Origin of the sequence: Sporanaerobium hydrogeniformans, from assembly GCF_002735925.1 — a bacterium.
GTDB lineage: Bacteria > Bacillota > Clostridia > Lachnospirales > Cellulosilyticaceae > Sporanaerobium > Sporanaerobium hydrogeniformans.
In genome coordinates this window covers 1-46,513 of the sequence record NZ_PEDL01000021.1, presented here as the reverse complement: position 1 = coordinate 46,513, position 46,513 = coordinate 1, and the positions used below count along the sequence as shown (strand labels likewise).

At 33.6% G+C, this 46,513-nt stretch carries 32 protein-coding genes and 1 rRNA gene; 32 read left to right on the top strand and 1 reads right to left on the bottom strand.

The window, feature by feature from the left end; translation table 11 throughout:
- Window positions 1-299: ribosomal RNA gene (locus CS063_RS14710) — 23S ribosomal RNA — on the top strand; the annotation flags it as partial.
- A gap of 187 nt (window positions 300-486) precedes the next feature.
- On the opposite strand, the gene CS063_RS14705 is transcribed toward CS063_RS14710, so the two are convergent.
- Complete coding sequence (locus CS063_RS14705) at window positions 487-1,737, bottom strand: PocR ligand-binding domain-containing protein (protein ID WP_099450459.1); 1,251 nt, start codon at window positions 1,735-1,737, stop codon at window positions 487-489.
- 167 nt (window positions 1,738-1,904) lie between these two features.
- Here CS063_RS14705 and CS063_RS14700 point away from each other — a divergent pair, with 167 nt between their 5' ends.
- The 31 genes from CS063_RS14700 to CS063_RS14550 all read left to right on the top strand — a co-directional run bounded on the left by CS063_RS14700 (window position 1,905) and on the right by CS063_RS14550 (window position 46,061).
- Window positions 1,905-2,549: a corrinoid protein gene (locus tag CS063_RS14700; protein ID WP_099450458.1), complete on the top strand. Its 645-nt coding sequence runs from the start codon at window positions 1,905-1,907 to the stop codon at window positions 2,547-2,549.
- Window positions 2,550-2,631: 82 nt separating this feature from the next.
- A complete protein-coding gene (locus CS063_RS14695; RefSeq protein WP_099450457.1) occupies window positions 2,632-4,836 on the top strand; it encodes an ASKHA domain-containing protein in 2,205 nt (734 codons plus the stop codon).
- Window positions 4,837-4,846: 10 nt separating this feature from the next.
- A complete protein-coding gene (locus CS063_RS14690; RefSeq protein WP_099450456.1) occupies window positions 4,847-6,439 on the top strand; it encodes a response regulator in 1,593 nt (530 codons plus the stop codon).
- 27 nt (window positions 6,440-6,466) lie between these two features.
- The gene (locus CS063_RS14685) at window positions 6,467-8,317 is read left to right on the top strand and encodes a cache domain-containing sensor histidine kinase (RefSeq protein ID WP_099450455.1); all 1,851 of its coding nucleotides are present in this window, start codon (window positions 6,467-6,469) and stop codon (window positions 8,315-8,317) included.
- 12 nt (window positions 8,318-8,329) lie between these two features.
- Window positions 8,330-9,316 carry a sugar ABC transporter substrate-binding protein gene (locus CS063_RS14680; RefSeq protein WP_099450454.1) on the top strand — a complete coding sequence of 329 codons (987 nt, stop codon included), beginning with the start codon at window positions 8,330-8,332 and terminating at the stop codon, window positions 9,314-9,316.
- Between the two features lie 123 nt (window positions 9,317-9,439).
- A complete protein-coding gene (locus tag CS063_RS14675) occupies window positions 9,440-10,453 on the top strand; it encodes a substrate-binding domain-containing protein (RefSeq protein WP_099450453.1) in 1,014 nt (337 codons plus the stop codon).
- A 90-nt stretch (window positions 10,454-10,543) separates the two neighbouring features.
- A complete protein-coding gene (locus tag CS063_RS14670; RefSeq protein WP_099450452.1) occupies window positions 10,544-12,046 on the top strand; it encodes a sugar ABC transporter ATP-binding protein in 1,503 nt (500 codons plus the stop codon).
- A gap of 17 nt (window positions 12,047-12,063) precedes the next feature.
- Window positions 12,064-13,017 (top strand): ABC transporter permease, encoded by a 954-nt coding sequence (locus tag CS063_RS14665; RefSeq protein WP_099450451.1) that lies wholly within the window; start codon window positions 12,064-12,066, stop codon window positions 13,015-13,017.
- A 23-nt stretch (window positions 13,018-13,040) separates the two neighbouring features.
- Entirely contained in the window at window positions 13,041-14,081 is a 1,041-nt protein-coding gene (locus tag CS063_RS14660; RefSeq protein ID WP_099450450.1) for a uroporphyrinogen decarboxylase family protein, read from the top strand.
- A gap of 35 nt (window positions 14,082-14,116) precedes the next feature.
- Entirely contained in the window at window positions 14,117-14,440 is a 324-nt protein-coding gene (locus CS063_RS14655) for an L-rhamnose mutarotase (RefSeq protein ID WP_099450449.1), read from the top strand.
- Between the two features lie 243 nt (window positions 14,441-14,683).
- Complete coding sequence (locus CS063_RS14650; protein ID WP_099450448.1) at window positions 14,684-15,142, top strand: PTS sugar transporter subunit IIA; 459 nt, start codon at window positions 14,684-14,686, stop codon at window positions 15,140-15,142.
- Complete coding sequence (locus tag CS063_RS14645; protein WP_099450447.1) at window positions 15,123-16,025, top strand: HAD family hydrolase; 903 nt, start codon at window positions 15,123-15,125, stop codon at window positions 16,023-16,025. Before CS063_RS14650 ends, CS063_RS14645 begins: the two co-directional genes overlap by 20 nt.
- A gap of 213 nt (window positions 16,026-16,238) precedes the next feature.
- The gene (locus CS063_RS14640) at window positions 16,239-17,591 is read left to right on the top strand and encodes a PTS transporter subunit IIC (RefSeq protein ID WP_099450446.1); all 1,353 of its coding nucleotides are present in this window, start codon (window positions 16,239-16,241) and stop codon (window positions 17,589-17,591) included.
- A 72-nt stretch (window positions 17,592-17,663) separates the two neighbouring features.
- Window positions 17,664-17,966, top strand: coding sequence for a PTS sugar transporter subunit IIB (locus CS063_RS14635; RefSeq protein ID WP_099450445.1), 303 nt, complete (start codon window positions 17,664-17,666; stop codon window positions 17,964-17,966).
- A gap of 2 nt (window positions 17,967-17,968) precedes the next feature.
- A complete protein-coding gene (locus CS063_RS14630; RefSeq protein WP_099450444.1) occupies window positions 17,969-18,997 on the top strand; it encodes a uroporphyrinogen decarboxylase family protein in 1,029 nt (342 codons plus the stop codon).
- Window positions 18,998-19,110: 113 nt separating this feature from the next.
- On the top strand, window positions 19,111-19,878 hold the full coding sequence (locus CS063_RS14625) for a DeoR/GlpR family DNA-binding transcription regulator (RefSeq protein WP_099450443.1): 768 nt from the start codon (window positions 19,111-19,113) through the stop codon (window positions 19,876-19,878).
- A 193-nt stretch (window positions 19,879-20,071) separates the two neighbouring features.
- A complete protein-coding gene (locus CS063_RS14620) occupies window positions 20,072-20,587 on the top strand; it encodes a hypothetical protein (protein WP_099450442.1) in 516 nt (171 codons plus the stop codon).
- Entirely contained in the window at window positions 20,581-20,850 is a 270-nt protein-coding gene (locus CS063_RS14615) for an HPr family phosphocarrier protein (RefSeq protein ID WP_099450441.1), read from the top strand. Before CS063_RS14620 ends, CS063_RS14615 begins: the two co-directional genes overlap by 7 nt.
- Before the next feature lie 3 nt (window positions 20,851-20,853).
- The gene (gene ptsP, locus CS063_RS14610) at window positions 20,854-22,536 is read left to right on the top strand and encodes a phosphoenolpyruvate--protein phosphotransferase (RefSeq protein ID WP_099450440.1); all 1,683 of its coding nucleotides are present in this window, start codon (window positions 20,854-20,856) and stop codon (window positions 22,534-22,536) included.
- A 30-nt stretch (window positions 22,537-22,566) separates the two neighbouring features.
- The gene (gene ulaG, locus CS063_RS14605; protein WP_099450439.1) at window positions 22,567-23,670 is read left to right on the top strand and encodes an L-ascorbate 6-phosphate lactonase; all 1,104 of its coding nucleotides are present in this window, start codon (window positions 22,567-22,569) and stop codon (window positions 23,668-23,670) included.
- Window positions 23,671-23,720: 50 nt separating this feature from the next.
- A complete protein-coding gene (locus CS063_RS14600; RefSeq protein ID WP_099450438.1) occupies window positions 23,721-24,764 on the top strand; it encodes a hypothetical protein in 1,044 nt (347 codons plus the stop codon).
- A gap of 13 nt (window positions 24,765-24,777) precedes the next feature.
- Window positions 24,778-25,638: an L-ribulose-5-phosphate 3-epimerase gene (locus CS063_RS14595; protein ID WP_099450437.1), complete on the top strand. Its 861-nt coding sequence runs from the start codon at window positions 24,778-24,780 to the stop codon at window positions 25,636-25,638.
- Window position 25,639: 1 nt separating this feature from the next.
- Entirely contained in the window at window positions 25,640-26,329 is a 690-nt protein-coding gene (locus CS063_RS14590; protein WP_099450436.1) for an L-ribulose-5-phosphate 4-epimerase, read from the top strand.
- 191 nt (window positions 26,330-26,520) lie between these two features.
- Complete coding sequence (locus CS063_RS14585) at window positions 26,521-27,843, top strand: MATE family efflux transporter (protein ID WP_099450435.1); 1,323 nt, start codon at window positions 26,521-26,523, stop codon at window positions 27,841-27,843.
- 126 nt (window positions 27,844-27,969) lie between these two features.
- Entirely contained in the window at window positions 27,970-29,028 is a 1,059-nt protein-coding gene (locus CS063_RS14580; RefSeq protein WP_099450434.1) for a uroporphyrinogen decarboxylase family protein, read from the top strand.
- 142 nt (window positions 29,029-29,170) lie between these two features.
- Window positions 29,171-31,609 (top strand): glycoside hydrolase family 31 protein, encoded by a 2,439-nt coding sequence (locus tag CS063_RS14575; protein WP_099450433.1) that lies wholly within the window; start codon window positions 29,171-29,173, stop codon window positions 31,607-31,609.
- A 371-nt stretch (window positions 31,610-31,980) separates the two neighbouring features.
- Window positions 31,981-34,044 (top strand): methyl-accepting chemotaxis protein, encoded by a 2,064-nt coding sequence (locus tag CS063_RS14570; protein ID WP_099450432.1) that lies wholly within the window; start codon window positions 31,981-31,983, stop codon window positions 34,042-34,044.
- A gap of 378 nt (window positions 34,045-34,422) precedes the next feature.
- Complete coding sequence (locus tag CS063_RS14565) at window positions 34,423-36,165, top strand: sensor histidine kinase (RefSeq protein ID WP_099450431.1); 1,743 nt, start codon at window positions 34,423-34,425, stop codon at window positions 36,163-36,165.
- Window positions 36,166-36,324: 159 nt separating this feature from the next.
- Window positions 36,325-37,890, top strand: coding sequence for a response regulator transcription factor (locus CS063_RS14560; RefSeq protein ID WP_180270814.1), 1,566 nt, complete (start codon window positions 36,325-36,327; stop codon window positions 37,888-37,890).
- A 26-nt stretch (window positions 37,891-37,916) separates the two neighbouring features.
- Window positions 37,917-39,407 (top strand): ABC transporter substrate-binding protein, encoded by a 1,491-nt coding sequence (locus CS063_RS14555; protein WP_099450429.1) that lies wholly within the window; start codon window positions 37,917-37,919, stop codon window positions 39,405-39,407.
- Window positions 39,408-39,785: 378 nt separating this feature from the next.
- A complete protein-coding gene (locus CS063_RS14550) occupies window positions 39,786-46,061 on the top strand; it encodes a glycoside hydrolase family 2 TIM barrel-domain containing protein (RefSeq protein WP_099450428.1) in 6,276 nt (2,091 codons plus the stop codon).
- The last annotated feature ends 452 nt before the right edge of the window (window positions 46,062-46,513 follow it).

Below are 46,513 nucleotides of genomic sequence, written 5' to 3'. Positions count from 1 at the left end.
CAGTTCGGTCCCTATCCGTCGTGGGCGCAGGAAGTTTGAGAGGAGTTGTCCTTAGTACGAGAGGACCGGGATGAACGGACCACTGGTGCATCTGTTGTCATACCAATGGCATAGCAGAGAAGCCAAGTCTGGAAGGGATAAACGCTGAAGGCATCTAAGCGTGAAGCCCCCCTCAAGATAAGACTTCCCATTCCGAAAGGAAGTAAGACCCCTTAGAGACTATGAGGTAGATAGGCTTAGGCTGTAAGTGCAGTAATGCATGTAGGTACTAAGTACTAACGGTTCGAGGGTTTGACCTAAAATAAGATGGTATGACCATCACAACGGTTAAAACAGAATATGTCGTAGTATTTGTTTTTGAGAGTATAAGAAAACATAACACCCTTGAGGGTGTTTTTTTGTTAGTATATTTTTCTTAAAGTAAAAAGAGCTGTGCTTAAGTCATAAAGTCTTGAGCACAGCTTTTTTGTATAAAAATGATCAGGTTTAACGATATTGTTTGGGAGTAAGACCAGTATATTTTTTGAAGACTTTAGAAAAATAACTTTGATCTTCAAAACCTACTGCTATAGCAATATCAATAATTGTATAGTCCGTATTGGAAAGGAGTCGTTTACTTTCCTCTATACGTACCATATTGAGGTATTCCCTAAAGGAAGAACCACTATACTGCTTAAAAATACTTGAAAAATAAGTAGGATTAAGATTTACATGTTCTGCTACTTCTTCTAAAGAAATAGCATGAGAAAAATTTTTAGAGATATAGGCAACGGCTTTTTTAACACGATCATTACTTTTAGTAGGAGTATAGTTAAAACTACTTTCAACAAAAACCTCTACTGCTTCTTGGAGTTTAGAACATAAGATTTCAAAATCTGTAATTTCTTGAAGGGATTTTAAAAATTGATTACTAATTTTTAAGATGGTATCAGTAGCCCCCCCACCTTCTATAGCAGCACGTGAAAGAAGAGAGCAGAGCTCCACAGCTCTTGTCTTTAAAATATCAAGACTATTACCTTCAGAGAACAGAACATAACCTAATAAATCATTGAGAATACTTTTGGCTTCTTGAATATTCCCTACCTTGACTTTACTAATAAGTTCTTTTTCTTTTTCGTAAGGATAAGAAGTTTTATTAGTAATATCAAAGGTTTTGTACATTTGAATGGATTCATTGATTTTAGATTGCTGATGGAATTTATCTTGATTATCCATAAATTGCTTTTGACTGTCTGAAATAAGATTATAAAATAAGAAATAAAGTAGTTTACTGATATGTGTAACTAAAGCTGGAGCAATGACACGAATGGAATAAGACGTATCATATAGTTCTAGAAGGTCATCGGTTCCTATTGCATATCTATGTGCAACATCGGCTATAAGAAGTGAGTCGGGTTTGTCCATAAGAAAAGGTCCAACTAAAATAGAGGCAAAAAATACTCCTTTATTAAGTAGAGGAAAAACAATATGATTAAGATTGGCATGGCAGGAAAAAATATAAGTTTCACCTAGTTCAATAGCCTTTTTACTAGCTGCGATATGTATTTTTTCACAGGAGTCATTTTTAGGTAAAAAGCCTTTTACAATACTACAAAAAGGAGTAGTATTACCACAGGCCTCTAAAATATCACCATGCTCATCAATAACCTGAATAGGTAAGTTTAAACAGGCTTCAAAAGCTTCTAGCATTTCTCTTAGTTTTTTCTTTTCTACAATTGTATAAAGATAGGGTTTCATTGCAAGCAGCTCCTTTGTGTAATAAAAAGTTATTTATAAAATTATACCATGGAAAATATAAAAAAAGTAACATATTTCTAAAAAAAATACAAAAAATCATTTTATTTATTCTGTATAATTAGTATAAAAGTAATAATTTATAAATGATTCTATAGGAGGTACATAATATGGAGATTTTAGGAGAAATATCTGAATTACTACAAAAAGGAAGAGCAAAGAATGTAAAGGTTTTAGTACAACAGGCTTTAGATGAAGGTATAGATCCTAAAAAGATTCTAAACGAGGGTCTATTATCTGGTATGATGATTATCGGTGAAAAGTTTAAAAATAATGATGTTTTCGTACCAGAGGTTTTAGTAGCAGCACGAGCAATGAATGCAGGTGTAGCTATCTTAGAGCCTAAGCTTATAGAAGTTGGTAATAAACCTATTGGAAAAGCGATCGTTGGTACAGTAAAAGGTGACCTTCATGATATCGGTAAAAACTTAGTTGTTATGATGTTAAAAGGTGCTGGTCTTGAGATCCATGATATCGGTGTTGATGTAGAAGCAGAAGACTTTATTAGCAAAGCAGAAGAAGTGGAAGCAGACATTATTTGTATGTCAGCACTACTTACAACAACAATGCCAAGTATGAAAACAGTTATTGAGGCATTAAATGAAAAAGGTTTAAGGGATAAATATATTGTCATGGTAGGTGGTGCACCAGTAAGTGAAAGTTTTGCTGAGCAAATTGGTGCAGATTATTATACACCTGATGCAACGACTTGTGCAGAAGTGGCTAAAAAAGCTGTAATAGAAAAAGTAGGATAAGAAATAGTGAAAGTAAATGGGTACTACAGATTCTGTAGTGCCCATTTGTGGCTTATTGATTTTAGCTTAGGAGGTAATAGATATGAGTGATATAACTATTGTAAAGCAGTTTGAGAATGTTATTAAACAAGAAGAAGTTTTTAAACTGATTGATTGTTATAAAGAAAGTGATATTTATGAAGAAGTTGTAGAAGAATACGAGGAAGTAAAACAAAACGTTTTATCACTCCTTGAGCCTTATGGGGTTTTTGGAGTAGAGAAAACATGTGAGGAAAGAGATATTGAAGCATTACAAGGGAAAAAAGAATGTATTTATGTAGCACTTACTATAGGAAATAAGGTTACACAGTACAGCAATGCTCTATTTAAAGAAGGGGATTATCTAAAAGGGATGTTAGTAGATGCCATAGCAGATGCTTATCTTTTTTCTATGGAAAAAGGGATGGAAGAATCTATCAGGCAAGTGTGTGCAAAACATAAGAGAGGCATAGAAAAACGTTTAGAAGCACCTCATGATATCCCTATGACATTTCAAAAGAAAATATGGGAAAGCTTGCAACTTAAAGAAAGATTAAACATTGACTTATCTGATGGTTATATGTTTAATCCTGTAAAGACCATTGGCTATGTATTGGTTTTAAGCGAGGATGAAAAATTATTTGAAATACAGCATGATTGTAGTAAATGTCCAAGCATAAATTGCAAGAACAGGAGGATTCCAACTGTTCAGATAGAAGTGCTGAATGAAGAGGGGTCTCATAAAATAAGCTGTAAAAAAGGTGAAAATTTATTAGAAGTATTACGTAGAAATAAGATATTTCCTAATGCCATTTGCTCAGGTAAAGGAGTGTGTGGGAAATGTAAAGTAAGGGTAGTTTCTGGTGAGCTTCCTTTAACAGAAGCAGATTCTAAAAAGTTAATGGAATCGGAAATAAATCAAGGCTATCGGTTAGCATGTATGGCACAAGTTCAACAGCCTTTAACAGTAGAAGTATTACGTGCAGATGCCCATTTTGAAGTGTTAACACACTATGAAGAAGAGAATAAGGTAGCTCTAGAACAAAGTGAAGTAGATAATAGAATAGAAAAAGACTATATAATTGCTATAGATATAGGAACCACTACCCTAGCAGTAGGAATAGTAGAGGAAGCTACTGGTAAAATGACGGACATTACAAGTGCAGTAAATAGGCAAAGAGCGTATGGTGCAGATGTTATTTCACGTATCCAAGCATCAAATGAGGGAAAAGGAAAAGTCCTTCAAGAGCTTATCAGGCAGGATCTATGGCAAGGCATAGAAGTAGTTATTAAAAAAGGAAATATTTCAAAAGAGCGCATTAAGCGAGTTGTGATAGGATGCAATACTACCATGGGACATTTACTCATGGGATATTCCTGTGAAACATTAGGTGTTTTTCCTTTTACACCTGTTAATATTGGTACTATTAGAGGATCTTTTAAGGAAATTTTAGGGAGAGAAGATCTAGAGTGTGAAGTAATCCTGCTACCAGGTATTTCTACCTATGTAGGAGGTGATATTGTAGCGGGACTTTTAGCATGTCATTTTGAAACACGTCAAGAGGTAGCATTATTTGTAGATCTTGGTACAAATGGTGAAATGGCACTTGGGAACAAGGATAAAATTATTTGTGCAGCGACAGCGGCAGGACCTGCTTTTGAAGGTGGTAATATTTTATGGGGCACAGGAAGTATAGAAGGGGCTATTTCCCGTGTTCATTTTAAAGAAGGTACTATGCAGTATGAAACAATCGGTCAGAAACCACCTGCTGGTTTATGTGGAACAGGTGTTATTGAACTAGTAGCAGAGTTAGTTAAACAGGAGCTTATTGATGAAACCGGTTTATTAGAAGAGGACTACTTTGAGGAAGGATACCCTATTGCTACTACCTTAGATGGAGAGTCGATTGTTTTAACACAAAAGGATATAAGAGAAATTCAACTGGCTAAATCAGCTATTCGTACAGGGATAGAAATCCTTTTAGAAAGCTATGGTGTGACCTATGACCAAGTTGAAACAGTCTACTTAGCAGGGGGATTTGGATTTAATTTAGACAAAGATAAAGCCATTACGATAGGTTTATTCCCAGAAGCTTTTAAAAATAAAATAAAGATTGTTGGTAATAGTTCCTTAGGTGGTGCGATTTATTATGGCACTCATAAAGAGGCTGAAGAGAATGTAGAGCATATTGGTAAAGTAGCGGAGGAAGTAAATCTTTCTACAAATAAGAACTTTAATGAGTTTTATATGGAACATATGATTTTTTAGGGGGAAAGGTATGTATACACTACTTATTGTAGATGATGAGGCACTTGTTAGACAGTCCATTGCCACTATTATTGATTGGGGGTCATTAGGTTTTACACGTATCTATCAAGCAGAAGATGGTATCGAAGCACTTGAAATTTGTAAAAATTGCAAGGTAGATTTAATACTGACAGATATTGTGATGCCTTTTATGGATGGATTAGAGCTTTCACGTATTGTAACAAGAGATTATCCTAAGACCCATATTGTTGTACTAACAGGGCATGAGGATTTTGAATATGCTAAGGAGTCAGTGGACTTAGGTGTTAAAAACTATATTCTAAAGCCAGTAGGAGCATCAACCCTGTATACTAAAATGAAGGAAATCTGTAAGAAACTTCGTATAGAAGAAACTCAGAAAAAATACATAGCTAAAATGCGTGAACAAGTCCTTCAAAGTATGCCTGCTTTAAGAGAGAAATTTTTATATTCTTTAGTGTGTACACCCTATGGAAAAGGCAAAAACATTGAAGAAGGTATACGGAACCTTGAGCTACCTTTAAAGGGAGATAACTATGTAGTAGGGATTATAGAAGCAGATTTAACTCAAGTTTCCTATGGGGACAGGGAGCTCTTTGAATTTACTATGAAAAATGTTACCCAAGATAGTGTGGGCAATCAGCACTGCATTTTTGGAGATTATAACCATCATATTATTGTAGTTTTTAATGTAGATGATATTCAAGATGATGCCCGGGATATTATATATAGGACACTTCAGGTGATTCAAAAAGCTGTTTATAGTATTCTTAAGGTAGATATAACATGTGCTATTGGTACAATTGTTTCGGATATAAAGGATATCTACCAGTCCTATAAAGAGGCAGATATAGCACTTGACTGTAAATACTCTTTAGGCAGTAATCGTGTTTATGATATTAGTGATTTAAATTACATTGAAAAATCTTTCTTTTATCCATTTGATGAAATAAAAACACTTATTTATAGTATTAAATTTTTACAAACTAAAGATATTGAAGAATCCCTACAGGGTATTTTTGATATACTTATTCATTCAAAGAATCTATCAAGTTCTAATATTAAGATGATTTTTATTGAAGTAATCACTTGTTTACTTAAGGAGCTATCCAGTATAAAGGAATTACCACTTGAAGTATGGAATGAGGGAATTAGGCTTTATAATAGCTTAGAGCATGTAAGCTCATTAGAAAAACTACAAGAAGGGATATTGGTTTTTTCGCTGAAGATTGCCAAGGAGCTACATCGTTTGCAATCTCATAGTGGCCAAATACTCATTGAAACGGTTAAGGATTTTATCGAAGAAAATTATACGGATACGCAGCTTTGTTTAGCAACGGTAGCAGGACATGTAGGCGTAAGTACAGGTTATTTAAGTGCTTTGTTCAAAAAAGAAACGAGCATTAATTTTACGGATTATTTAACAGATGTACGTATGAAAAAAGCTATGCAGCTTCTAAAAACAACAGATAAACGTACTTATGAAATCGCATATGAAATTGGTTTTTCTAACCCACATTATTTTAGTATTTCTTTCAAAAAGTATTCAGGGATGTCACCATCTGATTTTAGACTGATACGCTAAGGAAAAGAAGTAAAGAGAGGTGATTCCATGCAGACTAAAGTGTTGCTAGAAAAATGGAGGGAAAAACAGCAGCATATAGGTATCAAAAATAGGATTTTGTTAATGGTTTCAGGACTTATTGTTCTTTGTCTTTTAGTAGCGAGTGGGATTTTTATTGGGGTGTTTGGTAAAAATATTAGAAAAGAGCATATTATCTATACTCAAAAACTACTTAATCATACCAATAGCCAATTAAATAATTATTTTGATGAGCTAGGAGCCATCGCTAATGAGGCTAATTATAATTACTATTTACAAAATTATCTTATTGCTGAAAAACAGAATGAACAAGCTGGTGATTACCGTTATCAACTTTCAAAAGAGTATATGAAAAATTTCGAAATGAGTTTAAAACTATTTAGTTATCCCTTAAATAGTCGTTCAGATGTTTCAACAGTTATGATTTTTGGTAAAGAAAGATTATTATTAAAGAAGAGTATTTACTCTTCTTTAAACTTGATTAAGGACTATAGCCAGTATGAATGGTATCAAAAAGCTGTAGCTAACCCTCAACAACTCGTTATTTTAGGGCCTTCTGAGCATGATTTCTTAGTAGGAAATACAGAACCCAATATTTCACTAAGCAAAGTGATTAGCAGCTATGAGGATGGGACTTTTTTAGGTGTTATCTTGATAGATATTAATCTTAATCGTATTACAGAAATATGTAATGCTGTTTATAATAGCAATGGAGGAGACTTATGGATTTTAAATGAAAAGGGTGAAGTTGTTTATACACAAGGAGAGTTGTATAGAGGTATGAATGACCTAAGAGAACCTAAACTCATTACAGCCATCAACAGTGCTTTAGAAAAGACTAAAAGAGATGATTTTACCATTTGGAGAAATGGTGTCAAGTATCAAGCGGTTTATCGGCCTATACTAGGAACAGAGTGGAAGCTTGTGCACATGACATCTATTCCAGCCTTGACAAATTCCATGTATAAGACTACTTTCTTTATTGTATTATTGGTAATGCTACTACTTATTATTATTATACTAGTACTTAATAGCCTCCTTATAGAAATTGTAAAGCCTATTATCCATCTAAAGGAACATATGGATTTAGCAGATGAAGGAAATTTAGATGTAACAGTAGAAATTTTTAGAAATGATGAAACAGGCATGTTAGCAAAGAGTTTTAATGGCATGTTAAAGCGTATTAAAAATTTGATGGCAGAAGTAGTAAATGAGCAAGAAGATAAACGTAAATATGAATTGCAAGCATTACAAGCCCAAATCAATCCTCACTTTTTGTATAACACACTGGATTCAATTATATGGATGGCAGAGGCACAAAATAAAAACATTGTTCCTATGACAGAGGCATTAGCTAAGCTTTTTCGTATTTCGCTTAATCGAGGAAGTGAGTTTATTGGTATACAAGATGAGTTAGAGCATGTAAGAAATTATTTAATTATTCAAAGCATGCGCTATGTGGACAAATTTGAATATACCATTACATTAAGTGATGAAGTGAGATACTGCAAAACCATTAAATTGATTTTACAACCTATTGTAGAAAACTGTATTTATCATGGTATTAAGAAAAAAAGAGGGAAGGGACATGTGAGTATTATAGCTTATAAAAAGGCAGATTATCTTAAGGTTAAGATTACAGATGACGGTAATGGTATGAACGAAAACATGTGTAAAGACATTTTGGTGAAAGCTTCTAGATTTGATAATAGCAGTGGGTCAGGCATTGGAGTTAAAAATGTAAATGAGCGTATTAAGTTATACTTTGGTGAGGAATATGGTATTACATATACAAGTGAATTAGGTGTAGGTACAACCGCAATACTTACACTTCCTATTATAGAACAAAGTCTGGGATAGGAGATAAAGGTGATGAGACACAGGAGAATAGTAATCTATTTAATAATAGCCATATGCTTTACCTTAGGAGTGTGGAGTTATGAAACAAAAGACAAAGAAATAGCAATTACGCAACAAGAAAAAAAAGAAAACAAAAGAATTGTTATAGGAGCAACACTTGCATCTGAAGATTCAGAATACCTTAAAAGTGTTACACATTATATGAAAGAAGCAGCAACAGAAAAAGATATAGAGCTTATTTTGAAGTATGCAGATTGGGATGTACAGGTACAAACTAAGCAGCTCGATGAATTTATTGCACAAAAGGTAGATGCTATTATCTTATGTCCAACCAATGCAAAGTCATTATTAACACCCCTTAAACGCGTTAGAGAAGCAGATATACCAGTTATTAATTTGAATATGCAAGTTGATGCGATTTCTTTGCAATATATTACGACTTATGTAGGTGCCAGTAGCTCAGAGGAAGCAGCTTTAGCAGCAGAGCTTTTTATTGAAGCGCTAGGTGAAAAAGGAGGAGAGATTGCTATTATAGAAGGTGCACCAGGGAGTGATGCACAAATTTTTAGAACACAAACCTTTGTTGAGAAGCTAGCAGCTTATCCTCAAATTGAGATTGTAGGTATTGGAAATGGCAATTGGGAGAGAAGGAAAGCTAAATTAGTTGCCAAAGACCTCATTCATAAAAATCCTCAGCTAAAGGGTATTTTTGCTCATGACAGTAATATGGCTATGGGGATACTTGAGGCTATAGAGGAATTAGAAATAAAAGAAGAGATTTATGTAGTAGGTGTCAGTGAAAGTGAAGAGTATTTAGAGGCATTACATAAGGGGAAACTGTATGGAATCATTACACAACCACCTGACTATGAAGGAAAATACAGTGTTTACTGTGCGATAATGGCAGCTCAAGGTATTCGCCTACGTCCTTGGTATAAGGATCCTATTCAGATCTTAAAAAAAGAAGATGTAACTTCCTTTAAGCGAACCATGGAATAAAAAGCAAACTAAAAAATGAAAAAAAAAGACCAATCCCATGAAAATATTGAATGTATATTTTCATGGGATTCTTTTATGATAGAGTTATCAACACACCTAGTTAAAAAGAGGAGGATTTAAAAAATGAAAAGAAAAATGTGGGGCCTTGTGTTAAGTGCAATGTTAGTAGCGAGCTTAGGAGTAGGCTGTCAAAGTAAAGAAACAGCAAGCCAAGGGGCAGCTGAAGGTGCACCAGCACAAGAAGATAGTCAAAAAACAGATATTACCATTGGTTCTGTTATCATGAATACTTCAGGCGAATGGTTTGCAGAGGTTATTAAAGGACAACAAGATGCAGCTAAAGATTTAGGAGTTAAGTTTAGTATTGTAAGTTCTGAAAATGAGGTATCTAAAGAATCAGATAATGTTGCTACATATGTTGCACAGCAAGTAGATGCACTTTGTATCTCTCCACTTTCAACAGATGCTTCTGTAGCAGCAGTTGAGGCAGCTAAGGGAGCTAACATTCCTGTTGTTAACTGGAATACAACAGTTAATACAGAAACAGCTGGTTTCGTAGGTGTATCAAACTATGATTTAGGTGGAAGTACTGGTAAATATGTAGTAGAGTACGTAAAAGAAAACTTCCCAAATGGTTGTAAATTAGCTATTTTAGGAAATAGTAGCTATGAAGTAGGTGTAGAAAGATGTAATGGTTTTAAAGATGCTATTAAAGATGCACCAGGTATTGAGATTGTAGCAGAACAAGATGCTGAATTACAAGAACAAGGTTTAGACGTAACCGAACAAATTTTAACAGCTAATCCTGATATAGATATGATTTGGGCATGGAATCAAACTTCATTATTAGGTTGTGTAGCAGCTCTTCAAAATGCTAATAACAACAAAATTATAGTAATGGGAACAGATATGAGTGTTGACCTTGCAAAAGATATGCAAAGTGATGCAGTAAAACTTCAAGCAATTACAACTCAAATGCCATATGATATCGGTTATAAAGCTGTAGAAAATGCAGTGAAGGCTGCTAAAGGTGAAAGTATTGAAAAGAAAGTATTAGTTCCACTTAAAACATACATAAAAGATGATGCAGCAGAAATAGAGCAATATATAGAAGATCACAAAGATTTAGTAAAATAAGTTAAATTCAAAAACAAAAGAAAGAGGCGGATGACTAGTTTCTAAAGTCTCTTTCTTTATGAAACAAATGGAGAAAGGAAGGTGGTTTAAGTGAGTGACACTGTATTAAAAGCAGAAGGAATTACGAAAAAGTTTTGTGGTATTACAGCTTTAGATAATGCCAGCCTAGAAGTAAAAAAAGGTGAAGTTCATGCCCTTGTAGGTGCCAATGGTGCGGGAAAGAGTACATTAATTAAAATTATTACTGGTGCCTATGGAAATGATGAGGGGAAAATCTACTTAGATGGTAAAGAAATTCACATTAAATCAACATTTGAGGCAAGAAAACTAGGGATTAGTGCTGTATATCAAGAATTTAGTTTAATTAATACAGTATCTGTAGCAGAAAATATTTATATGGGTAAATTTCCTTGTAAGAAAATGGCAGGAGTTCCTAAAATTGATTGGAAGGATATTAATAGTAAGGCACAGGAGATTTTAGATCTCTTAGAATCAGATATCAAGCCAGAGACTATTGTAGGTGACCTAAGTGTAGCACAAAAGCAACTTGTAGAAATTGCCAAGGCTTTATCCAATGAGATTAAAGTACTTATCATGGACGAACCAACAGCTTCTCTATCAGATAATGATATTGAGAAGATGTTTAATATTGTAAGAGGGCTTAAGGAAAAAGGTATTAGTGTTATTTATGTCTCTCACCGTTTAGAAGAATTACCTATTATTTGTGATAGAATCTCTGTTTATAGAGATGGCAAGTATATTAAGACATTACCCATTGAAGAAGCACCTAAAAATGTCATTATTGAAAATATGGTAGGAAAAAATATGACATTAACTAAAAGAGTAAACTATACTCAACCAGAGGCTCTCCTAGAAGTAAAAAACTTTTCTTCAGGTAAGAAGTTTGAAAATATAAATATGAAACTCCATAAAGGAGAAATCTTAGGAATTGCAGGTTTAGCAGGTGCAGGAAGAACAGAATTTGTAAGAGCACTCTTTGGAGCAGATCCAAAGGACAAGGGAGAAATATTAGTTGAAGGAAAACAAGTAAAAATAGATTCCCCCTTAGATGCTAAACGGGCAGGAATTGGTTTTATTACTGAGGATAGAAAAGAAGAAGGTCTTATTCTCAATATGAGTTTACATAACAATGTGGGAATGACCATTTTGAATAAATTAGTTAAAAAGTTTGGCTTAGATTTACATAAAGAAGAAGAACTAATGGATGGCTATATTAAATCTCTTAGTATTAAGTGTAAAGATGGTAATCAAGCAGCTAAAGATCTAAGTGGTGGTAACCAACAAAAAGTGGTTATTGCAAAATGGTTAGCTACAACACCTAAAATTTTAATTATGGATGAGCCTACAAGAGGTATTGACATAGGGTCTAAAAATCAAATTTATAAGCTCATTAATGAACTGGCTGAGCAAGGTATAGGAATTATTATGATTTCTTCAGAATTACCAGAGGTTCTGCAAGTGGCTAACCGTATTGTTGTATTTGCAGCAGGAAAGGTAACAGCTGAGCTTGAAAATAAAGATTTGACTCAAGAAATATTACTTGATTATGCAACAAGTCAAAAAGCTATTTAACCTAAGGGGGAGAAAAAATGAGTGTAAATAAACAAACTTTAAAAGCATTTTTAATGAAGTATATTATGTATTTTGTATTAGTAATTATGTGTATTGCTATTGCCTTATTAAATGATAAATTTTTAACACCAAGTAATTTAATGACTATTGTAAAACAGATTTCTATTCAATCTATTGTAGCCATTGGTATGACTATGATTATTATTACAGGAAATATTGATTTAAGTGTAGGTTCTATCGTAGCCTTTTCATCTGTTGTAGCAGCTATGATGCTTAAGTCTTTGCCCATGCCCATTGCTTTAATTTTAACAGTACTTATAAGTGGAGTACTTGGACTTATTTCAGGTGGGGTAACTGCTAAACTTAAACTTCACTCTTTCTTAGTAACTTTAGCACTTATGCAAGCTTTTAGAGGACTTGCTCAAACCCTCACCGGAGGTTATCCAATTGCGGGACTTCCAGATGCATTTGGTAAAATTTCATCAGGATCTATTGTTGGTATTCCTTACTTAGTTATTTATATGATTATTTTTTATGCAATCTTTATTTATATTATGAAATATACTGTTTTTGGCCGTTCTATCTATGCTATTGGAGGGAATGAAGAGTCTGCTAGATTATCAGGTATTAATGTAGAAAAAGTAAAAACAACTGTATTTGTTATATCTTCTATGCTTTGTGGTGTAGCAGGTATCTTACTTGCATCAAAAGTTCGTTCAGGTGACCCCACTTGTGCAAATGCTTGGGAAATGGATACCATTGCTGGTGCAATTATTGGTGGAACCAATATGGCTGGTGGTGAAGGTAATTTAGGTGGAACGATCGTCGGTTTACTTTTTGTAGGGATTTTAAGTAATGGTATGGTACTTCTTAACGTCAATCCTTATATGCAAAGCGTTGTAAAAGGACTTGTTATCTTTGGAGCCGTTATTATTAATAGTATTCAAAAACGTAGTAAAGCTACTGCTTAAACAGATATGAGGAGGGAATAAATATGAATAGTATTGAACGTTTTTATGCAACTGTAGAAAGAAAGCCTGTTGACCGTCCTGCTGCGTGGTTAGGTATGCCGGATATGTATGCACAACCAGCTCTCTTTGAATATTATGGAGTTAAAAATTTACATGAACTTAAACTGGCAGTTGGAGATGATTTTTATGCAGTAGAAGTACCCTACAAATCACCTACAGCAGAAGCAATCTATGCAGCCTTTGATTGGTATGGTGATGGAGATGTAGATGCGGAAGAAAGAACTCTTACAACAAATGGTTGTTTTAACGAGGCCGAAGAATTAGAGGACTTAGAGTTCTTTGAATGGCCAGACCCAGCAAAATATATTGATGTAGAAGAATGTAAAAGACGTGTAGAAGCAGCACCAAAGGATAAGGTCGTATTAGGTATGCTGTGGTCAGCCCATTTTCAAGATACATGTGCTGCTTTCGGAATGGAAACAGCTCTTATGAACATGATTGCTAACCCAGAGATTTATGAAGCAGTTAATGAAAAAGTTATGGATTTTTACCTAAAAGCTAATGAAATTTTCTATGAAGCAACTAAAGGTAAAATTCATGCTGTGCTTATCGGAAATGATATGGGTAGCCAAAGGGGACTTATGCTTTCACCTGAAATGGTAAGACGCTTTATTATCCCAGGATGCAAAAAATTAGTGGAGCAAGCACATAGTTATGGTCTTAAAGTAATTTATCACTCTTGTGGTTCCATTGTAGATATTATTCCAGATTTAATTGAAGCAGGTGTAGATATCGTGCATCCTATTCAAGCCCTTGCAGCAGGTATGGACCCTACAAGCTTAAAAAATAAATTTGGAGAAAAGGTATCTTTTTGTGGAGGGGTAGATACACAAGATTTATTAGTAAATGGTACAACTACTCAGGTACAAGCAAAGGTAAAAGAATTACGTGAAATTTTCCCTACAGGGCTTATTATTTCTCCAAGTCACGAAGCAATACTTAAAGATATACCACCTGCCAATATTAAAGCCTTATTTGATGAAGCAACTAAACTAAATGATTAAGGAAGAATAAAGAGTAGAAAGGAGTTTAAGGGATTATGAAACGTATAGGGGAAATGATAAAGGTAAGACCCGAAAAATTAGAAGAGTACAAGTATCATCATGCTCATGCTTGGCCAGAAATCAATGCGATGATTAAGGAATGCAACATTCAAAACTATACGATCTTTCATAGAGGTGATTACCTATTTGCCTATTATGAATATGTAGGAAATGATTTTGAAAAAGATATGGCGAAAATGGCTGCTGACCCTAAAACAAAAGAATGGTGGGATGTGGTTAAGCCTTGCCAACAACCTTTAGAAGACCGTAAAGAAGGTGAATGGTGGTCTAGTATGGAAGAAGTCTATCGACTAGATTAACAAAGGCAACAAATAAAAAAATTACTCTAAAGTGAGAACTATTCATTTTAGAGTATTTTTTTATTTGTGTAATAATAAATAGAATAAATTATTAAAATTAAATATAAAATTAAAATATTTTATGATATAAAATAATCATATACAATACAAAAGTGAACATAAAAAAAGCTTGAAAATTTCATATAAATATATTATAATGACCATAAAACAATTAAGAATTAAAAATAAATGGAGGATAAGTTTATGTTAATAAAAGAATTAATAGATTTAAAACGTGTGAAATTATGTGAAGGTTTTGATAACTGGGAAGATGCCATTGAAGCTTCTTGTGAACCTTTGTTGGAAGATGGTTCTATTGAGAAGTCATATGTTGAAGCAGTCATTAACTGTGTGAAAAAATATGGTCCTTATATTGTTTTTGCACCTAATATTGCAATGCCACATTCTCAAGAAGGAGCTGTAGGTGTGAATGATACAGCTATAAGCTTTATGAAGGTAGAAAAAGCGGTTAGTTTTGAAGAAGGTAATCCAGAAAAAGATGCAAAGTTATTTTTTGTCTTAGCATCAAAAGATCATGAAGTACATATGAAAAACATGGAAAAGCTAGCTCAAATGCTTTTAACGAATGGAATTATGGATGAATTATTAGAAGCAAAGAATATAGAGGATTTGTTAGCTATTGATGCAAAATATAGTAAATAATTTAAAAGGAGGATGGGACTGTTGTGAAGAGAAAGCGATAGTCCCTTATTTTAATATGGAAAAGAAATTATTAGTCATGGATTTAGATGGTACCTTATTAAGGGATGATAAAACGATTAGTGACTATACACTAAATATATTTAGTCATTTAGATAGGAGCAAAGTAAAAATTTGTTTAGCGTCAGGTCGTTGCGAACAAATGATGAAAATTTACGCTGATCTTTTGAAAAGCGATTATGTTATTTCTTCTAATGGTGCTGTGGTAAAAAAGTGGGATAGTCAGCAGCTTACTAGGCATATAACATTAGAGCCTAAAACTTTATATGACATAGTAAAGTTTTTAAAGTATAACAAGATAAACTATATGATGTATTCAGCCGAGAAGATGTATTGTTCTTCTTATACAGAGGAGTTTAAAAAGCGTTTTAGAGCATATGAAAACATATGTCACCTCATGGGAAAAGAAGAAAAGTTGGAGTGTATTAATTTAGAAGAATACAAGGAAGAATTACCTGAAAATATTGTAAAGCTTGTAGCTTATGAAAAAGATAAAGATAAAATGACATTATTTCAGTCTATGTTAGAGAGTGAATTTGCAGAGAAGGTAGCATGTGAAAGTACAGGTTATGGTTTACTAAATGTAGCAGCCTATAATGTGAGTAAAGAAATAGCAGTAGAATCCGTTAGAGAATTTTATAAGATTGAAAAGAAAAACACTTATATATTTGGTGATTATAGTAATGATTTAAGTATGTTTAGTTGTGGAGATAATAAAATAGCTGTTGCCAATGCGCAAGAAGAAGTGAAACTTAAAGCGACAGAAATTATTTTGTCGAACAATGAAGATGGAATAGCTCACTACATAAAACAAAAAAACATATAAACACAAACAAAACAATCATAAAACGGTAAAAATATTAGAACTAATAACTATAACTCTACAAAAGTTCATATAAATTATGAATAAATCATATAAATTCGTTGACAAACGTTAAAAAAATTCGTAAAATGTAAGAGAGTTAATAAAACGTTAATAAAGCCGGTTAATAACGTTAAAATCAAGTATTTTAAAAATGTTTACGGAGGGAGAAGGTAAATGTTAAATTATTTTTTAGATTTATTCTTAAAACAGATTTTTGGACAACCTTTTATTCTAATGGCAGTTATAGTATTTGTAGGTTATATTGCCATGAAGCAGAAGTTTTCAAAAGCATTAGGTGGGGCAGTTAAAGCGAGTATTGGTATTCTTATTATGGGATTTGGCTCAGGTGGATTAATTACTAACTTCAATAAGTTGTTAGTATCTGTACAAACTGTAACAGGTATGCAAGGTGCAGGATTAAATACTTATCCAACCATGACTGCAGGATATGAAAAAATGGATGCTATCCTAGGAGCAGGAACAGGTGCCTCATGGGGGATTTACACACTGTTAGTTGCTTTTATACTAAACCTAGTATTAGTTGCTTTGAAAAAATACACTAAAATTCGTGCTGTATTTTTAACAGGTAATGTAATGATTGTTCAAGCTGGGGTGAGTACATATATTGTTTGGAGATTCCTAGGCTTAGGAATGATTCCTACAGTAATTATAGCAGCTGTAATTACAGCTTTGTACTGGGGAATTAGCTCAACCTTACTCATTAAACCGACAAAAGAAGTGACGAATGCAGATTTTACAGTAGCACATCAACAAATGTTAGGAAGCTACATTGCTTATAAAATTGCACCTAAGTTAGGTAATGCTGAAAAAGATGATATTGAAAAGAAAAAGTTACCAGATTCATTAAATATTTTACAAGACAACATTATTGCAACAGCATTAGTTATGTTTATATCTGTAGTAGCTATTTTCTTCCTTATAGGTGGAGAGCAGATTGATTGGTTAAGGAGTGCAGAAGGATTTAACCAAGGAGGTCTAAAAAATACAGTTATCTTCTTACTTTGGATTACTTTAACCCTTACAGCTAATATTGTTGTATTGCTTTCAGGTGTTAGAATGTTCGTTGGAGAATTAATGGTATCCTTTAAAGGTATCTCTGATAAGTTATTACCTGGAGCAGTAGCAGGTGTGGATTGTGCGGCAATCTTTGCTTTTGCACCTAAATCAGTTGTACTAGGATTACTTTTTGGTATGTTAGGTCAAGTATTAGCTTTATCAGGACTTATTATTTTCAAATCTCCTATTTTTATTGTACCTGGCTTTATTCCATTATTCTTTGATAATGCTACAATGGCAGTATATGCTAATAAACGTGGTGGCTGGAAAGCAGCAGCAGTTATTTGTACACTAAGTGGTATTATCCAAATTTTTGGAGCTGTTTTAGCAGTAAAAATGATGGAGCTTACATGGTGGCAAGGAAGTTTTGACTATTCAACATTATGGGTAGTAATTATTGCAATCCTTAAAGCAATAGGGGCAGCATTAGGAATTCCAATTGCAGGTTAAATGATGAAATGACAAATAAAAAGTAGGGTATACTAGATAATTATCCTACTCAACTAGAAAGGAAGAGATAAAATGTTAAATATATTATGTGTATGTGGAAATGGAATGGGAACAAGTACAATCTTAAAAATTAATGTAAAAAATATTTGCCAACAAAATAAGATTGAAGCAAATGTAGAGTCATGTTCTTTCGGAGAAGCAATGGCATATATTAACAACACAGACATTGTTTTAACAAGTCCTGAATGGGCAGGGATGCTTCCTCCAAGTAATGCGGTTATTGCAGAAACAAAAAATTTAATTGACACAAAACAAGTTACAGACACATTAGTTAATGCAATAAAAGAACATTTCCCTAATGAAATAGGAGCATAGTTATGACAGGATATGAGATAATTAAGAAGAATATTCGCTTTGAAAATCCAGAGCGTATAGGCCTTAGATTTGATAGAATTGGAGGAAAAGGTGACGTATGTAGAATCTTTGTATTACCTCCAAGAGATAAAAGAGATAACAGTGTACCATGTACTGTTTCTAAAAAAATACGTCCTGTTTCCGGTGAACATGACGAATGGGGATGCTTGTGGGAAAGTGATGATGCTACAGGCTCTGATATGGGACAGGTTGTTAATATTCCTATTGAAGAATGGGAAGATTTAGAGACCTATGAATTTCCAGATGCGAAGGCAGAAGGACGTTTTGATGGATTAAAAGAAGCATTAGATGCTGCAGAAGAAAAGGGGCTCTATGTCCAGCTTAATAGTCCTCAATGTATTTTTGAAAGAATGCATTTTCTTCGTGGATTTGAAAATACATTAATGGATTGTATCACAGATCCAGAAGAAATAGAAGCATTGGCTATTAAACTTGCAGATTATCAGATTGGAATTATTGAAGAAGCTTATCGTCTAGGTGAAGGAAGAATTCATTGTTATGATACCACAGACGATTGGGGAACTCAGCAAAGTCTGATGATTTCCCCAACAATCTTTAGGGAAATTTTTAAACCACAGTACAAAAGAGTTTTTGATAAAGCGCATGCATGTAAAATGGATGTTCGTTTACACACTGATGGAAAGATAAATGATATTTTAGAAGACTTTATTGAGATGGGTGTGGATATATTAAATATTCATCAACCTAGATTAGTTGATATCGATGAAGTATCTAAAATTGCCCGAGGAAGGATTTGTTTTGAAGCTGCAGTAGATATCCAAGCAACATTGCCAACAGGTGATAAAAAGTTAATAGAAGAGGAAGTAAAAGAACTGGTTGAAAAATGGGCTACTCCTTCAGGCGGATTAATTGGCGTGGAATATGGTTATTTGAAATCAATTGGGACAACTGAAGAATCTATGCTTTTTGCATTGGAATGCTTTGAAAAATACGGAACCTTTCATAAATAATAGAAGTAACGACTATTAGCGGACATGATATTTCATGATCCGCTAATAGTCGTATATTGACAAATAATCAAATGGTTCATATAATATATCAAATAAGTGAGGTGAAAAAGAGTATGAAAAGAAATAAGAGTGTAGTTGATGGACGAAGAAACAAAGTATTAGAAGCACTAAAGAATGATGGCACAGTGAAGGTAAATGATTTAGCAAAAAAGTTTGATGTTTCACCACTCACAATAAGAAGAGACTTACAGTACTTAGAAGACAATCATTTTTTAGAACGTTTTTATGGCGGAGCAGCTGTTGTGAGAGAAAGTAGTAAAGAGCGAGTTCAAGAAGATAAGATACAGGGTTATCGGGAAAAAATTGCAAAATATGCAGCAAGTCTTGTAGAACATGGGGACACTATTTTTATAAACACAAGTGCAACAGCACTCCAACTTATTAAATATTTAGGTGATAAGCGTGTGACGGTTATCACGAATAATGGACAAGCTATTGGGATGGAACACTCTCCTAATGTGACAATCATTGTGACAGGAGGAGAGGTTGGCGCTGTTAAGCATGCTCTAGTAGGTGAATTTGCTAAGAGTAATTTAAATATGGTAACGGCTAAAAAAAGCTTCATTGGATGCAGTGGGCTTAGTCTAGAAAGTGGGATGACCACAGAAATACTCAGTGAGGTAAATATTAATGAATTGATGTTTACAAGGGTAACCCAAGAAAGTTATATTTTAGCAGATCATACTAAACTGGGGGTAAATAGTAGTTTTACCAGTTGCCCCCTTAATAAAATACAAAATGTAATTACAGATGAAAAAGCACCAGAAGAGATAGTAAGAGGATTACATTCAGCAGGGATAAATGTTATGTGTGTATCCTAAAGGAGAGTTAAAGTCCAAGTGAAAATAGAGAAAAAAGATGAAAAAAGATAAGTTCTTTTTTCATCTTTTTTTATTTTTACTTAAAATAAAGTTCATATAATGTGCAAAATGAACATAAAATAAAGGAAAATACGATTGACAACGAACAAAAACAGTGATAAAATTTTCATAAAAGGAAGGAGGGACAACAAATATGAATGTTTTAAATGGAGCTTTATGTTTATTGTTGGTTGGGATGATAATTCTAGAAATACTATTTATCGTAAGGCGCAACCGTACGATTCATGTTAGAGGTAAAGATGATTTTTTTACATATGCATTAATTGTATTTGGTGTCTTTTTGTTTTGTCCTGTAAGAGAGGATGCATCACTCTTAGAAAGCTTACGAAATGTACTCCTTTATGTAGTACTCTTTGGAAGTGTAGGAGTTAAACGTGGTATTTCATCAAAAGGAATTGAGAAGTTTGGTTTTACAATCACTTGGGAGCAGATTATAAAAATAGAAATAGAAGAACATTTAAGTTCACAGATGACCGTTATTATTTACACGCATAAAGGAAAGCTAAAATTGCTTTTTAATAAATATTTGATTGGAGAGGTTTTAAGAGCATTACAAAACCATGTTGAAGCCATTTATATTCAGGAAAGTTTAGATAAAGTATTGAAATTAAAAAAAAAGAACTTAAAAAGGAGAAGAGAGAAATGGTAAAAGAAAAAGTAAAAGTTATTAACAAATCAGGGTTACATTTAAGACCAGCTGGGGTATTAACAGAGGTAGCACGTGGTTGTAAATCAGAAGTTTTTTTGATTAAAGAAGATGGAACAAGAGTCAATCCAAAAAGTGTTCTCTTTTTAATGGGAGCGAATATTACATGTGGTATGGAGATTACAGTAGAGTGTAGCGGAATGACAGAAGAAGAAGACTTAAAAGCAATTATTGAAGCCATTAAAAGTGGTTTAAACGAGGAGTAAACTATGAAGACAATTGAAGTAGCTAAAACGACTTCTAGCGGCATTGCTATTGCTAAAGTATATAAGGTAGAGACAGTAGAATTAGTGCCTTCAACTTATAGGATTTCTAATGTAGAAGATGAAATTCAAAAATATAAAGAAGCTGTACAATTTGTTTCTGCAAAGATAGAAACACTCGCAAAGGACAATGAGATATTTGCAGCACATCTTGAGTTAGTAAATGATGTAGGACTTATGGAGGGTGTTATTAATAAAATCACAATGAATGAGGATAATGCTGAACTAGCATTAGACAAAACTGCCCAAGAGTTCATTATGATTTTTGAAAGTATGGATAATGAGTACATGCGTGAAAGAGTGGCAGATATTAATGATATTCGTAATCGTTTAATGACCCATTTAAAGGGACTTAAAGAGCGTGATTTTGGAGATCTAAATGAAGAAGCTATTTTAGTAACAAAGGATTTAGCACCATCAGATACTGCAAAATTAGACTTAAAATACATAAAGGGCTTTATTACCGAATTAGGTGGTGTAACAAGTCATGTATCCATTATGGCTAAAAATATGGGTTTACCTGCATTAGTAGGGGTTCAAGGGATTATGGAAATCATTGATGATGAAGATCAGATTATAATGGATGCCCAAAAAGGTATAATTATAATCAATCCAGATGAAGAAACGCGTAAGCATTATCAGGAATTAGAACATAAAGAGCAGCAAGAAAAAGAGCTTTTAGAAAAGATAGCTAACCTTCCAGCAGAAACAAAGGATGGAAGAAAAGTAAAAGTTTGTGCCAATGTAGGATGTATTGAGGATGTAAAAAATGCAGTAACAAAATATATTGATGGCATTGGTTTATTTCGAAGTGAATTTTTATATATGGAAAACACACAATTTCCTACAGAAGAGGAACAGTTTGAAGCTTATAAAGAAGCTGCTAGATTATGTGAAGGAGAAGTTATTATCAGGACACTTGATATAGGTGGAGATAAAGCACTTCCCTACTATCCATTTGAACAAGAAGAAAATCCCTTTTTAGGATGGCGAGCGATTCGTATTTCTTTAGAAAAGCAGGATTTATTTAAAACGCAATTACGCGCCTTATTAAGAGCGAGTGCTTTTGGTGAAATATGGATTATGTATCCAATGATTGTATCTCTTGAGGAATTACACAGTGCTAAAGCTCTCTTAGAAACATGTAAAAAAGAACTTTTGCAAGAGGGAAAAGCTTACGATGAGCATGTAAAAGTAGGAATGATGATTGAAACGCCTGCTTCTGTTATGTGTGTAGAAGCGTTTGCTGAAGAAGTAGATTTTTTTAGTATTGGTACGAATGATTTAACTCAATATCTTTTAGCAGTAGATAGAGGGAACCAACACATTAGTAGTATGTATAATTCTTTCCATCCAGCAGTTATGAGAGCTATTGCAAAAGTAATCAAAGCAGGGCATAAAGCTGGAATTCCAGTAGGAATGTGTGGTGAATTTGCAAGTGATATAAAGGCAGTTCCAGTTCTTTTGGGCATGGGACTTGATGAGTATAGTGTGTGCGCTGGTGAAGTAGCAAAGATTAAAGCAGCTATTCGTCAGTGGGATTACAAAGCCTGTGAAGAATTGGCAGAAAAAGTAATAAGAGCAAAAGGTTTAAATGAAGTAATGGCATTAATAGAAGATGTAAAATAAATAAATTTAAAGAAGAAAAGAGGAGAAAGAATGAGTAAAATTAATCAAATAACAAGAGAGAGTTGGATTATGAGTACTTTCCCAGAATGGGGAACTTGGTTAAATGAAGAAATTGAAGATGAAGTAGTAGAACCTGGCACAGTAGCTATGTGGTGGTTAGGTTGTACAGGTATTTGGGTTAAAACGCCTGCAGGCTGTAACATCAGTATAGATCTTTGGTGTGGCAATGGAAAACGTACACATGGAGATGGAAAGATGGCAGTAGGACACCAAATGGCAAATATGTGTGGTGGAAGAAAAATGCAGCCAAATCTAAGAGCAGTACCATTTGTTATTGATCCTTTTGCTATTAAAACAGTAGATGCGGTATTAGCTACCCATTATCATCAAGATCATATGAGTGCTGAATATGCGGCACATGTTATTAATAGTGGTATTACAACAGTGGACGAAAATGGAAAAGAAATTCCTGTTCCATTTATTGGACCTAAAAAATCAGTAGAAACATGGATTAAATGGGGAGTGCCAGCAGAACGCTGTGTAACTGTTAAACCAGGAGATGTTATTAAAATAAAAGATATTGAGATTGTAGCTTTAGACTCTTTTGATAGAACATGTTTAGTAACAACAGATTCTACGGGTCCAGATAGAGAAGAACTAACAGGAGTTTGTCCAACAGATATGGATGATAAAGCGGTTAACTTCTTAATTAAAACACCAGGTGGAAACATTTATCATAGTGGAGATTCTCATTATTCTATCTATTTTGCTAAACACGGTAAAGATTATGATATTGATGTTGCTTTTGGTTCTTATGGAGAAAATCCTGTAGGTATGGCTGATAAAATGACATCTTGTGATATTTTAAGAATGGCTGAAGCACTTCGTTGTGAGGTTGTTATTCCAATTCACTATGATGTATGGACAAACTTTATGGCAGATGTCAATGAAATTAAAGTATTATATGATATGAAAAAAGATAGATTGGATTATAAATTCCATCCATTCTTTTGGGAAGTTGGAGGCAAATACGTTTACCCACGTGATAAAGAGCGTAAAGCTTATCACCACCCAAGAGGATTTGAAGATTGCTTTGAAGCACCACAAAACATACCATTCCGTTCATGTTTATAAGAAAATCCCAAGAGATTATAACAGCTTAGTAGAAGACGGGAGAAAAGAAAATGAAGATAACTAAAAAGGTAATTGGCTCATTGGAAAAGTGTTATTCACTTTCTGAGCTTTATTATAACGATAAGCAACATTTTTTAGTTGCAGCTGAAAAAGTAAATAAATGCTTGCTTTTTGATAAGGATGGAAACTTAGAAGAAACAGTGTGGGAAGGACCAGGTGGTACCATGTCTATTGTCCCACTAGAAGATAGAAATGGTGAATTTTTAGCGACTCATGAATTTTATTCCCCTAACGATTCTAAAGAAGCAAAAATTATTAGAGCCATCCCAAAAGGTAAGGACAATTGGGAAATCAAAACATTGGTAGAAGTTCCTTTTGTGCATCGTTTTGATATTTTACAAAAGAATGGAGTGAAATACCTCTTTGTATGTGCATTAAAATCAGGGCATAATTGCAAAGATGACTGGTCAATGCCAGGAAAAGTATTTTTTGCAGTACTTCCAGAGAACTTAGATGATTATGATGAAAAGAAGCAACTTCCTTTAAAAGAATTAAAATCAGGAATGCTAAAAAATCATGGTTATTATAAGCATCAAGATGAAGTAGGAGAAAGTGCCATTGTGTCTTGTGAGCAGGGAGTTTATCAATTTATTCCTCCTATGGAATCAGATGGAGAGTGGGAAATAAAACAGTTAATAGATACGCCAGCAAGCGATGCTGTTATGTTGGATTTAGATAATGATGGAGAAGAAGAATTATTTGTATTTGCACCATTCCATGGTGATACCTGCAGTATATACAAAAAACATAAGGATAGTTATCAGTTAGACTATGAGTACCCTGAAAAACTAGACTTTCTCCATGCACTTTATGGTGGAAAACTTTGGGGAAAATCAAGAGTGATAGTAGGTAATCGACAAGGCGAAAAAAAATTACTTTCTTTTAGTGTAGATGAGAAGGGAAAGTATGAAGTAGAAGAATTAGATAGCGGATATGGTGCAGCAAATGTAATGGTATACAGAAAAAATCAAGAGGATATTTTAGTAGCAGCAAATCGTGAAACCGATGAAATAGCCATGTATACCTTGGATTAGCATGGAGGAATATATGAAAGCTTATACAATTGGATTATATGAAAAGGCAATGCCGGCAGATTTAACTTGGAAAGAAAAGCTACAAGCAGCGAAGGAAGCAGGCTATGATTTTGTGGAAATCAGTATTGATGAAACAGAGGAAAAAATTCAAAGAATTTATATGCCTAAAGAAGAAAGATTAAAAATGATTGAGCATATGTTTGAAGTAGGTATCCCTATTCGTTCTATGTGTGTAAGTGCTTTAACACGCTATTCTCTTGGTAATAGTGACGAAAAGCTTTGTAACAGGGGAATGGAGATTTTAGAAAAGGCACTAGAACTGGCAGATGACTTAGGCATTAGAATTGTTATGATTCCAGGATATGATGTTTATTATGAGGAGTCTACTGCAGAAACCACACAAAGGTTTATAAAAAATCTTAAAAAAGCAACAAAGATTGCAGCTAAATATGGGATTTTGATTGAATTAGAAACTATGGAAAATAGCTTTATGAATACAGTATGGAAGGCTATGTTCTATGTTAAACAAATTGACTCAGCCTATTTAGGGATCTATCCAGATAGTGGTAATATGAAGAATGCAGCTGTGTTATTAGGCGTAGATGAAGCGCAAGATTTAATGGCAGGTAAAGGACATATTACCTCACTTCATTTAAAGGAAAGTGTACCAGGAAAATATAGGGAAATACCTTATGGCGAGGGGCATGTTGATTTCGAGAAAATTATTCATGCAGCATGGGCTATTGGGATTAGAAAATATGTGACAGAATTTTGGTATAAAGGAAGTCCTGATTGGAAAGAAGATTTAATAAATGCCAATAGGAAAATGCGAGCAATTTTAGATAAAGCAGATAAAGTATGTGTGGAGGCCTAAGATGTTAGAAGAATTAAAGAAAAAGGTATATAAAGCAAATATGGAATTACCTAAATATGGTTTAGTAACCTTTACTTGGGGAAATGTAAGTGAAATAGATCCAGAAACCAAGTTAGTAGTTATTAAGCCAAGTGGTGTAGATTATGATAAGTTGACAGCTGAGGATATGGTGGTAGTAGATTTAGATGGCAAAAAGATAGAAGGTAAGTATAACCCTTCCTCAGATACATCCACTCATATCGAACTCTATAAAAGCTTTCCTGACATTAGAGGTATTGTACATACACATTCACCATGGGCAACAAGTTGGGCACAAGCTGGCAGAGGCATTCCTTGCTATGGAACAACACATGCAGACTATATGTATGGAGAAATCCCATGTGTAAGAAATTTAACTCAAGAAGAGATTGAAGAAGCTTATGAAAAAAATACAGGTTTACTAATTGCAGACTATTTTAAGGATAAAGATTATATGGCAATGCCAGCAGTGCTATGTAAAAATCATGGTCCGTTTACTTGGGGTAAAGATGGATTAGAGGCGGTTCATCATGCAGTTGTTTTAGAAGAAGTTGCAAAAATGGCAGCAAGATGCGAAATGCTTAATCCTCAAAATATTCCAGCTCCTCAAGAATTACAAGATAAGCACTATTATAGAAAACATGGTGAAAATGCTTATTATGGACAAAAATAGGTGATTTTACAGAATGGTAGTGTAGATTGACAAGGAGTAAGGCATGTGTTAAACTCATTTAGAAAATAGAATACGTTACTGACTTATCCTTTACCGCCGGGTAAAGGGGTTAAGCGTCAGACTTCATATCGTTAGGCCACGGAAGATATGAAGTTCTGACGCTTTTTATTTTTGTATAAAGGAGTGTTTTTATGAAAAATACAGCTTGTCTTAGTCATTTTATAAAATACGTATCATTAAATGTTCTTGGTATGATAGGGCTATCTTGCTATATCTTAGCAGACACTTATTTTGTTTCAAAAGGGCTAGGAGCCAATGGGCTCACTGCACTTAATCTTGCAATTCCCATCTATAGTTTTATTCACGGAAGTGGTTTAATGCTTGGTATGGGAGGTGCCACTAGGTATTCTATTGCTAAAAGTCAAAGTGAAAGGGATAAGATGAATCAAATATTTACAAATACCATTTTATTGGCACTTAGCTTTGCGGGAGGATTTTTTGTGATAGGTTTCTTTTTTTCTGAAATCCTTGTACGATTATTAGGGGCTGATGTGGCCGTTTTTCAAATGAGTAAAACTTATTTACAAGTAGTGCTATTATTTGCTCCTATTTTTATAATAAATAATGTTCTTTTGTGTTTTGTACGAAATGACGGAGCCCCCGAACTTTCTATGATTGCCATGTTAGGGGGGAGTTTTTCAAACATTATCCTAGATTATATTTTTATGTTTCCACTTAAGATGGGGATTTTTGGAGCTGTTCTTGCTACGGGTCTTGCACCAGCAATAAGTCTATTGATTCTTTGTCCCTTTTTCCTTCAAAAGAGAAATGGCTTTCATCTAATTAACTTTAGGCTTTTTAGGCAACTTAGTAGTGACATTTTTTCAAGCGGTATGCCATCACTTATTACGGAGGTATCTTCTGGTATTGTAATAATTGTTTTTAATACAATTCTGCTAAAACTGCAGGGGAATATGGGAGTTGCGGCCTATGGTATTATTGCTAACCTTTCACTAGTAATGGTCTCCATATATACAGGTATTGCCCAGGGGATTCAGCCACTCATTAGTAGTAACTATGGAATAGGGAATCACTCCAATGTTCAAACTATTTTACGATATGCTCTCCTCTTGGTGGTAGCTGTTTCAGGAATGATTTATATGGTTGTATTTATAGGGGGTTCACAAATTATCAGTCTTTTTAACAGTGAGCAAAATGAGGCTTTGCAAAGTATTGCAATGATAGGATTAAAAATTTATTTTACAAGCTGCCTTTTTGTTGGCTTTAATATTATTATATCTGTTTATTTTACCTCAATCGAATATGCACGTCCTGCACATATCATTTCTGTTTTGCGTGGATTTTTAATTATTATTCCCTTAGCCTTTTTGTTAGCTTCTTTTGGTGGCATATTAGGTGTTTGGTGTGTGTTTCCAACAACAGAGCTTCTTGTAGCAGGAATAGGAGGTGTTTTATATCTTTTGATTCCTAAAGAAATTACCAATAGTATGTAATTATTTAGATAGAAAATCCAAAATAAAACGTATAATAATACGGTGAAATTTTGTGTAACCAAAAAGAATGCTTTTAAAAAGCTTAGTATAGAACGAGGGAGAAAATGATGGAAAGGAGGGCTATATATGTATGAAAGACAGCAGGTACTAAAGCCAAAACAGGATCAAGAAATAGAAGAAATGCTCTCTTTAATGAATTGTCACGTAGCAAGTCTTATTAAGGTGGATAGTGAAAAATATTTTAAATGCTCAGACTATATCGTGCAGGGAGCAATAAAGGTAAGTAGTCTTTACTGCTCTCACAGAATGCCTATTTTATATGACCTTCAGCTTGAGGCAGAAGCACTGGGATGTAAGTTAACTTATACAAAAGATAAGCCTCCACGGATATCTAATCATATTTTAGAAGAGGGAACCAAACTAGAAGATTTAAGAGTCCCAACAGAAAAGGAAGGGCGTTTTCCTATAGTTTTAGAAGCTACTAAGGAAATTGTAAAAGCTTTTGGTAAAGAAAAAGCGATTTATGGACTTGTGACGGGTCCCTTTACCTTAGCGCTTCACCTGCGAGGAGTAGCTGTTTTTTATGATTTATTGGATGAGCCTGAAGAAGTAGAATGCTTAATGACATTTTGTCAAAAAGTTGTCCTTCATACTGCCCAAATGTATATAAATTTAGGTGTAGATAATATTGCTCTTGTGGATCCTATGGCTTTTCATATTTCTAAAGCTCATTTCGAAAACTTTGTAGAGCCATATATTACTCCTATTTTTGAGTGTATTAAAGAGCAAGGAAAACGAGTCAATCTTATTAAAGGGGATAAAACATCAGAAGGTGAAATACCCTACAAGTTTGGAATGACTACTCATAAAGGATATGAAAATAGAAGGAATATCTTAAAAGGAGAACTAACAACAGTAAATGTGGACTGTATCACCTTTGATTCAGAGAGTTGTGTAGTGAGTCAGTATACAATGGAAGCTGTTTATACAGCAGCAGCTCTTGTAGGCAAGCAAGTAAAAGTCATTGAACATAAAATGAAGGATAGTACTCCTATTCCAATCATTTATGTGGAGGGTGAGGTAAAATATAGTCATTATCTACCGGATATAGGAGAATTAGTTGATTGTTTTCGAGCAGCTCTTAGAGTTAAGCAAGAAGAAAAAAGTATTTTAAAGGCTCTCTAAAAATTTAATATTATAATAGAAAAACAAGAGGGGTATGGGCTAGAGCGGGGAAAATAAGTACAAAATTAAAAAGGAATAGGCTATAGACAGTTCTGCATTTAAAATGCTAATATGCAGCTATAAGAAAGGGGGAAGATACAAGATGCATATTAAGAATTATAAATGTGATGGACAAAAGGTTCTATTTAACTTAGAACAAGGTAAGCTGTGTATCGAAATAAAACGGGAAGATATAGTAAGGTGTATGTATACTACAGGTGAGAGCTTTAAGGATACATCACTTATTATAGAGAAGAAGGCGCCTCTAGAGGTGCATTATACAGTGGATGAAACAGATGAGACTATTTGTATTGAAACACAAAGACTTTGCTTAAGTATTTGCAAAGAAAATGGTCGCTTTACTTGGAAGAAACAAGGAAGCGGAGAAGTTTATTTAGAAGAAGGTGGGAAAAGTCTTGTTCCTACAGATATTATTCGCTATACAACCGGTGGTGAAGCACCTGTTATTGAACGTGTAAAAACAGTAGATGGTGAGAGGAATTTCATTCGTAATCTAAAAGAGGTAATAGACAGACAAGCTTATCGTGGTAAATTATTTTTTAACTGGCAGGATGATGAGGGGATTTATGGTTTAGGGCAAGGTGAAGAAGGTATTTATAATTACCGTGGATATAATCAATATTTATATCAGCATAATATGCGTATCCCTATTCCGTTCTTTGTTTCTTCTTATTGCTATGGTATCCTTTTCAACTGTTCTTCTCTTATGACCTTTAATGATGATCCTAATGGTTCCTATATTTTTATGGATGCTATTGAAGAAATGGATTATTATTTTATGGGGGGCGAAAAATTAGATGAAGTGATTGAAGCTTATCGTTATTTAACAGGAAGAGCTAGCTTACTTCCTAAATGGGCTTTTGGTTATATACAATCTAAGGAGGCTTATAAAACCGGTGACGAGCTTGTAGATGTTGTTAAGAGATATCGAAAAAGAGGTATACCTCTTGATTGTATTGTACAAGATTGGAATACATGGAAACCTGGCTATTGGGGAGAGAAAAAGGTAGATAAAACACGCTACCCTAATTTGAAAGAAACAATGAACAAAATTCACGATTATCATGTACATACAATGGTTTCTGTATGGCCTAATATGAATGCAGGTGGGGATAATCATAGCGAATTTTTACAAGCAGGTTATTTACTAAATGACTATTCTACTTATGATGCCTTTAACGAGAAGGCAAGGCAGATGTATTGGAAGCAGGCCAATGAAGAACTTTTTTCAAGTGGTTTTGATGCATGGTGGTGTGATTCCACAGAGCCCTTTAGTGGACCTGATTGGGGCGGACCTGTTAAAAGAGAACCATGGGAACGTTATAGCTTAGTAGGTGGGGAACATAAACATTATTTGGATGCAACACAGGCCAATGCCTTTGCTTTAATGCATGCTAAAGGGATATATGAAAACCAACGGGCAACTACAGAAGAAAAAAGAGTGGTTAATTTAACACGTTCAGGCTATGCTTCTAGCCAACAATATGGAACTATTTTATGGTCAGGTGACATTTGTGCGACATGGGAAACTTTGAAAAAGCAAATTCGAGAAGGGCTTAACTTTGCTTTAAGTGGAATGCCTTACTGGACCCTTGATATTGGTGCCTTTTTTACGGTAGGTTCAGCTTGGCAAAATAGAGGATGTGGTTGCAATAATAATCCGAATCCTCTTTGGTTTTGGCAAGGTGAATACAATGAGGGTGTGAAGGATGCAGGGTATAGAGAACTTTATGTAAGATGGCTGCAATACGGCACTTTCCTTCCCATGTTCCGTTCTCATGGTACAGATACTCCTCGTGAAATCTGGAACTTTGGTGAAAAGGGAGATGTTTTTTATGATACCATTGAAAAGTTTATTAAGCTTCGTTATCAGTTAATGCCCTACATTTACTCACTTGCAGGTAAAGTCTATCTTGAACACTCAACACTTTTAAGAAGCTTATTATTCGATTTCTTAGAAGATGAGACAGCACGTCAAATCGAAGATGAATTTATGTTTGGACCTTCTCTTTTAGTTTGTCCTGTGACTGAACCCATGTATTATGAATCAGATAACAAAGCGATTATTAAAGAAAAGACGAGGGGTTGTTATTTACCACAAGGAACAATTTGGTATGATTACTGGACAGGAGAAGTGTTTGAGGGTGGCAATTGGTATGACATCGAAGCACCTTTAGAGAAAATGCCACTCTTTGTTAAAGGTGGGGCTATTATCCCAACAATAGAAGGACTTCAATATGCTAGCCAAAAGGTAGCTGTGCCCATGACTTTAAATGTTTATTCAGGACAAGATGGTGAGTTTACCTTGTATGAGGATGAAGGTGATAATTACAACTTTGAGCAAGGGAGCTATACACTGATTCCAATAAAATGGTCAGAAGAGAATAAGTGCTTAATAATAGGTGACAGACAAGGTGAATATGAAGGAATGGAAAAGGTAAGACAATTTAAAATAAAACTTAAAGAGCAAGAAAAGCTTGTTATATATGAAGGAAAACGTATAATCATTAGTTGGGATTAAATACTGTATGAGTAAATTGAAGGACTGCTATGCAATGGATTGTTGTATGGCAGTCCTTTAATTTACCGTTTATAAAGTGTTCGTGTAGAAATAGTAGTAAGCGTTAAATAGATCCTTTTCATAGTGAGTTGATTTTAGGTTTTAACTTCATTATAATAACGGAATGTATTAATTAATTCTTAATTAACAGAGAAAAGATTGTTCCAATATGCCTTTTATATCTGTTTGTCCAATTTCTTAAGTTTTAGGGAAAAGATATTACATAATTAGAGTTTATTCTACTTGTAAATTTAGCGAATATAACTCATTATAATATATATACTTAAAAAATTATAAATTTTCATTAGTGTACTATTTAGGAAGGAGAGAGAATGGATATGAAATTTAAGACAATTGGAACGAAGCTATTGGTATTTATATTACCAGTAATCATTTTAGCTATGTTAATTTTAACTGTTATTAGTGCAAATTTTAGTACAAATATTATTGAAAAGAAGATTGAAGAACAGATGACAGCAGAATTATCTGCCCAAAAGAATAAAATTGAACAATCTCTGCATATTGTTGCTTCAACGGCAACAAATATCTCTAGAACTGTGGGAACAACATATAAGAATTTAAAATTATCAGATTATGAAAAGATGTTGCAGCAGATTATACTAGATAATGACATTGTATTAGGAAGTGGCCTTTGGTTTGAACCCTATGCTTATGATTCTACAGAGCAATATGTTGGACCCTATATTTATAAAGATGGCGATAATGTTGTTGTTACATATGACTACAGTAATGAAAGCTATGATTATTTTTCAAAAGATTACTACACAAAGGCAAAAAATTCATATACGGCTATTATTACAGATCCTTATTATGATGAAACTTCGAAGCTCATTATGGCAAGCTGTTCAACACCAATTATGGATGATTCTAATACATTTATTGGGTGTGTTACTGTAGATATTGAACTTTCATCTATTCAAAATCTTGTAAAAAATATAAAGGTAGGACAGAATGGGAGCGCTATTCTTATAAGCGGAACTGGTGTTTACCTGGGAAGTCAGGATAATACAAAAGTTACATCTTCTTTAAATATTAAAGAAGATAATAATAAATCATTAGCCCAGGCAGGAGCATATATTTTAAATTCGGAGAGCGGAACAACAACCTATGAAGCGGTAGATGGAACTTACAATCTATATTATGATACTATTAATGGAGTAGGGTGGAAATTAATTATACAGATGCCCCAGTCTGAATTGAATCAGCCGGTAAAACACTTGATAGCCATCCTTTCGGTTATCTGTATAATTGCTGTTATTTTATCTATATTAAGTGTAGTCATTCAGGTTAAATCAATTTCTAAAAGTATTAAAATAGTTCAAGCTTTTGCAGAAAATTTAGCTGAAGGAGATTTTACCATAGAATCTTTACCAATAAAAACAAAAGACGAGCTTGGTCACATGGGGAATTCTTTAAATAAAATGTTTGGAAGTAATAAGAATGTAATTAAAAATATTTTATCTCATGCAAGAAATATAAGTGTTTCTAGTAATAAATTATCTCATTCAGCTACAAAATTATTAAGTCAGTTTAGAAACATTGAAAATTATATGGGAATTGTCAATGAAGCCACGATGTCTGCAAGTGCTGCTACTGAAGAAGTAAATGCATCCACGCAGGAAGTAAATGCATCTGTATCCATTTTAGTTAATGAAACAGACAGAGGTAAAGAAATGTCTGATGAGATACGGATTAGAGCAAATAAAATTGGTGAATCAAGCCAAAAAGCTTATGAGTATGCAATACAGCTTTCTATACAGTATGAGCAGGAACTGCAGAAGAGTATACAAAATGCAAATATTGTCAAGAACATTCAAATAATGGCTGATGCCATTGCTGGAATTGCGGAACAGATTAACTTACTTTCTTTAAATGCTTCTATCGAGGCAGCTCGTGCAGGTGAGAATGGAAAAGGATTTGCTGTTGTTGCGACTGAAATTGGAAAATTAGCTCATGAAACATCAAAATCGGTGACAGAAATCCAAAATACTATCACCGATGTGCAAGATGCATTTGGCAGTTTAACGGAAGAATCCAAGACTTTATTAAACTTTGTTCAAGAGACAGTTACCCCAGATTATAATAACTTTGTGGAAATTGCAAGACAATATGGAAAGGATGCAGAATCCATAGAAGAAAATTCTAAGAAAATTTCCGACATGTCTATTAATATTAAAACCATTATGCATGAAGTAAGTGATGCAATTCAAAGCATATGTGAATCTGCTCAAAGCACAGCTGATAATAGTAGTAAAATTATGTTATCAGTAAATGAAGTGTCTCAGGTTGTGAAAGAAGTTTCAAATATGTCCAAAGACCATGAAGAGATTGCGAATGATCTAAATCAGGTAGTTGAAAAATTCAAAACTAATTAAAAGTATTTTACTAATGAGTATATAAATATTTTTGTGTTCAAGCCACCAATCAGTCTTATTGGTGGCTTTATCTTGAAGAACTGTAAATAAAAAAAAGTGGCAAGGGGCTGTTGCGCAATTAATCAATTAGATTAGTTGGGTGTCAGCCCTAATTTTACATAGCCTTAAAAAATCTGTCTAGTTTATTGTAGCCTATCCAATCTGAGGTAAGATGGTACAAGTAAAATTAATTATTTTAATAATAAAATATATAGTATAATTATGAGGTTTTTTTAAACTATTCATAGATTTTTGTATAATACTATAATAATAGTTATAAGATAATTTTTAAATATGTTATAATATGATAATTGCTTTTTAGAACAGGAGAAATAATATATGTGGATAAAACATAAACCATTTTTGCGATTTAATTCTTTAAGATTTAGATTAGTAACAATGACTTCTTCAATTCTACTCTTATTAATTGTTATTCTGTTTGTTAATAATGTATATGCTATTCAGATAGTACGTAATCAAGTGTTAGATTCAAATTTAAGAACGTTAAAGCTTCATATAAATCAAATGGAAGCGTCATTTAATGCTGTTGATTCTTTTTTGATATCACAAAGTTTAAGTTGGTATGAGTATAATAATATTGAAAATCCTACAACAGAATTTGATAGATATTTAGCGGAATATAATATAAAGAACACATTTAATAAAAATTTAGTGGGTTATGAAATGGTTGATGGGATATTTATGTATTATCCTAAAGAAGATATTTACATACAGAGTGAAAAAAGTCATATATCATTTTCAGAGTTAAAAAATATTGAAACAAATATAAAGCTTAAAACAATAAAGTTCTACGAAGAAACTAATAGCAAGGTTGATAAGTGGTTTCCTATTGATTTAGATGGGAAGTTTTATTTAGCACGTATTATTAAAATAAAAAATATTTATATGGGTAGCTGGGTTAATATAGAAAATATTTTATCACCTTTACAGGAAGAATCATCTAAAGTCATTCAAAATATTATGCTTTGTGATCTAAATGGTGTTCCTCTAGACAATAAACTTAATCACTTAATCATTCCAATAAATGAGAAAGGCATTTCGGAAAATAGTCATCTTATATATAAAGGAGAAAGATATTTTACTACTGGGGTTGAGAGTCATAAAGGTCTATTTTACTTAGTGGCAATGATTCGTGATGATAGTATTTTAGAAGGCTTAGATGCTTTTCAAAAGATACTTATTATCGTAGCCTTTAGTGTACTTATTAGTATTATTTTATTTTCTATATTAATAAAGAAACTTTTATATAATCCATTACATATTATTGTAGATGCTATGAATGGATTAAAAGATGGTAATCTGGACGTTAAATTAGAAAACATAAACGTATGTGAAGAATTTGAGCTGGTTAATCATACCTTTGATAATATGACAAGACAAATAAAAAAATTGAAAATCGATATTTATGAAGAACAAATTACTAAGCAAAAGGCGCAATTACAATACTTACAATTACAGCTTAGTCCTCATTTTTTAGTTAATTGCCTTAATTTAATAAGAAGTTTAGCAATTATTGGTAAGGAAGATTTGATTCAAGAAGTCACAATAACCCTTAGTCATTATATTCGCTATACATTGAATGATTCCACAAGAGTAACTTTAAGACAAGAATTGGAGCATGTTAATAATTATATTAAACTTCAAAAACTTAGGTACCAAGATGGATTGATATATAATGTATCAATAGATTTAAAACTAGAAAATGCATTAATACCAACTATGCTCATTCAAACATTTGTTGAAAATGCAGTAAAATATCAAATGGTACAAGGTGAAAAACTCACTATAGATGTAGCTGTTAATTTAATAAATGAGGTAGCTGTTCCTAAAATAAAAATAGTCATTCAAGATAGCGGGGATGGTTTTGATTTGGATATTATTGAAAAAATTCGATGTAATAAAAGAATAATAGATCAAAATGGAGAGCATATAGGAATTTATAATATTAGACAACGCTTAAATATATTATACAATGATTTAGCAAAAATAGAGTTTTCAAATGCTAAGTGTGGGGGTGCTGAAATAAAAATAAGTATTCCAATAGAGTACGTATTAACATAGTATGAAAAATAAATTAAGACTAAAACTTTATGCTATAGACTACATTAAAGAACAAATGCATGTAGTATATGATAGTGATAACATTATTAAAGCTAAAAGTAGAATGGTGGTAATAATAAATTTTGTGCTTTAAGCACAGTGAAAGGGATGGTAATTAGAATGAATATCCTAATGGTTGATGATGATGTACTTGCAGTAGAAGGCTTAAAAAGTATACTTAATTGGAAAAGTATGAATATTAGTCAAATATATACTGCCTATAATATGAAACAAGCCCAAAAAATATTTAAAACAAATCATGTGGATATTATGATTTGTGATATTGAAATGCCAAAAGGAAGTGGGCTTGATTTGGTTGAATGGATTATTAATGAAGCATATAGTGTTGTTATTATACTTTTGACCAGCTATGCAAATTTTGAATATGCTAGTAAGGCAATCAAAATGCAAGTTAAAGATTATTTACTAAAACCAGCCCCTAAAAATGAGCTTGAAGCAGTTATTATGAAAGCTGTTGTTCAAGTAAAAGAGGTAGAAAAAATCAAGGATAATCAGAAATTTGCTGACTATTGGAGTTCAAATGCTGTTAAAGTGTATCAGGATCTTTGGAAGGATATTATTTTTAAACACAAATGCAATGAATTGAAGGCTATTGAAAAAATGGCAAATACAATAGGCTATTCCATTAATGAAACAAATTATTGTCCTATTATTGTCAAATGGAAGCGACTAAAAATTTGCAATGAGACAAAAGGAAATAGCATCATTGAATTTGTGCTAAAAAATATTGTTGCTGAAATTTTCTTCGGTGTGACTGAGTCAAAAGATGTTTTTTCCATAGATCAAAATACTTTACTCGTTTTAAAAACAGCAAATTTAAAAAATATAAATGTTTATCAAGAAAAATGTCAGATGCTTATTAATGTATTTGTAAGTTATTATCCGGAGTATAAAGCAACTTGTTATATAAAAGATATTGTTGAGGTTAATGATTTATCCAAAACTGTACATGAACTTTTATTAGCAGAAAAAAACGATGTTTTAAAAACTAATAGAGTTATAGCTTTACTCAGTCAGGATATTAAAAACACAAGTTATGAAAAACCTAATATGGAAAAATGGATGAATGAAATATTGAATGATAATTATGCTTTTGCTATTGAACAGGTAAAAGCATTTTTATCAAGCATTGATTGTATAGGTTTTATTGGTTTGAGTCAATTTAAAAATGACTTTTTGCAAGAACTCTATATTTTGTTAAGGAAAAAAGGGATTCAGGCACATTCTATATTAAAAGATGAACAAATGGTTGAACTATTTGATAAAGCAACCAACTCATTTGATGATATGTATATGTGGATCGATACACTGTTACAAAATATTACAAGTTATAGTTATGAATTAGAAAAAACACCATCTGTAGTAGATGAAATAAAAAGGTATATAGAAGAGAATATGGCTAAAGAACTTAATAGAACTGAAATGGCAAATAAAGTTTTTTTGCATCCTGATTATTTATCACATATCTTTAAACAGCAAATGGGCATTTCAATATCAGATTATATTATAAATACTAGAATTCAAGCAGCAAAAAGATTATTAAAAAGTACAAATGAGAGTATCACCAATATAGCTATTGATGTGGGTTATGGAAATATTGCGTATTTCTCTAGAATATTTAAAAGGGTAACAGGCAACACACCGAAGGAATTTCGTAATTTATAAAATTCTTTATAGGGTAGGTGATAGGATTGAGAAAAACATTTAGTAAAAGTGTAATGATGCTACTTGTGATAATTATAATATACATAATACATACAATATACTTTGAAAAAAAACAAGTAGATGAAAAAAGAGTAAATAAAGATTATATGAAATTTGTGATTGCTTTTCCTACAATGACCAATATTCCAGAAGATTTATTGTTAGTTCAAGAGGAAATTAATAAGATTACTCGATCACAAATAGAGGTGGAAGTAGAATTAAAAGTTTTTAAGTTTGAAGAATATAAACAAGCAGTACAAACAATGTTAGTTGATCATAAACAACTTGACCTTATGCTTGCTCTTAATCATATTCATACAGAGGTTAATATTAAAGATCAATTAGTTGTTCTTAATGATATTATTAAACAAAATGGAAAAGGGATAATAGATGCTGTTGGAAAGGATGCCATAGAGGCTTGCAAACTAAATGGGAACATTTATGGTGTTCCTAACGTTAGGGGGTATGCTACTGGATATGATGGTTATGTACTAAGAAAAGATCTAGTAGATAAGTATAAAATTGATGTTAAGTCTATTAAGACGATTAAAGATTTGGAAGCTGTTTTTGAAATTATTAAAAACAATGAACCTGATTTAATAGTTTTAGTACCTGGTACAAGAACACTTCTTTATCATCATGGGGAATATGATAAGTTAGGTGGAAATGTCTTTGGGGTATTACCTAATTATGGACAAGATGATCAGATTGTCGACTTGTTTGCAACTCAAAAATATATGGAAAACTTAGAATTGGTACGTAGATGGTATTTAAAAGGGTATCTTCAGCCCGATATTTTTATGGACAATCTGACACTTGAACAGAAAATTTCAGAAAATAAAATCTTTGCCTATACCCAATTTGGCAAACCAGGAATTGAACAACAAGAACAATCTTATTATGATGTAGAAATGGAGTTTATACAAATTGGAGAAACTGCCATAGGATCAGAAGCTATTTCAAAGTGCCTTTGGACTATAACACGAAATACCATTTCACAAGAAAAATCAATGCAACTTTTAAATCTCCTATATACAAATGCAGATATAATGAACTTATTATGTTATGGTATGGAAGGAAGACATTATATTTTTAGTGAGGATGGACATATTAAAAGTGCTGATAATTTAGGTCAGAAGTATACAATGGGTAATAGTTGGAGTATGCCCAATCAATTTATTACACATATATGGGAAGGTAACTCGTTAACATTGTGGGATGATTTACATGCCTTTCAAGAGGGAGCAATTAAGTCAAAAGGTATAGGATTTAGATTTGATATATCTCCTGTTTATAAGGAGTATATAGCTGTTGAAAAAATTTATACTCAATATAGTATCATTTTAGAGAATGGTCTAGTAGACCCAAAAATTTATTTGCCAAAAATGCGAGAAGAATTAGATGCAGCTGGTTTAAAGCGTGTTATTATTGAGAAACAGCATCAATTTGAAAAGTGGAAGCTTAAAAACAAGCAATAAAATAGCAATAAGATTAAGAGGCTAAGAGAAATTATAATATTTCGTTAGTCTCTTTTTGTTAATTAAAAAAGTTATAGCATAATAGTGATAGAACATCTAGGATTTGTTGTTTTAATAAAATTCTAATAATGATAACGTTATAGGTGTAATTTATCGTAAGATGACATCACACTAAAATCAACATTATTCATGAGGAGAGGATTTAGAGATGTCGATTAAGTAAACTGCAAAACATCACATTTATGTAATCAATTGCAGTATTTTTACTTGGAAAGATAATAATAGGGGGTGATTTGTAAGTTATAAGTGATTTGTGAAGCAATATACGTGCCTACTAGTAAAGAAAGGTTACAAAAATTTTAAAAAGGGGTGTAAACAGTGAGAATCAATTCTAAAAAATTATTAGCTAGAGTACTCTGCACAGTAATTACGATATCTCAAATGCTCAATGGCACAACAATGGTGCTTAAAGCGGCAGAGCATATAACTCCTGAACGTGTAGAGAGAACAGATACGATTATTAATAGCGACTGGACCTTTACATATGGAAAAGATGGGAGTACATCCACAGTAGACTTACCACACACATGGAATACAGTGGATGGAAGTAATGGTCCTGATGATAAAGATGGGTCAGGAAACTCATATTATCGTGGTACGAGTACCTACGAGAAAACAGTGGATGTTTCGGATTATCAAAATGGAAAAGTATTTTTAAAGTTCGATGGTGCAAATAAAGAAACAGTTGTCTATATTGATGAGGTAGAGGTAGGCCAACATCAAGGAGGATATGCAGCTTTTACTTTCGATATTACTAATTATATTGCAGGTAAAGATACGGTTGAACTAAAGGTTGATGTAAACAATGCAAATACGACAACAATAATTCCTTTAGGTAGCCCCGATTACACACAATGGGGTGGAATTTATCGCGATGTACATATCATCAACACCAGTGATGCCTATTTTTCTTTGGAATCCAGTGTCACGAATGCATCATCAGGTGTTTATTTCAACCAGAGTGTAAATAATATTGAAAATGGTGGTGTAACAGGAAAAATAGGTGATGCGATCTTAAATATTACTACAAACGTAACTGTTCCTGTGGCAAGTGATTATGCGATTACTGCAAGGGTATTTGATATGCAGGGCAATTTTGTTCAAGAATCTGCCACAGCATTTACTGCCATAGAGGGGAATAATGCAGTTGAAATGGATACCATTAGCATTAATGATGCAAATCTATGGAATGGTATTCAAAATGGTGAGAATGCAGCTTATCTATACAGAGTTTATTTAACATTAACCGATGCTCAAGGGTACACTATGGATACCATGATGGATCGTGTAGGTTTCCGTACCTTTGAAATTTTGAGCTACAATGAGGCAAAAGCTAACGAAGCAAATGGTGGCATTGGAGCAGGCTTTAAATTAAATGGTGAAGAATATTTACTGCGTGGTGTAAATACACACCAAGATTTTGCTGGTAAAGGTAATGCCATTGACAATACTGATTGGGATACAAACTTTGCATTGATGGAACAGATGGGTGTTAATTTCATCAGGGCGGCACATTATCAGTATGATGATTACTTCTATACACAAGCTGATATGCGAGGTATAGTGACATGGGCTGAGCTTCCTTGTACAAATAGTGTACCTACAGATTATCAAGATGGAGCTAATAAAATTTGGGGACCAGGCCAAGAGAATACTATTCAGCAATTGACTGAAATGATTACTCAACTATATAATCATGCATCTATTGCAGTATGGTGTGTGGAGAACCAGACAAGTACAAAAAATGGAACGGATACGAAAGTAGTTTCTTTCATTCGAGATATGCAAAATGTAGCACACGAACTGGATCCTTCTCGTGAGGTAACACTTACAACTTTGGCAACACAGGGGTTTGATAGTGGTATTACAGTTGATGATATGGGTGGAGCTACTGGTCTTGTAGATGCACCTACAGGAACATATTATTTTGGATGGTATCAGGCTAATCCTGCTTCTCTTGGAGATAAGATTGATGCGGTTAGTACTGACTATCCAAACATGCCATACGGCATCAGTGAATATGGTGCAGGTGGTGTTCCCAAAAATCATCAGATTATTATAGATTATGAAGTTACCACTGGAAGTGTGATTGACATTGAAGATGAGGTTACCACTGAAAGTGTGCTTACGCTGGGAAATGCGGTTATCACTGGACGTATGTTTACATTCCCAACTCATCCTCAAGAATGGCAAAATATTGTGCACGAACAGAACTATCGTACTGCTATTGAGCCAAATAACTGGTTGTGGAGTACAGCGATATGGAATATGTTTGATTTTGGATCAGACTCTAAAAAAGAAGGAGATCCAATTGTTTATGGACAAAATAATAAAGGACTTGTAACATACGATAGAGAGACGAAGAAAGATACTTTCTTTTACTACAAAGCAAAGTGGAACAAAACAGAAGACTTTGTCCATATTACTTCTGGAGATTACTTGATGACTTTAGATCCTTCTACATTGGAGAATGGAATTGATATTAAGGTTTATACCAATGTACAATTCTGTGAACCATATTATTGGGAAGAGCTAAAGAACCAACTAGACAAATGTTTAGAACTGAGAATTGATGGTGAACTTACAGATGTTAAACCCATTATGACTCAACCAGGGGTTTTTCTTTGGAAGAATATTCAATTGACATCTAATATAGATGAGATCACAGTAGGTGTATTTGAGTATATAGGGTTTGAGGATAGACAGGGAGATCGTTTAGCCTTTACTTCTGCAAACAGTGATTATGAGGTAACTGCAGCAGAATTAACTGCATATGATAACAGCGAATATATAGAAGCTGCTCCTAAGACTCCAGTTGGTCCAGGTGGCCCAGTTGATCCTGTTGATCCTACTACTGGTGATGTACGTAAAATTGTAAATATTAATCGAGATTGGAAGTACAATGAAAGTAGTATTGAAGCCAACGAAGCGTCAAGCATCAGCTTGAATGATAGTGATTGGGAAGCAATAAATCTTCCTCACACATGGAACGCTGAAGATGGTGCTGATGGAGGTTCGTACAGAAGAGGTGTCAGCTGGTATAGAAAAACGTTACCTTGGAACGAAGCATATGCAAATAAGCGTATTTATATTGAATTTTTAGGTTCTTGTCTAAAGACAGAGGTTTATGTCAATGGAAATTATATAGGAGTACATGAGGGTGGATATACAGCTTTTAGATTTGATATTACAGATTATCTAAATGAGAATACTAGTAATATTATTGCTGTAAAAGTAGATAATAGTTCAAATCCAAACATAGCACCACGTGGTGGAGACTTTACAATTTTTGGTGGTATCTATAGAAATGTTAATTTGATTCTTACTGATGATGTACATATTGATATTTTGGATAATGCATCTTCAGGACTTTATCTAACACCAACAGATGTAAGTTCTGAAAGTGCTAACTTAGATATTAAATCAACGATTGTAAACGATTCGGATGTTGAAAAAGAAGTAAAAATAATTGCAACATTAAGAACACCAGATGCTTTTGAAGAGGTTGATTCAGTATCCAATCCACTATTTGATGTTGAAAATATGGCAACAAATGAGATAGTTGAAGTCAAGGAAACAACTCTCACTGTTCAGGCTATGGGTAATGTAGAATATACTGAAAAAATGGTTGTAGAGAATCCTCGTCTTTGGAATGGTACAGCAGATCCATTTAGATATATTGTGGATTTGGAAGTGTATGTTGATAATGTACCAGTAGACGAAGTTAGCCAGTATGTGGGCTTCCGTTACTTTGAAGTAGACTATGATAAAGGATTCCTGCTTAATGGGCAGCCTTATGCTTTGCGTGGCGTTAGTCGTCACCAAGACAGTTATAGTGCTGTTAATCCTGATGTCTATTTAGGGAATGCGTTAACACAAGCAGAGCACAATCAAGATTTAGGATTAATGTATGAAATGGGTGTAAACTATGTTCGTTTAGCACATTATCCTCATGACCCTTATTTCTACGAATTATGTGATCGCTATGGTATTGCTGTATGGGCAGAAATTCCAATGGTCGGTGGAGTTACACAAAGTGATGAGTTTGTTGATAATGCAAAGCAACAGCTAACTGAGATGATCAGACAACAATACAATAGGCCATCAGTTTTTTTCTGGGGATTATCCAATGAGATTAATAGCAATAGTTTTGTAGTCGAAATGGTTAAAAAGTTAAATGATTTAGCTCATGAAGAGGATAGTACTCGACTTACTACTTATGCAACGAACTCTGATGCTGCAGAAATGTGGAATGCGGACTTAATTGGTTGGAATATTTATCCTAATTGGTATTATGAAGGTACTGTTAAAGGTATGATGGATACACATTATAATTCTGAGGATAGAAAACCAGTAGGTATATCAGAATATGGTGCTGGTGCTAGCCTAGTTCAACATGAAGATCCACCACAATTTTCTATTGGGCAATCTAGAGGACAGTGGCACCCCGAGGAATATCAAAGTGTATGGCATGAAGATGCATTACGAGACATAAAAGATTTAGAATATTTATGGTCAACTGCAGTTTGGAATATGTTTGACTTCGGTTCTGATGGAAGAGATGAGGGTGGACAAAAAGGTGTGAATGACAAGGGATTGATATCTCATGATAGGCAGACGAAAAAAGATGCTTTCTATCTATACAAAGCTAACTGGAATTCAGTAGATCACTTTGTACACATCAACAGTAGCCGATTTAACCCAAGAGAAGATGAATTTGTTTCTGTGAAAATTTATTCTAATTGTGATGAGGTAACACTTAAAGTAAATGGAAAAACAATGGAAACAAAACAAAATGATGGACTAGGTGTTTTTGTATGGGATAATGTTCAGCTAATACTCGGTGAGAACAATATAGTTGCTACGGGTACATTTGATAATCAAGAGTACACTGACACAATTAGGTGGACACGAGTAAAAGGTACCAAAACATTATTAGGATCTAGCTCTGAAAATGTTTTAGTTGATAACGCTAACTTGTCTATTGCGCTTTTAGGTAGTATTAAAGTGCAAGAACTTCAAAGTATAATTAATGGGATTAATGGAACAACATGGAAGCTGTATCAGTCTGATGAAACTACTCCTATTATAGATGCTACTGCGGAAGTTAGTTTAGATATGGTTGTTAAGGCAACATCTCAAGATAAGAACACAGTTAATGTATATCGTTTTACTAGCCCTAATCTTGCATTTGGTAAAAATGTTACTGCATCTACAGCATTGCAAGATTATCCTACAAGTAATGCCGTAGATATGAATGGTGCGACCTACTGGTCTGCAGACCGTGCTACAACTGGTTGGATACAAGTTGATTTAGGACAGATATACAATCTGAACAATATTCAAATAGAGTGGTATAATAACAATCCTGCACCTAGAACTTACAAATATAATGTACAGGTAAGCACAGATGGAGAACAGTATACTGTTGCAGCTGATTTAAGTGGAAATACAGTTTCAGTTGATACAGAAATACGTCGTGCAAAAATAAAAAGTGATTTAGGTCAAGTTTCTGGAAGATATGTGAAAATTAATGTAACAGGTGGAATAGGTTGGGGACAATGTATTGAAATTAGTGAAATCGTAATTAATGGATGGAAACTAAGTTCTGAGGTTTATACTATCGATCAACAGCAACGAAAAATCTATGTGCCAGAACCTAAACCAGGAAATGAACTTGATTGGAGTGAATTTGAAGGCAATATTGAAGTTATAGGTACCTATAGGAATAGCAGAAATATTGGACAGTCTTACTTTGTACTTGATGGAGACCAATGGGTTATTACTGACTCTGATGGTGTGGATATTTCTTACACAATTGTGTTTGGTGATCCAGTAGATCCAGTAGATCCAGTAGAACAAGCAATAGCACCTTCTGCATCACCTGCAGCAGGTACATACGCTAGTACAAGAACTGTGACATTAACTACTGCTACAAATGGTGCAAAGATTTATTACACTGTAGATGGCAGTACACCAACGACTTTTAGCACATTATATACTGGATCAATTACAGTTAGTAGCACAACAACTATTAAAGCTATCGCTGTAAAAGAGGGTATGACAAATAGTAATGTTGCAACATTTACTTATGTTATTCAAACAAGCAGTTCAGGAGGCAGTTCAGGAGGCAGTTCAGGTGGTGGCAGTAAGCCATCAACACCAGTGACACCAGTGACACCAGTGACACCAGTAGCACCAGTGGTCCCACAGTCAGTAATAATCTCTTTAAATACTGGTTTAGCATCAAATGACGGAGTGAATATTCCGTTAATTGTAAAACCATATATTCAAAATAACCGTACTATGGTAGGTGTTAGGGATATGGCAACACTATTTAATATAGAGAGTAAAAATATAATGTGGGATGCACGTAGTAAAACAGTCACTATTAAAACAGCAGATAAAGAAATAAAACTGATAATTGGTCAATATTATGCCCTTGTAAATGGCGAGAAAGTAGTTATGGATGTAGCTCCACAACTCAAAGAGAGCAGAACTGTTCTTCCAATTGCACATATTGCAAAGATTTTAGGTATAAAGGTAGACTTTAATCCAGTTACAAAAGAAGCAACATTTACAATAATTAAGTAAAGCTATCGAAAATTGATTTTAAAATTAATTCCTTACCACAAATACTCAATAAATAAAGGATATAACAGTTAATATAAGCCCTAAAAGGTTAAGAATCTCACTTAATCTTTTAGGGCTTATCTCATTGGTGTGTCTGAAATTTCAGTTTGTTGAGGTGCCCTTAGGAATTTAAAAGTCAAGAAAAAGAAGGGGTGCCTACGCGGCCGCAAGAAAGAAGGCTTTTCTCCGGTTTCTGGGTCCTCGCCTTGGCAAACTCTAGGTTCAGTCCTGTAGACTAACGGTCCTACCTATCGCAAGAAGAACGCTTGCGATAACGTCCCTAAAGACAGCCTACAGGCCTTCACCAAGACTTTGCGAAAGTCTGTGGAGGAAACCTGCGAAAAGCCTTCTTTCTTGCTCTCCACTGTAACACGAAAGTTTAAATTTTTTATATTCCTTCTTAAAGACATGAG

Excerpts from the sequence above, each read along its gene's own strand:
- CS063_RS14685 (WP_099450455.1), top strand. The coding sequence starts at position 6,467 with ATGCAGACTAAAGTGTTGCTAGAAAAATGGAGGGAAAAACAGCAGCAT.
- CS063_RS14585 (WP_099450435.1), top strand. The coding sequence starts at position 26,521 with ATGAAAAATACAGCTTGTCTTAGTCATTTTATAAAATACGTATCATTA.
- CS063_RS14575 (WP_099450433.1), top strand. The coding sequence starts at position 29,171 with ATGCATATTAAGAATTATAAATGTGATGGACAAAAGGTTCTATTTAAC.
- CS063_RS14640 (WP_099450446.1), top strand. The coding sequence starts at position 16,239 with ATGTTAAATTATTTTTTAGATTTATTCTTAAAACAGATTTTTGGACAA.
- CS063_RS14660 (WP_099450450.1), top strand. The coding sequence starts at position 13,041 with ATGAATAGTATTGAACGTTTTTATGCAACTGTAGAAAGAAAGCCTGTT.
- CS063_RS14665 (WP_099450451.1), top strand. The coding sequence starts at position 12,064 with ATGAGTGTAAATAAACAAACTTTAAAAGCATTTTTAATGAAGTATATT.
- CS063_RS14600 (WP_099450438.1), top strand. The coding sequence starts at position 23,721 with ATGAAGATAACTAAAAAGGTAATTGGCTCATTGGAAAAGTGTTATTCA.
- CS063_RS14695 (WP_099450457.1), top strand. The coding sequence starts at position 2,632 with ATGAGTGATATAACTATTGTAAAGCAGTTTGAGAATGTTATTAAACAA.
- CS063_RS14620 (WP_099450442.1), top strand. The coding sequence starts at position 20,072 with ATGAATGTTTTAAATGGAGCTTTATGTTTATTGTTGGTTGGGATGATA.
- ptsP (WP_099450440.1), top strand. The coding sequence starts at position 20,854 with ATGAAGACAATTGAAGTAGCTAAAACGACTTCTAGCGGCATTGCTATT.
- ulaG (WP_099450439.1), top strand. The coding sequence starts at position 22,567 with ATGAGTAAAATTAATCAAATAACAAGAGAGAGTTGGATTATGAGTACT.
- CS063_RS14635 (WP_099450445.1), top strand. The coding sequence starts at position 17,664 with ATGTTAAATATATTATGTGTATGTGGAAATGGAATGGGAACAAGTACA.
- CS063_RS14645 (WP_099450447.1), top strand. The coding sequence starts at position 15,123 with ATGCAAAATATAGTAAATAATTTAAAAGGAGGATGGGACTGTTGTGAA.
- CS063_RS14580 (WP_099450434.1), top strand. The coding sequence starts at position 27,970 with ATGTATGAAAGACAGCAGGTACTAAAGCCAAAACAGGATCAAGAAATA.
- CS063_RS14560 (WP_180270814.1), top strand. The coding sequence starts at position 36,325 with ATGAATATCCTAATGGTTGATGATGATGTACTTGCAGTAGAAGGCTTA.
- CS063_RS14565 (WP_099450431.1), top strand. The coding sequence starts at position 34,423 with ATGTGGATAAAACATAAACCATTTTTGCGATTTAATTCTTTAAGATTT.
- CS063_RS14650 (WP_099450448.1), top strand. The coding sequence starts at position 14,684 with ATGTTAATAAAAGAATTAATAGATTTAAAACGTGTGAAATTATGTGAA.
- CS063_RS14590 (WP_099450436.1), top strand. The coding sequence starts at position 25,640 with ATGTTAGAAGAATTAAAGAAAAAGGTATATAAAGCAAATATGGAATTA.
- CS063_RS14595 (WP_099450437.1), top strand. The coding sequence starts at position 24,778 with ATGAAAGCTTATACAATTGGATTATATGAAAAGGCAATGCCGGCAGAT.
- CS063_RS14690 (WP_099450456.1), top strand. The coding sequence starts at position 4,847 with ATGTATACACTACTTATTGTAGATGATGAGGCACTTGTTAGACAGTCC.
- CS063_RS14700 (WP_099450458.1), top strand. The coding sequence starts at position 1,905 with ATGGAGATTTTAGGAGAAATATCTGAATTACTACAAAAAGGAAGAGCA.
- CS063_RS14615 (WP_099450441.1), top strand. The coding sequence starts at position 20,581 with ATGGTAAAAGAAAAAGTAAAAGTTATTAACAAATCAGGGTTACATTTA.
- CS063_RS14625 (WP_099450443.1), top strand. The coding sequence starts at position 19,111 with ATGAAAAGAAATAAGAGTGTAGTTGATGGACGAAGAAACAAAGTATTA.
- CS063_RS14630 (WP_099450444.1), top strand. The coding sequence starts at position 17,969 with ATGACAGGATATGAGATAATTAAGAAGAATATTCGCTTTGAAAATCCA.
- CS063_RS14675 (WP_099450453.1), top strand. The coding sequence starts at position 9,440 with ATGAAAAGAAAAATGTGGGGCCTTGTGTTAAGTGCAATGTTAGTAGCG.
- CS063_RS14705 (WP_099450459.1), bottom strand. The coding sequence starts at position 1,737 with ATGAAACCCTATCTTTATACAATTGTAGAAAAGAAAAAACTAAGAGAA.
- CS063_RS14680 (WP_099450454.1), top strand. The coding sequence starts at position 8,330 with ATGAGACACAGGAGAATAGTAATCTATTTAATAATAGCCATATGCTTT.
- CS063_RS14570 (WP_099450432.1), top strand. The coding sequence starts at position 31,981 with ATGGATATGAAATTTAAGACAATTGGAACGAAGCTATTGGTATTTATA.
- CS063_RS14655 (WP_099450449.1), top strand. The coding sequence starts at position 14,117 with ATGAAACGTATAGGGGAAATGATAAAGGTAAGACCCGAAAAATTAGAA.